This is a genomic window from Vibrio sp. 10N.286.48.C11, assembly GCF_041469805.1.
In the GTDB taxonomy this organism is placed as follows: Bacteria; Pseudomonadota; Gammaproteobacteria; order Enterobacterales; family Vibrionaceae; genus Vibrio; species Vibrio crassostreae_C.
This window is the reverse complement of record NZ_JBFRLK010000081.1, coordinates 1-41,653: the sequence shown is the minus strand read 5'-3', so window position 1 is coordinate 41,653 and position 41,653 is coordinate 1. Positions and strand designations below refer to the sequence as shown.

Below are 41,653 nucleotides of genomic sequence, written 5' to 3'. Positions count from 1 at the left end.
GGTGTTCATGGCACGCTTACAGAAAACCCAGCCTATGAGCTGGGTTTTTTGTACTTGTGTATTAGCAGCTTGAATCATTGCTTACAGAGTTTGCTCTACAGGCGAGCATCTTCGGCAATGGTCACCTTTAAGGTTTTGCTTTCACCTTGGCGCAATATACCCACATCGATAACTGTACCAGGTCGCAGGTCGGTAACGATGTCCATTACACTCTGGCGACCATTTACTTGGTTATCGTTGATACTGACAATAATGTCTTGAGCTTCAAAACCCGCATCGGCAGCCGGACCATTAGGGTCTATCCCCAACACAACGATCCCGCCGATATTCTTAGTACCCAACATGCGTGAGGTGACTGAGTTGATGTCTTGTCCATCGATACCAATATAGCCACGAATCACACGACCATCGGCGATGATCTTTTCCATGATTTTATTAGCAAGCGGATAGGGGATAGCGAATGAGATCCCATAGGTTTCCATGTCGGTAGCTTGCTGGAAAGAGGCGGTATTGATACCGACTAGCTCACCTTGTGAGTTCACCAGTGCGCCACCTGAGTTACCTTCATTGATTGCCGCATCGGTCTGGATAAAGGCTTGATGGCCATCGGCACTGATCGAAGAACGGCCGGTTGCAGAGATGATACCAAAGGTTGTTGTTTGACCTAGGTTGTATGGGTTACCGATAGCCAGTACAACATCACCGACATTGGCTTTGTAATTAGGATTGAGTGGGATCACCGGTAGATTATCACCGCTGACTCTAAGTATCGCGATATCGGTGCGTTTGTCTGAACCGACAAGTTGCGCAGCTGCTACTCGGCCATCTTGAAGTGCCACAACTATTTGGTCTGCTTGAGCCACCACATGGAAGTTGGTAATGATGTAGCCTTTCTCGCTAACAATCACCCCAGAGCCCAAACCTTGTGTGAGCAGTTTGTTTCGATCGCTTTCAGCGTATTTACGGCTATAAATGTTAACCACTGCAGGCGCCGCGCGGCGAACTGCTTGGTTAAATGAAATCTGAAGAGAGCCAATATTATCGACTTTAGGGCTAGTGACGTCAGCGACAATCGCTGGTCTTAAGCTCGGGAAGGCGAGAAGAATAAGCGCCGCTGAAACGAGTCCAAGGGAAATAGAACGAAATAGAAAGGACAGCATGTTTCCCTCTTCAACAAGTAAGGTGTGAAGCCTCCATCAATGGATGACTGATTTGATTACAAGTGAAGCATAGCATTTTGATTGATCTAAAGAAAAGGGAGACTGAGTAAGTTTAAAGCAAACTTACTGAGCCTCCCTGTAATTGCGCTGACGTAAGACTATCGAATCACAAGATAGATAGTTCGGTCGCCTCGCTGGATATTAAGCGCCAGTACACCAGGTTGTTTTTCAAGAATCTCTCTAAACTCAGCAAGGTTCTTAACGGGCTGGCGGTTTACTCCGATGATGATGTCATCTTTCAGGAGTTGATAGGCTTCGGCTGGTGAACCTTGAGCAACATTCGATACCTTGACGCCCGTTGCAGAGTCACTCTCTGTTGTGTTGGTTAACTCAGCACCAGCTAGTCCTTCATGGAGCTTCTCAGCTTGTGTTTTATTATTGGTGGATTCACCAAGCGTCACATCAAAGGTTTTGCTCTTACCGTCACGAACCACACCCAGTTCAATCTGCTTACCAGCGCCGAGTGTTGCGACCTTAGCTCTTAACTCGCTGAAGGTATCAATGCGTTTGCCATTAATAGAGACAATAATATCGCCCGCTTTCAGTCCTGCTTTATCGGCTGCGCTGTCAGGGACGATTTGGCTAACAAAGGCGCCCTTGCTTGATTCATAACCGAGTGCTTCTGCCAATTCAGAGGTCACTTCTCCGCCTTGAACGCCAAGCATGCCGCGTTTTACTTCACCGAAGTCGAGAATTTGTTCTGTCAGGTTTGTCATCATATTAGAAGGGATTGCAAAGCCGATACCGACATTACCTCCGTTAGGGCCAAGAATGGCGGTGTTGATACCAATTAGCTCACCGTTAAGGTTCACTAGCGCACCACCAGAGTTGCCGCTGTTGATTGCTGCATCGGTTTGAATGAAGTTTTCAAAGTTTTCTAGATTCAGGCCGCTACGGCCGAGTGCAGAAACAATACCGGATGTCACGGTTTGCCCAAGTCCGAATGGGTTACCGATCGCGACACTAAAATCACCAACTCTTAGTTTGTCTGAGTCTGCGACTTTTATCTGGGTCAGGTTTTTGGCTTCTTCTAATTTTAGCAGTGCGATATCAGACATCTGGTCGCCGCCGATTAGCTCAGCATCGTACTCTCGACCATCATGCAGTTTTACTTTGATATCGTCCGCACCATTAATGACATGGTAATTGGTCACGATATGACCTTTCTCGGCGTCAATGATGACACCAGAGCCTAATCCGCGGAAGGGACGCTCTCGTGTTTGTTCTGGACCAAAAAAGAATTGAAATTGTTCAGGGATTTGCTGACGTTGTACCTGTTTGCCTTCTACGGCAATACTAACCACAGCGGGGGTCACTTGTTCAAGCATAGGAGCAAGGCTCGGTAATTGTTCATTACCCACACTTAATGGCAGTGCGGCTGTTGCTTTAATGGGGGTGATGATTGAACTTAAGCTTAAAGTTAGCACTGATAAAGCAAGCAAAGGTTTTTTCATCATAAACTCCTCTCTAGTTAAGGTCTTAACCCTCTTATACGTTTAATAAGTATGATAAGTTTCAAATGACCTGAGTGAAAGTTATGACTCAAAAACCTTTGTAAAGTTCACAGAAGTGTTAAATGTTTACGATGCTTTTGCTGTAACAACATCGGGAGCATTCATGATTTCTTTCTTCTGCTCTGTAAATAAACCGGTTGCGCCATTAGCGTAATCTTTCGGTTGTTCCTCAAGTGTCGCCTCTTTTACTGAAGGCTTCTCTTGTGGCTTGTCCGAATGGGCAGCGGCTGTTTTCACAAACGGGTTATCTTGCTCTGGCAGGTTAGGAATCAGCTCTGAGCTTGTTTTTTCCATGTGTTGGTACAGTTTTGTGTAGTCTTTACCTAATGTGTCCAACATTTCTGCTGATTTCGCAAAGTGATCAGCCAGCTCTTGTCGCTGCTGCTCAAGGGCAAACTTTGCGCTATCCAATTCTTTCTGTACGTTCTTTTGTTTTTTGTATTCAGGTGTCATGAGACGAGAAATAGCGACCCCTAAAATAACTCCGACTAGTAAACCGGCAACGGCATACATCCAAGGCATAACAGCTCCTTATTATTGTTTTTTAACATGTTTGTTACTGCTTAGTTACACGTGATACGGCTCCATGGTACTATGAGAAAGCCGCAGTATAAAGAGAAATGCGTGTGCGCTAGTTAGCAGTTTGATGCTGAATTATTCACCACATCACGTTATTCCTCGTACTGTTTGGGCTCATTTTTAGTTGTTGTCTGATATTGCTTTCATTGTGGAAATGTCGTCATGAATCCCATTAAAAAATACGAACAAGATATAAAAGAACATGGATTTCAAAGAGATCCAGCACAAGAGCAAGCCGTAAAATCTTTAGATGAACTCTTTCATCAATTTCAAGATTACATGAATACGCCCATTCCTCAACTGACTCGCTTCCAGAAATTACTAGGCAAAAAGCCAGAACTGCCACAACCACCGAAAGGTCTCTATTTTTGGGGTGGCGTAGGGCGAGGGAAAACGTACCTAATGGATACGTTCTATGATGCCTTACCGACCACTAAAAAATTGCGTGTTCACTTTCACCGCTTTATGTATCGAGTTCATGATGAGCTAAAGGCGCTAGGTAATGTGAGTGATCCATTGCCTTTAGTCGCAGACAAGTTGAAGGAAGAAGCGGACATTATCTGTTTCGACGAATTCTTTGTTTCAGACATCACCGATGCGATGATCCTAGGAACCTTGTTCCAAGAGTTATTCGCTCGAAACGCTATCTTGGTTGCGACCTCTAATATTCCACCTGCGGATCTGTATCGCAACGGGTTACAGCGAGCGCGTTTCTTACCTGCCATCAAGCTCATTCAAGACAACTGTCATATCCTTAATGTCGATAGTGGTATTGACTATCGTCTACGTACCTTAGAACAGGCTGAGATTTACCATTACCCGCTAGATAGCCAAGCGAATATTAATCTCGAAAAGTATTACGCTCAGCTCGTTGGTGAAGATAAAGAGAAGCTTAAGCAGATAGAGGTTAACCACCGTCAATTAGATGTAGTCGAAGCGAGTGATGGCGTACTGCATGGTACCTTTGCTCAGCTTTGTCAGTCGGCTCGTAGCCAGAACGACTATATTGAGTTGTCTCGGGTTTATCACACAGTTCTATTGGCGGATGTATTGCAAATGGGCGCGACTTCAGATGACGCTGCGAGGCGCTTCATTGCATTAGTTGATGAGTTCTACGAGCGCAATGTGAAGCTGATTATTTCAGCGGAAGTGGAGCTAGAAAAGCTATACACCCATGGTCAGCTAGAGTTTGAATTTAAACGTTGTCAGTCGCGTTTAATTGAAATGCAGAGCCATGAATATTTGGCAAAAGAACACTTAAGTTAGCTTTGATTATCTCGAATAAGAAATAGAATTAAAAAAATCGTGATTTTGTTCAAAAAGAGGTGATTTTTTCTTCGCTCTTCTCTATAATCCTGCGACCTACCGTTACTGCGGGCCTCTAGCGATGAGTAAAATCACGTTATGCCAAGAGTTTTCCAACACTCGAAGGGGTGATGAATGGTAACTCTTAGACAGTGGGAATACGCGAGTATTCCTTAAGTGTAAATTTTTTAAATAGGTAATTATTAGCATGAAAACTTTCGTTGCTAAACCAGAAACTGTAAAACGCGACTGGTATGTTGTAGACGCTGAAGGCAAAACTCTTGGCCGTCTAGCAAGTGAAATCGCTTCTCGCCTACGCGGCAAGCACAAAGCAGAATACACTCCTCACGTAGACACTGGTGATTACATCATCGTTGTTAACGCTGAGAAAGTTGCTGTAACTGGTAACAAAGCTAAGGGTAAGGTTTACTACCGTCACTCAGAGTTCCCAGGTGGTCTTAAAACTATCACTTTTGAAAAGCTAATTGCTAAGAAACCAGAAATGGTTCTAGAACTAGCAGTTAAAGGTATGCTTCCACGTGGTCCTCTAGGCCGCGCGATGTACCGTAAGCTTAAAGTGTACGCTGGTACTGAGCACAACCATGTTGCTCAACAGCCACAAGTACTAGACATCTAAGGGGATTATGAAAATGGCAGAGAATCAATACTACGGCACTGGTCGTCGCAAAAGCTCAGCAGCTCGTGTTTTCATCAAACCAGGCTCTGGTGAGATCGTAATCAACAAGCGTAGCCTTGATGTTTACTTCGGTCGTCCAACTTCTCGTATGGTTGTTAAGCAACCTCTTGAGCTAGTTGAACTAACTGAGAAACTTGACCTTTACATCACTGTTTCTGGTGGTGGTATTTCTGGTCAAGCTGGCGCAATCCGCCACGGTATCACTCGCGCTCTTATGGAGTACGATGAAACTCTACGTCCTGCTCTACGTGCAGCTGGCTACGTTACTCGTGACGCTCGTTGCGTTGAACGTAAGAAAGTTGGTCTACGTAAAGCACGTCGTAAACCTCAATTCTCTAAGCGTTAATTTTTCTTTACGAAAAAGTACACGCCCCCAGTTTTACGACTGGAATTGTGGTTCAAAGCTCGGCTATATGCCGGGCTTTTTGTTTTTATACCCCCTCTAAACGCTTTCCCTCCCTCGTTTTATTTCCAAATTCTTATATTTAGAAAGCTTTTGTAACCCAATGTGCGCTTTGCCTCATGATTGTTACAAAAAGGTAGCTTTATCTTGTCAAAAAGTAGGGTTTTATTTATCATTTGCCGTCAATAAATAGAACTAAATACATATTTTGTTAGCCATGCTCTTTAATCGGAATTATTTCAATCCACAAGGAGCAAATGGGAGAATGTTTGGATGAGCAACGCGCCTTTAAATAACGGTCGCAGGCGTTTCTTAACCGCAACAACAGCCGTTGTTGGTGGTTTAGGAGCAGCTGCTGTAGCCGTGCCTTTTATTAAATCATGGAATCCGAGTGCCAAGGCGAAAGCTGCGGGCGCGCCGGTGGAAGTGGAAGTCAGTAAGTTAGAACCGGGACAAATGGTTCGTGTCGAGTGGCAAGGTAAACCTGTATGGGTTGTACGCCGTGCTGAGTCGGTACTCGAGAACCTAAAAGCGATCGGTGGTCAACTTCGTGACCCTCAATCTGAAGCTGAACAACAACCAGAATACGCACAGAACGAGTTCCGTTCAATTAAGCCGGAATTCTTCGTTGCTGTTGGTTTCTGTACGCACTTAGGTTGTTCTCCAACTTACCTGCCGGATTCTTTTGCAGAACAAGTTCAGGGTGTTAAGTCTGGTTTCTTCTGTCCTTGTCATGGTTCAAAGTTTGATATGGCAGGTCGAGTATTCCAAGGCGTACCAGCTCCATTGAATCTTGTTGTACCAAAGCATATGTATTTGAGTGACACTAAGATCATGATCGGTGTGGACGAGGGAGACGCGTAATGCAAGGATTGCTTGATTGGGTAGAGAAACGTCTACCCGCGATGAATGCTTATAAAAAGCATTTATCTGAATACCCAATGCCTAAGAACTTTAACTTTTGGTACCTTTTCGGTTCTTTGGCAATGTTGGTACTGGTTAACCAAATCCTTACGGGTATTTGGCTAACAATGAACTACGTACCGTCAGGTGAGGGTGCATTTGCTTCTGTTGAATACATCATGCGTGATGTGGAATACGGTTGGCTACTACGTTACATGCACTCAACAGGTGCTTCGGCATTCTTCGTTGTTATCTACCTGCACATGTTCCGTGGCCTAATCTACGGTTCTTACCAAAAACCTCGTGAGCTACTTTGGATCTTCGGTATGTTGATCTTCTTAGTGCTTATGGCTGAGGCTTTCATGGGTTACCTATTACCATGGGGTCAAATGTCTTACTGGGGTGCTCAGGTAATCATTTCTCTGTTTGGTGCGATCCCTGTTATCGGTGATGACCTAACGCTTTGGATCCGTGGTGACTACATCATCTCTGGTGCAACGCTGAACCGTTTCTTCGCACTGCACGTTATCGCTCTACCAATCGTACTTCTGCTGCTTATCGTACTTCACGTACTAGCACTGCACGAAGTGGGTTCGAACAACCCAGACGGTATCGAGACGAAACTTCCTAAAGGCACAATGGGCGACGACTACAAAACTCAGTTCCCATTCCACAAAGATTACACTAAGAAATACGACATCATTGACTCTATTCCTTTCCACCCATACGGGACTGTGAAAGATATGGTTGGTGTGGCCGGTTTCCTATTCTTCTTCTGTTATGTGCTGTTCTTTAACCCAGAGATGGGTGGATTCTTCCTTGAGCCGCCAAACTTTGAAGCTGCTAACCCACTGAAAACACCAGAGCACATCGCTCCGGTATGGTACTTCACGCCGTTTTACGCAATTCTGCGTGCTGTTCCTGATAAGTTGCTAGGTGTTGTAGCAATGGGCGCATCTATTGTTGTGCTATTCCTACTACCATGGTTCGACCGTTGTAAAGTGCGTTCTTACCGTTACCGTAGCAAACTGCATTTGATTAATATCATCCAATTCACAATAAGCTTTATTGCGCTTGGTGTACTTGGTGCGCTTCCAGCAACGCCAACATACACGCTACTGGCTCAAATCTTTAGCTTAGGTTACTTCATGTTCTTCGTTCTACTGTGGTTCTACAGTAAAAATGAAGCGACGAAACCATTACCAGAAAGGGTGACATTCAAATGAAAAAGTGGATTGTAATTTTATTTGCTATGTTGCCGTCACTGGCGATGGCAGCGGGTGCAAACGTACCATTAGATAAAGCGAACAATGATTTAACAGACAAAGCTTCATTGCAAAATGGCGCTAAAATGTTCATGAACTACTGTTTTGCTTGTCACTCAACGCAGTACCAGCGCTATGAACGTGTTGCGAATGATTTAGAGATCCCTGTTGATCTTATGAAGGAAAACCTGATTTTCGACCCTGAAGCGAAAATCGGTGACTTGATGGTTAATGCTATGCCTTCTGATCAAGCGGCAAGTTGGTTTGGTGCTCCGCCACCAGACCTAACATTGGTTGCTCGTGTTCGTGGCGCAGACTGGCTGTACACTTACCTTCGTACTTTCTATGAAGATCCGTCTCGTCCATTTGGCGTGAACAACATTGTTTTCCCAAGCGTTGGTATGCCGCACGTTCTTGAAGAACTGCAAGGTATCCCAACACCAATCTACGATACTCATATGGTAGATGGCGAGGAAGTGACGGTTGTTGTTGGCACTGAGACTGATGGCTCTGGCGAATTAAGTGCTGGTGAATACGACGAAGCAGTTCGTGACCTTGTTAACTTTTTGGTTTACTCGGGCGACCCAGTTCAACTTGAGCGTCACGCGATGGGTTGGTGGGTAATGGCCTTCTTAGTAATCTTCACTATCATCGTGATTTTGCTGAAGAAAGAGTATTGGCGTGATGTGCACTAATTGTGCTATAATACCGTGCTAATTCCCAAATTATGTTAATGTTCAATGGAGGCTTTAGGCCTCCATTGTTTTTATTTAAAGTGTACTGGAGGGCTCCATGGCTGTAGCTGCCAATAAACGTTCTGTAATGACTCTTTTCTCAAGTGCTTCTGATATGTATAGCCATCAGGTGCGCATCGTTCTTGCTGAAAAAGGCGTAAGTGTTGAAGTTGAGTTGGTTGATGAAAAAAATCTACCAGCAGAGCTTGTTGAACTGAACCCGTACAAATCAGTACCTACTCTTGTTGATCGTGAGCTTGCTCTATATGACTCGAAGATCATCATGGAATACCTAGATGAGCGTTTCCCTCACCCACCGTTGATGCCTGTATACCCGGTTGCTCGTGGTAACAGCCGTCTAATGATGTACCGCATTGAGCGTAACTGGTATTCAGTTGCAGAGAAGATCGTTAAAGGCAACGCTGAAGAATCTGAAGCAGCTCGCGTTAAACTGCGCAACGACCTACTGACTCTTGCTCCTATCTTCGCTGAGTATGAATACTTCATGAGCGAAGAGTTTAGCCTAATTGATTGTTACCTAGCTCCGCTATTATGGCGTTTACCTGAGCTTGGTATCGAACTAATTGGTCCTGGTTCTAAAGAGCTTAAGATTTACATGAACCGCGTATTCGAACGTGATTCATTCCTAGCTTCTCTAACTGAAGCTGAGCGTGAGATGCGACTCGTTCGCTAAGCGTTTATGGATATTTCTAATATGACTCCACGCCGACCATACATGCTTCGTGCATTTTATGAGTGGCTGGTTGATAACGAACTAACTCCACACCTTGTTGTTGAAGCAACATTACCGGGTGTGCGAGTTCCAGAAGAGTTTGTTCAAGATGGTCAGATCATTCTGAACATCGCGCCTCGTGCGGTTGGACAACTTGAACTGGGTAACGAAGCTGTGACGTTTAGTGCTCGCTTTAGTGGTCGTCCACACTCTGTGATCGTTCCGCTTTACGCAGTACAAGCGATTTATGCTCGTGAAAATGGTGCTGGTACCATGTTTGAACCTGAAGAGGCTTACATGGAAGCGTTTGAAGAAGGGATTGAAGAAAGTCCTTTTGAAGAACCAGAAAAAGGCCCATCTTTGAGCGTAGCAACGGCAGACGTAGATGCTGAAGAGCCAGACTCAGATCCTGAGCCACCTCGTCCAGCGAAAGGTCGCCCAAGCCTTCGTGTTATCAAATAACGTTAGTTATACCAATCACAGTAAGTAAGTGATCAGAAATAGCGCAGGAAAAAAGCTTGAGAGCAAGGCGGAATTTTTTGATAAGTAGTTATTCTACAATCAAAAATTCTAACGCAGTTATCGAAATTTTTAACAAGCTAGAATGATAGATTATTTACTACGATTGGTATTAGATAACGAACCAAATAAAAAAGCAGCGACTCGTCGCTGCTTTTTCTTTTCTGCTATATCGCATTTAGTTGACTGGCTTACGGCTAGTTAACAGCCGTCTCTTCTTCACCGTATTCAAACGCTCGAATAACCTGTTTTACGCCAGATATGTTACGCGCAACTTCTGTCGCGATATCGGCATGCTCTCTAGTCACGAGTCCAAGTAGGAATACTTCTGAATCCTCAGTAATCACTTTTACTTTGATGCCGTTAAGCTCAGCATTCGCAAGCAGAGCTGATTTCACCTTAGTGGTAATCCAGCTGTCTTTACTGATAGCACTTACAGACAAAGGTTCTTTCACTCGAACTTGATTGTGGATGCTCTCAACGCCAGCCACTTCTTTGGCTTGGTTTTCAAAAGCGCGACGTTCTGAATCTGTGGTTGCTTGCCCCATCAACACCACTGAACCTCGGTATGAGCTTGCGGTGACACGTACATTGCCACGGAATGGTTGTTTATTGGTAATCGCTGCAACTTCAAATTCGATGTTGTTGTCGTTCCAAATCTCTTTGGTTGTTCGCGTATCCGTGACTAGGTTTGCAGTAGTTGCAGCACCAGCAATGAAAATGCCAGCACAACCAGACAGAGACAGTGTAAGTAGCGAAACATTAATCAGCTTAAAAAGCCTCATAGAGGTTAATGATTTCATTGTGATGCTCCGTATATCACTCTTCGTGGGCAGGGAAGAGTACTTGATCGATTAGGTCACATAGGCAGTGCAGTGTCACCATGTGTACTTCATGAATGCGCGCTGTACGGTGTGACGGGATACGAATCTCTACATCGTGTTCACCAAGCAAACCTGCCATCTCACCACCATCTTTACCGGTAAAGGCGATGATGGTCATGTCGCGAGTTACCGCCGCTTCCATTGCCTTGATGATGTTCTTGCTGTTACCGCTAGTCGAGATAGCCAACAGAATATCGCCAGTTTGACCGAATGCACGCACCTGCTTAGAGAAGATCTCTTCATAGTGGTAGTCGTTAGCCACAGCCGTTAGCGTGGTGTTGTCTGCTGTGAGTGCCATTGCTGGAAGGCTAGGGCGCTCTGTTTCAAACCGGTTGAGTAGGCACGATACAAATTGTTGAGCATTCGACGCCGAACCACCATTACCACAACAAAGAATTTTGTTTCCGTTAAGCAAGGTCGCAACCATTGCTTGAGCGGCATGCGTGATTGCGTCAGGCAGAGCTTCTGCAGCCGCAATTTGGATTTGAATACTTTCTGTGAAACTTTCTTTAATGCTGTCTAGCATGTTTATCCTTGGGTAATCGCGTTTTGAATCCAGTTGATAGTGTCATTCGGCCCTTCAATGGCAACAATATCAAACCTGAAATCTGTAGAGTGCACCGACAAGCCTTGCTGCATAAGCCAAACATTGGCTGTTTTGAGCAGTTTCTGTGACTTCTTGGCAGTCACCATTTCAGCGGCATGTCCGTAGCGGGTTTGCTTGCGGTATTTTACCTCAGCAAACACAACCGTATTGTTATGGCGCATTATAAGATCAATCTCGCCACATTTTGCTATGAAGTTTTCTTCTATTAACGATAAACCGTGGTTAATCAGATAAGATTTTGCCACGGCCTCGTATTTATCACCCACTTGTTTGTGGGTGATGGTTGGTTTGGATAGGAACTTTCGGCTAAAAAGCCCCATGCTCTGCCCAGCTGATTTCACGTTGAACTACACAGTTGTTATCGATGGTTAACACACCCGTTTCACCTGGAATGCTGTAACCTTGCACTGCTTTCATCTGTGGCAGTGCATCCATTAGGTAGTAAGCATCCATTCCCAGTGCTTGCAAGCGTTTTTGGCCGTTTGAGTGTGCAGGCCATAGGTCGTTGAGCTCTTTATTAAGCTCGTTTTTATTCTCAACTAATAGTGGGATATCGCTGTAGAACACACCGGTTAGGTCTTCATACTGCTTATCACCGCTGTTGCTGCGTGAGTTTGAGAAAAGAGCGGGCTGGCTAGCATCAGGGTTAATTGCAACTTCAATGAAGGGTTTGATTAGCGTTAGCTCTGAGTTCTTAGCCACAATGTAAACAGAATCGATATCACGACGGCTGCGTGGCTCTGTTTCTAGGTCTAGGTTCAGTAACCCGTCCATTTGAGCGATACGCTGTTGGCTCTCTTGCAGGCCGAATACCTGATTCACATTACGTTGCAGTTGGCGTTTGTCAGAGAATAAGCTGATAGCAACATCGTTGCTGCTGTATTTTTTCCACTCTTCTTTAAACGCTTGCTCAACACGCTCACCTAAACGTCCTCTTGGCGCAAGGATAAGCGGATACTTGTAGCCTTGAGCAAATAGGTGTTTCGCTGCCTGAGCAACTTCTTGTTCAGGCGATAGAGCGAGATAGCAAATATTGGTATCAGGTTCTAGTTGCGTTGGAATGTTCAGAGCTAAAGCTGGAATCGAATTCTCGTGGTTTTTCTGCGCTTGCTGAAGCTTAGTAATGTTGCTCTTGATCAGCGGACCCACAATGAAATCAACGTTGTTCTCTTCCAGTGTCGCTTTAATCTCAGCAGCACTTTGCACGTTGGTATCCATTACTGTCAGCGTTGCATCTTCTTCACGTTCTTTGTCGTTCATCATCGCAAAGATGAAGCCATCACGTACCAGTTGTGCTTGCTTACCGTATTTACCCGTTAGCGGCAGCAACAGTGCAGTGCTGGTTGGCTTGCTGATCTCTAGCGCCAAGATGTCGGTGATCGCCTGAGGTGTGTAAGTAGCAGCTGGGTGCTGAGGATTCTCGGCTAACCAATCCGATAAGGTTTCCTGCAGGTTTGGAAGATTTGAGTTCAGCGTCTTCATGTAGATTGCCAGTTGTAACCAACCTGAAAGCACATCTTCTGTCGGTGATGTTTTCAGTTCTAGAATCTCGTATTGAGAGTAGCTATGCAGGTTTTGCCAAATACGGTCGGCAGTTTGCTGTTGAAGCTCGTCGTCAGCCTCTAGGTACTCTGAATAGAGCACTAACTCACGGCTTGCCTCGAAATACTCACTCTTCATCTCTGAGATGTTCGCGCGTAGCTCGTGATAATCTTTCCACTGCTCGTTCGGAAGCTTCCACCAAGGCTGGAAGTTTAGTTGGCTATAAGCTTGATCTGGCTGTGAGTTATTCACCAGCAGCTGAGCGCGCGCTAATTGCCATTCCGCTTGTTGCGTTTCGCTCAGCTCTTGTTTTGCTAAGCGTTTAATCAGCAGAGTTGCTTGATCGGTTTTTCCAACTTGCACAGAAGCCTTAAGCGCCATGATTAACCAGTCGTTTTGTAGACTTCCTTTGCTACTATCCGCCTGCATCATGTAACTTTCAGTTGATTGCGCTGGATCTAGTGTAATATCAACGCTCGTTGGTGCTTGAGGACCTGAAGAACAAGCCGCCAATGTAATTGCTAATGCAATTGGAGTTAGTAAGCGTGGTACACTGAGTCTCTTATGGTTCATCGTTGCCATGAGTTCTTTAAATTCCGTATAAATTTGTATCTATATTAATCGTTGAAGTGATGGTAAACAAATGACAGATAACAAAACCTTGCTCACAGAGAGCCCAACTCTCTACATTGTGCCAACCCCAATCGGAAATTTGGGAGATATCACTCAAAGAGCAATTGAAATTTTATCAAGTGTCGATGTTATTGCAGCCGAAGACACACGCCACACGGGTAAGCTGCTTGCTCACTTCAATATATCAACCAGAACGTTCGCTTTACATGATCATAATGAACAAACTAAAGCGCAAGTTCTAGTCGAAAGGTTATTAGAAGGTCAGTCTATCGCATTAGTCTCTGATGCGGGTACTCCTTTAATTAGTGACCCAGGTTACCATCTTGTCTCACAATGTCGTCAAGCGGGTGTGAGAGTTGTGCCACTTCCTGGTGCTTGTGCTGTGATTACCGCGTTAAGTGCTTCTGGTTTACCGTCAGATCGTTTCAGCTTTGAAGGCTTCTTACCGCCCAAAAGCAAAGGTCGTAAAGACAAGTTCTTAGAGATCGCAAAGGCAGAGCGCACCTGCATCTTCTATGAATCACCACACCGTATTTCAGACTCTTTGCAAGACATGCTTGAGATTCTTGGCCCTGACCGTGAGGTTGTATTGGCGCGTGAGCTAACTAAAACCTTCGAAACAATTCAAGGATTGCCACTGGGTGAGTTGATTGAGTGGATTGAAGAAGATTCGAACCGTAAACGCGGTGAGATGGTGTTACTGATTCACGGCCACCGTGAAGAAGCGAGCACAGAACTGCCAGACGAAGCGACTCGCACACTAGGCATTCTAACCAAAGAGCTGCCTCTTAAAAAAGCGGCGGCAATGACAGCTGAAATCTACAATCTGAAAAAGAACGCGTTATACAAATGGGGCCTAGAGCATCTAGACCACTAGAAACCTCTTTATAGAGTAGCTAACCTGTATTGAAAAGCTTGTGAGGAATGAAGGTCGTCCCTTCATTCCTCTTTTTTTGTCTGGATTGTGTGAAATTCATGCGTTTACTTAGCGGTTTGCAGCATATTTGTGATCTCGCTAGACACTGCACTCTAATCTCTATACAATCCGCCCTCGGAGTTGAACGGGTAATCGCTGCTTTGCTGATGTCCTTCGGGAGACTGACGTTGAGGTCCTTCGGGAAACTGACGTTGAAGTCCTTCGGGAGACTGGCAGAGGGGAGGAACGTCCGGGCTCCATAGAGCAGGGTGCCAGATAACGTCTGGGGGGCGCGAGCCCACGACAAGTGCAGCAGAGAGAAGACCGCCGATGGCCTCATTTCTTCGGAAGGGGCACAGGTAAGGCTGAAAGGGTGCGGTAAGAGCGCACCGTGCGACTGGCAACAGTTCGTAGCAAGGTAAACTCCACCCGGAGCAAGATCAAATAGGCCCTCACATTGCGTTGCTCGCGTATGGGGGCGGGTAGATTGCTTGAGCCTGTGAGCGATTGCAGGCCTAGACGAATGGTTACCGCCGCGCAAGCGGAACAGAACCCGGCGTATGTGTCAACTCCACCTATATAAAGAACCCATCATTACTTAACGGTAGTGATGGGTTTTTTGCTTTATATTGACGTAATTTATTTAGATTTCCTTAGAATCCTTCACCCTGATATGAGCTTGGGTCAAAAATTCCCAAAGCCTATACACAATATGGTGGAGATACGGCGTGAAATCAGTACACTAAAACGTTAATAGAACAAATTATTGCCGAACTAATGGCTCAATCCACTCACTGAGAAGACTATGACAGAAGCATTCAAACATATTTCAGTATTGCTTAACGAATCTATTGACGGACTTGCGATCAAACCTGACGGTACCTACATCGATGGTACTTTTGGCCGTGGTGGTCACAGCCGTACAATCCTGTCTAAACTGGGCGAGAATGGACGACTCTTTAGTATTGACCGCGATCCACAAGCGATTGCAGAAGCGCAAAAGATTGATGACCCTCGTTTTACGATTATTCACGGCCCGTTCTCAGGTATGGCTGAATATGCAGAGCGTTATGACTTAGTCGGTCAAGTGGATGGTGTGTTACTGGATCTAGGTGTTTCTTCACCACAGCTAGATGACGCTGAGCGTGGCTTTAGCTTCATGAAAGACGGTCCGCTTGATATGCGTATGGACCCAACAACCGGTATTCCTGTCTCTCAGTGGTTAGTTGAAGCCGATCTTGATGACATCACATGGGTTATTCGTGAGTTCGGTGAAGACAAACACGCTCGTCGTATCGCGAAAGGCATCATTGCTTATCAAGAGAATGAAGAGAACGAACCACTAACGCGTACCGGTCAGTTGGCTAAGCTTATCTCGGATGTAGCTCCAAAAAGCTTCAAAGAGAAAAAGCACCCAGCAACACGTGCTTTCCAAGCCTTCCGTATCTACATCAACAGTGAACTTGAAGAGATCGATACAGCCCTGAAAGGCGCAGCAAGCATTCTTGCTCCTCAAGGCCGTTTGTCTGTTATTAGCTTTCACTCTCTTGAAGACCGCATGGTGAAGCGCTTTATCCGTAAAGAGAGCCAAGGTCCGCAAGTACCACATGGCCTGCCACTAACAGAAGAGCAGATCAAAGCGCTAGGCAGTGCTGATCTTAAGCCTGTTGGTAAAGCGATCAAGCCTTCTAAAGATGAAGTGGATGAGAATACTCGTTCGCGTAGCTCAGTATTACGAATCGCAGAAAAGCTATAGTCAATGAAGACCTCCAAACCTAACTTAGCCAAGATAATATTTTTTGATTTGATCTCCGTGGGTAAAGTCCCATTGGTGCTGCTTATCTGTATCTTCGCGAGCGCGATGGGGGTCGTTCTCACGACACACATGTCACGTCAGGCAATCACGCAAAAAGACATGGCATTGAGTGAGCGTGAACAGCTTGATAATGAATGGCGAAATTTAATGCTTGAAGAGACGGCTCTGGCTGAACATAGCCGCGTTCAAGCATCGGCAAAACGAGAGCTAGACATGAAACGTCCAGACTCCGACAAAGAAGTTGTGATCACACTGAAATGACCGGAAAAAAGGAAAAAGCCCCCGCGAAAGCCGTTAAGAAACCAACGAAAGAGCGAGTGAAGAGCGAAAAGGACTCGGATCCAATTCTGATTAAATGGCGTTTCAACGTCGTTATTGCTTTTGTGTTGGTTGCCTTTTCTGTACTAGTAGGTCGTGTGGCTTACATCCAAGTCATTGAACCAGATAACTTAATTCGTCAGGGCGACCTTCGTTCTGTACGTGTTAAGGCTATTCCTTCTGCCCGCGGTATTATTTCAGACCGCAATGGCGAACCACTTGCCGTCAGTGTGCCTGTTGAGGCGGTATGGGCTGACCCGAAAACCATCTTCGATAAAAATGGCATGGCCCAAATTGATCGTTGGTATGCGCTAGCTGATGTACTTGGCTTAGATCGACAATCGATGATCAACAAGATCTCCAGCGACAAATCTCGTCGTTTTATCTACCTACAAAGACAAGTTAGCCCAGCAATGGCGAAATACATCCGCGACTTAAAGCTGGTGGGTATTGGTCTTAAAGCAGAATCACGTCGTTATTACCCAGCCGGTGAAGTCAGCGCGCATCTTATTGGTGTGACCGGAATTGATGGACACGGCCTAGAAGGTGTCGAGCGCAGCTACGATAAGTGGCTCACGGGTGAAGCAGGTAAACGTACAATCCGTAAAGACCGTTACGGGCGAGTAGTTGAAAACATTGCACTAGAAGAGCGTGAAGAAGGTAAACCACTCGAATTGACCATCGATCAGCGCTTACAAGCCATCGCTTATCGAGCGATTAAACAGGCGGTAGCCGATCACAAGGCGACGTCTGGATCTGCCATCTTATTAGACGTAAAAACGGGTGCGGTTTTGGCCATGGTTAACGCACCGTCTTACAACCCAAACAATCGTGCTGATTTACAAAGCTTTAAGATGCGTAACCGCGTGATCACCGATGCTTTTGAGCCAGGTTCGACGGTTAAGCCGTTTGTTGTTCTTGCCGCTCTCGAAAATGGTACCGCGGATGCTGATACTGTAATTGATACGGGTAACGGCATCATGCAAATCGGTGGTAGCCGTGTACGTGATACTTCCAAAGTTGGTAAGGCAGACTTGGCGTTAATCCTTAAGAAGTCGAGTAACATCGGTGTGGCGAAGTTAGCACTGGATATGCCACTTGAAGCGCTACTGGGCATGTACAGTTCTGTTGGTCTTGGCGAGATGTCTGGGCTGAATCTAGTCGGTGAGACCGCGGGTATTTTCCCGAACCGTCGACGCTGGTCTAAGTTTGAAATCGCTACCTTATCCTTTGGTTATGGTCTAGCGATTACTCCGCTGCAATTGGCTCATGCCTATGCGACGTTAGCGAATCACGGTGTTTACGAACCTATCCATATCGTTAAAAGCAACGACCAAGATTTCTCAAAACAGATCATCAAGCGCGAAAATGCTGAGTTGGTTTTGAACATGCTAGAAGGCGTAACCCAAAAGGGCGGTACAGCGACAAGAGCTGCCGTGCCGGGTTACCGAGTAGCAGCAAAAACAGGTACATCTAGAAAAGCGATTTCCGGTGGTTATGGAGACGAGTACTTCGCCTATACCGCAGGTGTTGCTCCAGTGAGTGACCCAAGAGTCTCTTTGGTTGTGATGATCAATGAACCTCAAGGTGACCTCTACTATGGTGGCTCGGTCGCAGCCCCTGTTTTTTCTGAAATCATGAAGGGCGCACTGCAAATTCTGAATGTCCCTGCTGATGAAAACAAGTTTCAAGAATAGAGCCAATCAGGATTCAATATGAGTAATAGCCTCACGCTGTCATCTTTACTTTCTCCTTGGGGTGACTTTAGTTCACCTGAGCTGGATGCGATTGCCGTTGAACAGCTGGAGTTGGATAGTCGTGCCATCAAAGACGGCGATATTTTTGTTGCTGTAGTTGGGCATGCTGTTGATGGCCGTCGTTTCATTGACAAAGCGGTCTCACAGGGAGCCAATGCCGTTATCGCACAAGCTGATGCTGAAAAGGCCCATGGTCTGATTGAGTGGTTGGATGCTGTTCCGGTTGTTTACATTAAAGACCTTAACTTGGTGTTATCTGAGTTGGCCGGTCGTGTTTACTCGTCTCAGGCGACTAAGCTGATTGGTGTTACCGGCACCAATGGCAAAACCACTATCACCCAATTGATTGCTCAGTGGCTAGATTTAGTCGGCCAACGCTCTGCGGTAATGGGCACCACGGGTAACGGTTTTCTAGACAACCTTAAAACGGCGGCGAATACGACCGGTAGTGCGATTGAAATACAACGTACGCTGAGTGAGTTGGCTGAAGAAAACGCTGTTTATACCGCGATGGAAATCTCGTCTCATGGTTTGGTTCAAGGCCGAGTTAAGGCATTGGATTTTGAGGCTGGTGTATTTACTAACTTGAGCCGTGACCACTTGGATTACCACGGCACGATGCAAGAGTACGCTCTGGCTAAGAAGAGCTTGTTTACTCAGCATAAGTGTAAGCACGCTGTGATTAATGTTGATGATGAAGTCGGTAAAGCTTGGATGGCTGATCTGTCCAATGCAGTAGCTGTGTCATTGCTTCCGTTATCGGGCTACCAGCAGTCAGTATGGGCATCGGATGTTGCTTATGCAGAGACGGGTATCAAACTCGCTTTTGATGGTAGCTGGGGGCAGGGACAACTGTCTGTTCCTTTAATTGGCCAGTTCAACGCATCAAATGTATTGGTTGCTTTCGCGACCCTACTTGTACTAGGCATCGACAAGCAAACCTTGTTCGACACAGCACCTCAATTGCAACCTGTGATTGGCCGTATGGAATTGTTCCAAGTACCAAACAAAGCGAAAGTGGTTGTCGACTACGCGCATACACCTGACGCATTAGAGAAAGCATTGGCAGCACTACGTGTACATTGCTCTGGAAAGCTATGGGCAATCTTTGGCTGCGGTGGTGATCGAGATACAGGCAAGCGCCCAATGATGGCGGTTACCGCAGAGCAGTTCGCCGATAACATTATTATTTCAGATGACAACCCTCGCAGTGAAGACCCGGCATTGATTGTTAAAGACATGCTGGCAGGTTTAAGTGAGCCTGAAGTCGCCTTTGTTGAACACGATCGCTACCAAGCGGTTAAGTTCGCGCTTGAACAGGCAGACAGCAATGACATTATTCTTTTGGCTGGTAAAGGCCATGAGGATTACCAAGTATTAAAAGACAAAACGATCCACTATTCGGATCGAGAGTCAGCACTACAACTTTTAGGTATTTCATAATGATTGATGTATCACTCGAGCAGATCTGCTCAGCGGTGAACGGTCAGCTGATAGAGGCTGGCAAATCGAGCAATAGTTTGATCAATGCGGTTTCTACCGATACTCGCACCGTTGAAGAAGGTGCACTGTTTGTTGCTCTTGTAGGTGAACGTTTTGATGCGCATGATTTTTGTGGTCAGGCTGTTGAGGCCAATGCGAATGCGTTATTAGTTCAACGAAAACTTGACCTAAATATTACTCAAGTTGTTGTTGAAGACACTAAACTTGCTTTAGGTCAGCTAAGTGCTTGGATCCACAAACAATGTAACGTGCCAACCATGGCGATAACAGGAAGCTGTGGCAAAACGACCGTCAAAGAGATGGTCGCGAGTATTCTACAACAACGTGGCAAAGTGCTGTTTACAGCGGGTAACTTCAATAATGATATTGGAGTACCACTAACCTTGCTGCGCAGTGAACCCAATGACGACTATGCCGTGATAGAACTGGGCGCGAACCACATTGGTGAAATTGCCTATACCACGCAGCTTGTGAAACCACAGGTGGCCTTAGTGAATAACGTTGCTGCCGCGCATCTAGAGGGCTTTGGCTCAATTGATGGTGTTAAACAAGCGAAAGGCGAAATTTTTCAGGGGCTTGCTGCTGGTGATACTGCTATTGTTAACCTAGAGAGCAATGGTGGTGACTTCTGGAAAGATGTGCTTGCAGACAAAAACGTACTGACCTTTTCTGAAAGTGATGACACGGCGGATTACTTTTCGACGAATATTCGCATCAACGAGCAGGGTGAAGCTTGCTTTGATATGCAGACCCCGCAAGGTGCCGTCGATGTCGAGCTTGGCATAATTGGTCAGCACAATGTAGCAAACGCATTAGCGGCAGCTGCACTGAGCATTCAATTCGGTGCCACGCTTGCAGAAATTAAAAGCGGTTTAGCGAATCTTATCTCAGTTAAAGGCCGAGTTGAGGTTCAACAATTAAGTCAGAATATCAAGCTGATAGATGACAGTTACAACGCCAGCGTACCGGCAATGAAAGCTGCAGCTAAATTGTTGTCGAGCTTCAAAGGTCAGCGTTGGTTGATTTTAGGCAATATGGCTGAATTAGGCGATGAAAGCCTTGCACTTCACCGTCAAGTCGGTGAATATGCTGCCCCATTCGCTTTTGAGCATGTACTCACTTACGGTGATGATACCAAGGTGATTAGTGAAGTGTGTAACGGCACTCACTTTGCAACGCATGAAGCGATGATCGCGCACATAGAGCAGCACTTGAGCTTGCCAGAAAACGCGCCACATACCTTGTTGGTAAAAGGCGCCAATAGTGCAGGAATGAGTAAAATAGCCGCTGCTTTAAAGGAGAACTTTTCATGATAATTTGGCTTGCAGAGCTACTACAGCCACACTTTTCTTTTTTCCGTTTGTTCGAATACTTATCGTTTCGTGCAATCGCGAGCATTTTGACGGCTTTATGTCTGTCGCTGTGGATGGGACCTCGTTTAATTGAGCGTCTGCAAATGCTGCAAATTGGCCAAGTTGTTCGTAATGACGGCCCAGAGTCTCACTTCAGTAAGCGTGGTACACCAACCATGGGTGGTGTGATGATCCTTGCTGCGATCATCATTACGGTCTTACTTTGGGCTGACTTATCAAACCCTTACGTTTGGGCCGTACTTGTCGTGCTAGGCGGTTACGGTGCAGTTGGTTTTGTTGATGATTATCGTAAAGTCGTTCGTAAGAACACTGATGGCTTGATTGCGCGTTGGAAGTACTTCTGGCAATCGGCTATTGCATTGGTTGTGGCGTTTGCTCTGTATGCTCATGGGCAAGACACTGCTGCGACACAATTAGTGGTGCCTTTCTTTAAAGATGTGATGCCACAACTTGGCCTGCTGTACATCGTGCTGACTTACTTTGTTATTGTGGGTACTAGTAACGCGGTAAACCTAACTGATGGCCTAGACGGCTTGGCGATTATGCCAACGGTTATGGTTGCAGCTGGTTTTGCTGTTATCGCTTGGGCGACAGGTAACGTTAACTTTGCAGCATACCTACACATTCCATACATCCCATACACCTCTGAACTGGTTGTGGTATGTACTGCTATCGTTGGTGCAGGCCTTGGCTTCCTATGGTTTAACACTTACCCAGCACAAGTATTCATGGGCGATGTTGGCTCTCTAGCACTGGGTGGTGCGTTAGGTGTGATTGCGGTACTCGTTCGTCAAGAGTTGGTACTAGTGATCATGGGTGGTGTGTTTGTAATGGAGACCTTGTCAGTAATCCTGCAGGTGGGCTCTTACAAATTACGTGGTCAGCGTATTTTCCGTATGGCACCGATTCACCACCACTATGAGTTGAAAGGCTGGCCAGAGCCGCGTGTTATCGTGCGTTTTTGGATAATCTCAATGGTATTAGTACTGGTTGGCCTAGCGACACTGAAAGTTCGTTAATCCTGTATGAGCCTCTGAATAGGGGCTCTTTAAAACTATTAAGAGCATCTTGTTTAAATGGAACGTTGGCAAAATATTCAAAATGTAGTGGTTGTGGGGCTCGGTATTACCGGGCTCTCTGTCGTTAAACATCTCGTAAAATATCAGCCCCATACTTGCGTAAAGGTAATTGATACGCGAGAGCTACCACCAGGAAAGGAATCTTTGCCTGAGTCGGTTGAGCTGCATTCTGGAAGCTGGAATAGCCAATGGCTAGCTGAGGCTGATCTGGTGGTTGCTAACCCAGGCATTGCTTTAGCGACACCTGAAATTCAAGATGTGCTTCAAGCGGGTACGCCTGTCGTTGGCGACATCGAGCTGTTTGGTTGGGCTGTAGATAAGCCTGTTGTGGCGATTACTGGTTCAAACGGTAAGAGTACCGTGACTGATCTGACTGGTGTGCTTGCTAAGGCTGCTGGGCTTAATGTTGGCGTTGGCGGCAATATTGGCATTCCTGCCCTAGACCTTCTAGAACTTGATGCAGATTTATATGTCCTTGAACTTTCGAGTTTTCAGCTAGAAACTACATCGAATTTAAAGCTTGCCGCTGCGGCATTCTTAAATCTGTCTGAAGATCATATGGATCGCTATCAAGGCATGGCTGATTACCGTGAGGCCAAGTTAAGAATCTTTAATAACGCGCAGTGTGCGATTGTTAATCGTGAAGACAAAGATACTTACCCTGACCAGACAATGCCATTGTTGACTTTTGGCCTAGATAACCAAGAGTTTGGTGTATCAATGATTGATAGTACTGAGTGGCTAGTCGATCACGGTAAACCTGTCCTTGCTACCCAAGATTTAACATTGGTTGGACGTCACAATGTGGCGAATGCGTTAGTCTCACTTGCACTATTGAAGCAAGTTGGTATCGACTACAGCAAAAGTCTTGAGGCTTTGAAGGCCTATAACGGTTTGACGCATCGTTGCCAAGTCGTGGCTGACAAGCGCGAAATCAAATGGGTTAATGACTCCAAAGCAACGAATGTAGCCAGCACATTGGCAGCCCTGTCTGGGTTGGAGTATCAAGGTACGTTATATCTTTTGGTTGGCGGCGTTGGTAAAGGTGCTGACTTTAGTGAGCTTGAACCCGTATTGGCGCAACTTGAGCGTGTTCAGCTGTGTTGTTTCGGTGAAGATGCAGAGCAATTCATGCCTCTGCACCCATCGGCACAAAAGTTCGATACCATGCAGCAGATAATCGAATCTATCTCGCCACAGCTGGTGGCTGGAGATATGGTGATGCTGTCTCCGGCGTGCGCAAGCTTCGATCAATTTAATAATTTCATGGCAAGAGGTGATGCGTTCACTGAGCTTGCTCATGAGTATGCTTAACGTGTTGAAGGACTAACATTCAGTGCAAAGAGTCAAAGAGATTAATCAATCCATCTGGCAGTGGCTAAACCGTGCTACTCCCGAGGCGCTTTACGATCGTCAATTGGTGTGGATTGCTCTTGGGCTAATGCTGACAGGTTTGGTGATGGTGACGTCTGCTTCGTTCCCCATCAGTGCTCGTTTAACCGATCAGCCGTTTCACTTTATGTTCCGTCATGCCATCTTCCTTGTATTGGCGTTAGGTGTCTCTAGCGTCATATTGCAAATCCCGATGCAACGCTGGTTTCAATACAGTATGTATCTACTGGGCTTGTCCTTCTTCTTGCTGATTGTGGTATTAGCCGTCGGTAAGTCGGTTAACGGCGCATCGCGTTGGATCCCATTAGGGCTATTTAACTTACAACCCGCTGAAGTCGCCAAGTTATCGCTGTTTATCTTTATGGCGGGCTACTTGGTTCGGAAGCAAGATGAAGTGAGAAAAACCTTCTTCGGTGGTTTTGGTAAACCGATCATGGTATTCGGCGCTTTTGCCGTGCTGCTGCTAGGCCAGCCCGATTTAGGTACTGTGGTCGTAATGCTAGTGACCCTGTTCGGCATGCTATTCATTGCTGGTGCCAAGCTTTCACAGTTTATCGCCTTGATGGTGGCAGGTATTGCCGCGGTCGTCGGTTTGATTGTTATAGAACCTTATCGTGTTCGACGTGTTACCTCATTCTGGGAACCTTGGAACGACCCGTTCGGCAGTGGTTACCAGTTAACTCAGTCATTGATGGCGTTTGGCCGTGGTGATTGGATGGGGCAAGGGCTTGGTAACTCGATTCAAAAACTCGAATACTTACCAGAAGCGCATACCGATTTTGTATTTGCTGTGTTGGCTGAAGAGCTTGGCTTTGTCGGTGTTACCTTAGTATTAATGTTGATCTTCAGCTTGGTGTTAAAAGCCATTCTGATAGGTAAAAAAGCCTTTGAACACGATCAAGTGTTCAGCGGCTATCTGGCTTTTGGTATTGGTATTTGGTTTGCGTTTCAGACGCTTGTTAACGTAGGTGCTGCATCTGGCATCGTTCCGACCAAAGGTCTAACCCTACCGCTAATCAGTTATGGTGGTTCGAGTTTAATTGTTATGTCTGTGGCGGTATCAATGCTGCTGCGCATTGACCACGAATGCCGAATGCAACAAAAAGAACAAGCTGATAGTCAAAACGAATTAGTAGAATAAGAATCTAACGTGATGAAACAAAACAAAAAACTTTTAGTGATGGCTGGTGGTACTGGCGGTCACGTTTTCCCAGGGTTAGCAGTAGCGAAAAAGCTTCAGCAACAAGGTTGGGAAATTCGCTGGTTAGGCACAGCAGACAGAATGGAAGCGGATTTAGTGCCAAAGCATGGCATTGAAATCGACTTCATCAAAGTGAAAGGCCTGCGTGGTCAAGGCATTAGCAAGTTAATTAAAGCGCCGTTCCAGATTATTAATGCCATACTTCAAGCAAGGCAACACATCAAAGCATGGCAGCCTGATGTGGTACTTGGTATGGGTGGCTACGTGAGTGGCCCGGGTGGTATCGCGGCATGGTTGTCTGGCATTCCAGTGGTTCTCCATGAACAAAATGCAGTGGCAGGTTTAACCAACCAATGGCTGTCTAAGATTGCTAAAAAGGTTTTCCAAGCTTTCCCTGGTGCGTTTCCTACTGCAGAAGTGGTGGGTAACCCAGTACGCGAAGATGTGGTTGCCTTAGCTGAACCCGAGCAACGCATGGCTGAGCGTGATGGTGACATCCGCATCTTGGTTATGGGCGGCAGTCAGGGCGCAAAAATCCTAAACGATACCTTGCCAGTAACGATGGCGCAGCTTAGTGAAGGCTTCACTGTGATGCACCAAGCGGGTAAGAACAATCAACAACAAGTTATTGAGCAATACAAATCACATTCTGTTGGTAATGTTCAAGTGACTGAATTTATTGATGATGTGGCGCAAGCTTATGAGTGGGCAGATCTATTAGTGTGTCGCTCAGGTGCATTAACCGTATCAGAAGTCTCTGCGGCAGGTGTCGGTTCTATCTTCGTTCCGTTTATGCACAAAGACAGACAACAAGCGTTGAATGCCGACCATTTAGTTGAATGTGGCGCAGCGTTAATGATTGAACAGCCTCAATTGACGGCTGATAAGCTAGCGAACACTATCGCGCAGCTTGATAGAAATGAATTAAAAATGATGGCAACAAAAGCTCGTCAAGCCGCCAAGCTTGATGCTGATGTGACCGTCGCTGAAGCGATTAAAGCTTTAGCAAAATAATGAGATTGAATTGATGACGATTGAACATACCCAAGACTTAGCGCAAATCCGTGCAATGGTGCCAGAGATGCGCCGTGTTAAATCTATCCACTTCATTGGTATTGGTGGTGCCGGAATGAGCGGGATTGCTGAAGTCTTGCTAAATGAAGGCTACCAGATCACGGGTTCTGATATTGCTCAAAACCCAGTGACTGATCGTTTAGTTAGCAAGGGTGCGACCGTTTATATCGGTCACCAAGCGAGTAACGTTGCCGACGCAAGTGTGGTGGTTGTTTCAACCGCTATCAACGAAGAAAACCCAGAAATTATTGCAGCTCGTGAAGCGCGCACACCGATCGTTCGTCGTGCAGAAATGCTGGCTGAGCTGATGCGTTTTCGTCACGGTATTGCTGTGGCAGGTACGCACGGTAAAACAACCACGACTGCGCTAGTGACACAGATTTACTCGGAAGCCGGCCTAGATCCAACCTTCGTAAACGGTGGTTTGGTTAAAAGTGCTGGCACTAACGCACGTTTAGGTTCAAGCCGTATTCTTATCGCTGAAGCCGATGAGAGTGATGCTTCATTTTTACATCTGCAACCTATGGTTAGTATCGTAACTAACATTGAAGCGGATCATATGGATACCTACGGCGGCGATTTCGAAACGCTAAAGCAGACATTTATCGATTTCCTACACAACCTGCCGTTCTACGGCCAGGCTGTGATGTGTGTAGATGATCCTGTTGTACGTGAACTTATCCCTCAGGTGAGCCGCCAAGTGATTACTTACGGCTTCTCTGAAGACGCAGATATTCGTATTGAAAACTACGTACAAGAAGGTCAACAAGGCAAGTTTACGGTTGTACGTGAAGGTAAAGCTAACTTAGATATCACGTTGAACATTCCAGGTCGCCACAACGCATTGAATGCATCGGCTGCGATTGCTGTTGCAACAGAAGATGACATCAGCGATGAAGCGATTCTCAAAGCGATGGCGGGAACGGAAGGCACGGGTCGCCGTTTCGATCACCTAGGTGAGTATGAAACAGGTAAAGGCGTTGCAATGCTGGTCGATGATTACGGTCATCACCCAACCGAAGTTGATGTGACGATTCAAGCTGCTCGTAGTGGCTGGACTGATAAACGTCTTGTTATGATCTTCCAACCGCACCGTTATAGCCGTACTCGCGATCTGTATGATGATTTCGCGAACGTTCTTGAGCAGGTTGATGTCCTAATTCTGTTAGATGTTTATTCTGCAGGTGAGAAACCTATTGCAGGGGCTGACGGACGTTCATTAAGTCGAACTATTCGTGGGCGTGGTAAGATAGACCCAATCTTTGTTGCCGATATCAACGCACTGCCATCGGCTTTAGCCAACGTAATTCAAGGCGGTGACCTTGTTTTAACGCAGGGTGCAGGCGATGTTGGTCGAGTAGCGAAGCAGTTGGAATCGTTACAGTTAGACATTAATAAAATGCAGAACGCGTAACAGAATACTGTCTACAGACTGTGGTCAATCGCTCACTTCTTGCGATTGACCTAAAATTGACCAAAAATCTTATTATCAACGTTTGATAGTTTGATTTTGCTCAGTATAATTCATAGGTTAAAGTAAGTGCTTTTACCTCTATTACGAAGATAGGGAATAGAATTGCGAACCAACGACAGGGAATGCGGGCTTTGGTAGAAAGTACTTTTAGCGAAAACCGCCACCTATTCAGTTTACCGTCGCTCAAGAAACACGCCTTAGGCGGGTCTTTTTTTGTCATGGTATTGCTATTCATTGGGTTTCTTTTCTATACCACACTAACTTGGATGTGGGACGATCAGCGATTGCCTCTCTCCAAAATAGTACTTCAAGGCGACTTAACTTACGTAACCGCTGGTGATGTTCAACATGCCTTTAGCGAGCTAGAGCACATTGGAACCTTCATGTCGCAAGACATCGGTGTGTTGCAAGACAGTTTAGAAGCGTTACCTTGGGTTTCAGTGGTCTCCATTCGTAAGCAGTGGCCAGACACAATAAAAGTATTTTTGACTGAGTACCATGCGGCAGCAATCTGGAACGGTAACATGCTGCTGAATGACGATGGTCAGGTGTTTCATGGTGATATCGGCCTGTTGAAGGGCGATAGAGTTAAGCTTTACGGCCCAGACGGCACCAGCCAAGAAGTGATAGAAAAGTGGCGACAGATAACCCCTTTGATTAACAGTCTAGGGTTAACCGTTACCTCTCTCGTTCTCAATGAGCGTCGCGCTTGGCAAATAATCCTAGATAACGGTATCCGTTTAGAACTAGGTAAAGATTCTTTAGATGAGCGTGTTGAACGCTTCATTTCGCTTTACAACGAACTTGGTAGTAAAGCGAATCAAGTGAGCTACATCGACCTCAGGTATGATACGGGAGCCGCTGTAGGCTGGTTTCCAGAGCAAGAGTTAGAAGAGAGCACAGATGACTAAGACCGCAGATGACAACATAATCGTTGGTCTTGATATAGGCACTGCGACCATATCAGCTCTGGTTGGTGAAATATTGCCTGATGGTCAAATCAATATCATTGGTTCTGGGCAAAGCCCATCCAGAGGTATGGATAAAGGTGGTGTAAACGACCTAGAGTCGGTAGTTAAGTCGGTTCAGCGAGCTATTGATCAAGCAGAGTTGATGGCGGAATGCCAAATCAGCAATGTATTTATCTCGCTATCGGGTAAACATATCGCAAGCCGAATTGAAAAAGGCATGGGCACTATCTCTGATGAAGAGGTGTCTCAAGACGATATGGATCGAGCGATCCATACCGCGAAATCAATTAAAATAGGTGATGAGCAGAGAATTCTGCACGTGATCCCACAAGAATTTACCATTGATTATCAAGAAGGGATTAAGAACCCACTTGGCTTATCTGGTGTTCGAATGGAAGTCAGTGTTCACCTAATTTCTTGCCATAGCGACATGGCGAGAAACATTATTAAAGCTGTTGAACGATGTGGTCTCACAGTAGAACAAATCGTGTTTTCAGGACTTGCCTCAAGCAATGCGGTAATTACTGAAGACGAGAGAGAGCTTGGAGTATGTGTTGTCGATATCGGTGCGGGTACAATGGATATTTCCATTTGGACTGGCGGCGCACTTCGACACACAGAAGTCTTTTCCTACGCAGGAAATGCAGTAACCAGTGATATTGCCTTCGCTTTCGGCACGCCAGTGAGCGATGCTGAAGAGATAAAAGTAAACCATGGTTGCGCTCTGAGTGAACTTGTAAGCAAGGATGACTCTGTTAACGTCCCAAGTGTTGGTGGTCGCCCATCGAGAAGTTTGCAACGACAAACTTTGTCGGAAGTGATTGAACCACGTTACACTGAACTTATGGGTCTCGTTAACCAAACTATTGATACGGTTCAATTACAGCTACGAGATGAAGGTATTAAACACCACCTTGCAGCTGGCGTCGTTCTCACTGGTGGAGCGGCACAAATTGACGGATTGGTAGAGTGTGCGGAACGTGTTTTCCGCAATCAAGTTCGAGTTGGTAAGCCGTTAGAAGTTAGTGGCTTAACTGACTATGTTAAAGAGCCGTATCATTCTACGGCGGTTGGTTTACTTCATTACGCAAGAGATTGTCAGATCAGTGATGAAGGTGATTACAGCGAACCTAAGCGTTCAGCACCTTCTATGTCTGGTTTATTTGGCAAATTGCGTAATTGGATACAAAAAGAGTTTTAACCTGAGTTGCAGGAAAAAACGGAGATAACACATGTTTGAACCGATGATGGAAATGTCTGACGATGCAGTAATTAAAGTCGTTGGAGTTGGTGGCGGTGGCGGTAACGCTGTTGAGCACATGGTACGTGAATCAATCGAAGGCGTAGAATTCATCAGTGTTAACACTGATGCACAAGCACTTCGTAAAACAAGCGTGAGCAGCGTGATCCAAATTGGTGGTGATATCACTAAAGGTTTGGGCGCTGGTGCAAACCCACAAGTAGGCCGTGATGCAGCTCTCGAAGATCGAGAAAGAATTAAAGAAGTTCTAACTGGCGCCGATATGGTATTTATCGCAGCTGGTATGGGCGGTGGTACTGGTACAGGTGCTGCTCCAGTTATTGCTGAAGTTGCGAAAGAGTTGGGTGTGCTGACGGTTGCTGTTGTAACTAAGCCATTTAGCTTTGAAGGCAAAAAGCGTTTAGCGTTTGCTGAGCAAGGTATTGAAGAGCTTTCTAAACATGTGGATTCATTAATTACGATTCCAAATGAAAAGCTACTTAAAGTACTTGGCCGCGGCGTAACTCTGCTAGAAGCTTTCGCAAGTGCAAATGATGTACTTAAAAACGCTGTACAAGGTATCGCTGAGCTAATTACTCGCCCTGGTATGATTAACGTCGATTTCGCGGATGTTCGCACCGTAATGTCTGAGATGGGTCATGCAATGATGGGTAGCGGTATCGCAAAAGGTGAAGACCGTGCTGAAGAAGCTGCTGAAACAGCAATTTCTAGCCCACTACTAGAAGACATCGACCTAGCTGGCGCGCGTGGCGTTCTTGTGAACATCACTGCAGGCCTGGATATGCGTCTAGATGAGTTCGAAACAGTAGGTAATACAGTTAAGGCATTCGCATCTGATAATGCAACAGTTGTGATTGGTACTTCTCTAGACCCTGATATGACAGATGAAATCCGCGTAACTGTTGTTGCAACAGGTATCGGCACAGAGAAAAAACCAGACATTACATTAGTTGCTGGTGGTAAAGCTAAGGTTGCACCAACTCCTCAACCACAGGTAGCGGCTCAAACTGCACCAAAAGTGGAAGAGAAAGTGGCACAACCATTGCAAGAAAAAACTGAGGTTAAACCTCAAGTTAAGCCGCAACCAACAACGTCACCTGTTTCTTCAGGTACAGGCGCTAGCCAAAGTGCAGCACCTAAGGCTGAGAAAGAGAGTGGATACTTAGATATTCCAGCATTCTTACGACGTCAGGCTGATTAACAAATACCCAAAATTTGACTATCGTCGAATTAATGGTAAAATTTGCGGTCGGTAAATACTGACCGTGATTTGTAGCACTGATAACGAGGCAAGCAGATGATCAGACAACGTACTCTGAAAGAAATTGTGAAAACAACTGGTGTGGGTCTCCACTCTGGTCGTAAAGTCACACTTACTCTTCGCCCGGCAGCTGCAAATACAGGTATTGTTTATCGTCGTACAGATGTAAATCCACCTGTAGATTTCCCAGCTGATCCAGCGTCAGTTCGTGACACTATGCTATGTACAGCTCTTGTTAATGACGAAGGCGTACGTATCTCTACAGTGGAACACCTTAACGCAGCTTTAGCGGGTATGGGCATCGACAACATTATTGTTGAAGTAGATGCTCCTGAAATCCCAATTATGGATGGTAGCGCAAGCCCATTCGTATACTTGCTACAGCAAGCGGGTGTAGAAACACTGAATGCAGCGAAGCGTTTTATTCGTATCAAAAAGCCTATCCGTTTTGAAGATGGCGATAAGTGGGCAGAGTTTGTTCCATTTAACGGCTTCCGTATGGACTTTGAGATCGACTTTAACCACCCAGCAATTGAATCTGATGAGCAACGTTTGTTGTTTGATTTCTCTTCACAAGGTTTTGTGAAAGAAATCTCTCGCGCTCGTACTTTCGGCTTCATGCGCGACATTGAGTATCTACAATCTCAAAACCTAGTACTTGGTGGTAGCTTTGATAATGCTATCGTACTTGACGAATACCGAATTCTTAATGAAGAGGGTCTACGTTTTGACAATGAGTTCGTAACTCATAAAGTACTAGATGCGATTGGTGACTTGTACATGTGTGGACACGCTATTATTGGTGAGTTTCGTGCATACAAATCAGGTCACGGCCTAAACAACCAACTACTACGTGCAGTACTTGCTGACGCAGAAGCTTGGGAATGGGCAACATTCGAAGAAGAAGTAGGCTCTCCTGTTGCATTTGCTGAACCAGGAATGGTTCTAGCGTAATTGTTGTTTACAGCAATATAAGATTTCGAAAACCAGGTCATTGACCTGGTTTTTTTGTATCTATTTTCCAGATACAGTGTCGTCAACATCCGAAAGTTGTCTCCCAATGAGCTGCAGTCTGGCTAATCCATCAGCAATTAGAAAGAAAAGTTCCAAGCACATCAAACAAATGGGGTTATAAATGGTCGTTAGTGTGAAAATTACTTACACTAAAGGGCATTAATTTTAACTCAAGCCTTGAAAACTCTACTCTCAAGTACAATATCAAAGATACTAGATTTATCTCAGTATCCTTGGTTAGTAACTGAAGACTAGTTCATAGCTAGTAGAGACACTGACGGCATTTAAAATAGATCGCGGACGATCTGAGAACGAAGAGATTCCAAGCACATGATTACTAAGCTGCTGACAAAGGTAATTGGCAGTCGCAATGACAGAACACTGCGCCGCCTTAGAAAAATTGTAAAAGAAATTAATAACTTCGAACCAACGTTTGAAGCACTTTCAGACGAAGAACTAAAAGCAAAAACGGTTGAATTTCGTGAGCGCTTAGATAAAGGTGAATCGCTAGACCAACTTCTACCTGAAGCATTTGCTACGGTACGTGAAGCGTCTAAGCGTGTTTACGGCATGCGTCACTTTGACGTGCAAATGATTGGTGGCATGGTTCTAAATGCTGGCCAAATTGCAGAAATGCGTACTGGTGAAGGTAAGACTCTTACAGCAACCCTACCAGCTTATCTTAACGCCCTACCTAGCAAAGGTGTTCACGTAGTAACGGTGAACGACTACCTAGCGAAGCGTGATGCGGAAACAAACCGCCCATTATTTGAATTCCTCGGTATGACTGTTGGCGTAAACGTGCCAAACATGGCTCCACCAGAGAAGAAAGAAGCGTACCAAGCGGATATCCTATACGGAACAAACAACGAGTTTGGCTTCGATTACCTACGTGACAACATGGCTTTCCGTGCTGAAGATCGTGTTCAACGTGAGCGCTTCTTTGCTGTTGTCGATGAGGTTGACTCAATCTTAATCGATGAAGCTCGTACTCCACTTATTATCTCTGGCCCAGCTGAAGATAGTTCAGATCTTTACACGCGTATTAACACGTTGATCCCTAACCTTGAGCGCCAAGATAAAGAAGATTCTGAAGAGTACCGTGGTGAAGGTCACTACACCATGGACGAGAAATCTAAACAGGTTCACCTGACTGAAAACGGTCAAGAATTTGTAGAAGAGCTAATGGTCAAAAACGGCCTGATGGAAGAGGGTGACACGCTTTACTCTCCAACTAATATCAGCCTATTGCACCATGTTAATGCAGCGCTGCGTGCACACGTACTGTTTGAGAAAGACGTCGACTACATCGTTACTGAAGAAGGCGAAGTGGTTATCGTTGATGAACATACTGGTCGTACTATGCCAGGTCGTCGTTGGTCTGAAGGTTTACACCAAGCTGTTGAAGCTAAAGAAGGTGTGAAGATTCAGAATGAAAACCAGACGCTAGCATCGATTACATTCCAGAACTTCTTCCGTCTATACGAAAAACTGTCAGGTATGACAGGTACAGCCGATACAGAAGCTTTCGAATTTCAGTCTATCTACGGCCTAGAAACAGTGGTTATCCCAACCAACAAGCCTATGGTTCGTAACGATATGCCAGATGTGGTTTATCGTACCGAAGAAGACAAGTTCAATGCGATCATTGAAGACATCAAAGACCGTGTAGTTGCTGGTCAGCCATCATTGGTTGGTACGGTTTCTATCGAGAAGTCTGAACTACTGTCTAACGCACTGAAAAAAGCAAAAATTAAGCACAGCGTTCTAAATGCTAAATTCCACGAAATGGAAGCAGAGATCGTTGCACAAGCTGGTATGCCGAGTGCGGTAACTATCGCAACTAACATGGCTGGTCGTGGTACCGATATCGTATTAGGTGGTAGCTGGCAGGCACAAGTTGAGAAGCTAGAGAATCCAACCAAAGAGCAGATCGAGAAGATCAAAGCTGACTGGAGAGTAATCCACGATAAAGTGCTTGAGTCAGGTGGTCTGCACATCATTGGTACTGAGCGTCATGAATCTCGCCGTATCGACAACCAGCTACGTGGTCGTTCTGGTCGTCAAGGTGATGCGGGTTCTTCTCGTTTCTACCTATCAATGGAAGATTCTCTGCTACGTATCTTCACATCGGATCGTATGGCTGGTCTTATCCAAAGTGGTATGGACGAAGGCGAAGCGATCGAATCTAAGATGCTTTCTCGCTCAATTGAAAAAGCACAACGTAAAGTTGAAGGTCGTAACTTCGATATTCGTAAGCAGCTTCTTGAGTACGATGATGTAGCCAATGACCAACGTAAAGTGGTTTATGAGCTTCGTGATGAACTGATGAGCTCTGACGATATCAGCGAGATGATCGAACACAACCGTGAAGATGTATTGGCATCAGTGATTGATGAATACATCGCACCTCAGTCTCTTGAAGATATGTGGGATATCGCGGGTCTGCAAGATCGTCTGAAGAATGACTTCGATCTAGACTTTGATATTCAAGGTTGGTTAGACGAAGACGACAAGCTTTATGAAGAAGCATTGCGTGAGCGTATTCTTGCTATGGCGGTTGATTCGTACAAACAGAAAGAAGAAGTGGTTGGTGCTCAAGTACTGCGTAACTTCGAGAAATCTGTGATGCTACAAACGCTAGACGGCCTTTGGAAAGAGCACTTGGCTGCGATGGATCACCTTCGTCAAGGTATCCACTTACGTGGTTATGCTCAGAAGAACCCGAAACAAGAGTACAAGCGCGAGTCGTTTGAACTGTTTGAAGGCCTACTAGATGTACTGAAAACAGACGTTGTTACCATCCTTTCTAAAGTGCGCGTTCAGCAACAAGAAGAAGTTGAAAAGATGGAAGCTCAACGTCAAGCTCAAGCTGAAGAAGCGGCGCGTCGTGCACAAGCGCAACATGCAACAGCTGAAAACCAGCTAGCTGACGATGAAGCTGAAGCGGCATCTCCACAAACGGTAGTGCGTGACGAGCGTAAAGTTGGCCGTAACGAGCCATGCCCATGTGGTAGCGGTAAGAAGTACAAGCAGTGCCACGGTAAAATCGCGTAAGTTTAATGAATCGTTGCTGTAGCGCATGATAGCTGCGTTGGTGGTACTCACTTACAGTCGTAAGCTCCGTGCCACCGCCTTGCTCTCATACACTACAACTTAGCTTCATAAAACTGACAAATAGAATATAAAGAGTCGCTTAGGCGGCTCTTTTTGTATGTAAATTTCATGGCTTACTTTGTTACGCAAGGAAGTTGTCATTCCCTATAGCGAGGAGTGAGCGTAGTAGGGAATCTTGTTTAGTTAGGCTCGCGTAGTTTTAGATCCCCAACTCAGTCGTTCCTCTTTCTTGAGGATGACGTATTTAGGGACTATGTGAGTTCAGCGTTTTATTAAGGAACACCATCAATGAAAAGAATCCATATCGTAGCGGGTATTATCTTCAATCAAGATAAGTCACAGGTCTTTATCACTAAGCGTCCAGATGACAAGCACAAAGGTGGCTTCTGGGAATTTCCAGGTGGCAAGGTTGAAGAGGGCGAAACTATTGAGCAAGCGATGACTCGCGAGCTTGATGAAGAGGTCGGTATCAAGGTGACCGAGCAGTCTCTGTTTGAGCATCTTGAATTTGATTACACGGATAAGTCACTTAAGTTCGATTTCATTCTCGTGACTGATTTTGAAGAGCAGCCTTATGGTAAAGAAGGTCAGCAAGGTGAATGGGTAAGCCTAGAATCATTGAATCAATACGCCTTCCCAGAGGCAAATGTGCCAATTTTAGAGCGAGTAATAAAAGAGTTTTCGTAATTGCTAGCCTGAGTTTGAGATTGTTGTTAGTTTAAAGAGATTAATCGATTGAACGTTGCTGCAAGAGATAAGTGGCAACGGTAACCAAAACAATGGAGATATTCGCAGTGGTAAGAATTGCAATTGCAGGAGCAGCGGGCCGCATGGGCCGCAACTTGGTGAAAGCCGCTCATCATAATTCAGAAGCAAGTGTTGGAGCTGGTTCAGAGCGTCCAGAGTCATCTTTGGTCGGCGTAGATGTCGGCGAGTTATGCGGTGAAGGTCGTTTTGATGTTGCTTTAGTCGATGATTTGTCTAAAGCCATCGAAGAGTTTGATGTGATTGTCGATTTTACTGCCCCTGTTAGCACATTAGCGAATATTGAACTTTGTAAACGTCACGGTAAAAAACTGATCATCGGTACAACGGGCTTCTCTGAAGAAGAGAAGCAGGTGATTGATGCTGCTTCAAAAGAGATGGCTATCGTAATGGCACCTAACTACAGCGTTGGTGTGAACCTGGTCTTTAAGCTGCTAGAGAAGGCCGCTAAAGTGATGGGCGATTACTGTGATGTCGAGATCGTTGAGGCTCATCACCGTCATAAAGTCGATGCACCGTCAGGTACTGCGATTGGTATGGGCGAAGCTATTGCGGGTGCTATGGGCAATGAGCTGAACGATGTAGCTGTATGGTCACGCGAGGGTATTACTGGCGAGCGCACTAAAGATGAGATTGGTTTCGCGACGATTCGTGCCGGTGACATTATTGGTGAACACACCGCTATGTTTGCTGATATCGGTGAACGAGTGGAAATTACCCATAAAGCCACTGATCGAATGACCTTTGCTAATGGCGCAATCAAGGCCGCGGTTTGGTTAAATGACAAACCAGCAGGCTTTTATACCATGACGGATGTGCTTGGTTTGAATGACCTATAAATAGATATTTATGCGCTGGCAATTGCCGGCGCTTTCTTTATTTGGTGCATTTTCCTTAGTAATCTCACTTCTCCGATCTTCCTTCTACTTTCTTCTTATCGCCTTTTTGACTCCATTTCTATGCTGTTTATGTGGTCTTTAGTGTGTTTTTTGTTTTAGATCTTTAAATTGTCATGTTTTCTCTTGGTATTTATCGATTGCGTTTTGTTGCTGATATTTTTATCACTCTATGGTTGGCTAAAATGAGGAGTGAAAATTAGAAAATCGTAATATTCGAGCTAAATGCGCATGAAAGTTGAACTTTTGGAGCTTTGAGGGGGTAAATTGAATTAGTCCTTACAAATGTTTAATTTCTTTTGAGTTAAATGTTGACACGTATCACGCAGATCACTAAAATACCGCCAATTTGTCTAATTTCCATAAACACGCAGTTTTTGGTGTTGCAGGAAGGTAGATTTGCAAATTAAATCAATTTTAATGCATTTTTATTTCTGGAGGTTGTCTTGAAGAAGTCAGCACTACTCGTCCTAGAAGATGGGACAGTATTTCACGGTGAAGCCATTGGCGCTGTAGGTTCTGCAGTTGGTGAAGTCGTTTTTAATACCTCGATGACGGGGTACCAAGAAATCCTCACTGATCCTTCCTATTCTCAACAAATCGTTACCCTTACTTACCCTCACATTGGCAATACCGGAACCAATTCCGAAGACGAAGAATCTTCTTCAATCCACGCTCAAGGCCTTGTGATTCGCGATCTCCCTCTAATCGCTTCTAACTTCCGTAATGAACAATCCCTTTCTGATTACCTTAAGTCGCAAAACGTTGTTGGTATCGCTGATATTGATACTCGTAAGTTGACGCGTATTCTTCGTGAAAAAGGCGCACAGAACGGTTGTATTGTAGCTGGCTCTTCAGTAAACGACGGAAACCTAGACGAAGCTTTGGCTCTAGCTAAAGCAAAAGAATTCCCTGGCCTGAAAGGTATGGACCTTGCGAAAGAAGTTACAACAAAAGAAGCGTATCAATGGAAACAAGGTTCGTGGACGCTTACGGGTGGACTTCCTGAAGCGAAAGCAGACTCAGAATTGCCATACCACGTTGTTGCTTATGACTTCGGTGCAAAACGAAACATCCTACGAATGCTTGTTGACCGCGGCTGCCGCCTAACGGTTGTTCCTGCTGAGACTTCAGCTGAAGAAGTACTTGCTCTGAACCCAGACGGTGTTTTCCTTTCAAATGGCCCTGGTGACCCAGAACCATGTACTTACGCAATTGAAGCGACAAAAGTGTTCCTAGAAAAAGGCTTACCAATCTTCGGTATCTGTCTAGGTCACCAGATTCTTGCTCTTGCGTCAGGCGCTAAGACAGTGAAGATGAAGTTTGGTCACCACGGTGCAAACCACCCGGTTAAAGATTTAGATCGTGATGTTGTGATGATTACTTCGCAAAACCACGGCTTTGCTGCTGACGAAGAAACCCTTCCAGAGACACTACGTGCAACGCACAAATCACTATTTGATGGTTCTCTACAAGGTATTCACCGTACAGACAAACCAGCATTCAGCTTCCAAGGTCACCCTGAAGCGAGCCCAGGTCCAGAAGACGCAGCGCCGTTATTCGACCACTTTATTGAACTAATCAAACAGCACACAGCGTAATTCGGAGTAGTAGACAATGCCAAAACGTACTGACATTAAAAGTATTCTTATTCTAGGTGCTGGCCCGATCGTTATCGGCCAAGCATGTGAGTTCGATTACTCTGGTGCTCAAGCTTGTAAAGCGCTTCGCGAAGAAGGTTACCGAGTTATTCTTGTAAACTCGAACCCAGCGACAATCATGACTGACCCAGACATGGCAGATGCAACTTACATCGAGCCTATCCAATGGGAAGTTGTGCGTAACATCATCGCTAAAGAGAAGCCTGATGCAGTTCTACCTACTATGGGTGGCCAAACTGCATTGAACTGTGCTCTAGACCTAGAAAAGCACGGCGTTCTTGAAGAGTTCGGTGTTGAAATGATTGGTGCAACGGCTGACGCTATCGATAAAGCAGAAGACCGTTCACGCTTCGATAAAGCAATGAAAGCAATTGGCCTTGAGTGTCCAACTGCTGATACAGCGAAAACGATGGAAGAAGCTTACAAAGTTTTAGACATGGTTGGCTTCCCTTGTATCATTCGTCCATCGTTCACGATGGGTGGTACTGGTGGCGGTATCGCTTACAACAAAGAAGAATTTGAAGAAATCTGTCGTCGTGGTTTGGATCTATCTCCAACTAATGAACTTCTTATCGATGAATCACTTATCGGTTGGAAAGAGTACGAGATGGAAGTGGTTCGTGACAAAAACGACAACTGCATCATCGTATGTGCGATTGAAAACTTCGACCCAATGGGTATTCACACAGGTGACTCAATCACTGTGGCTCCAGCTCAAACGCTGACAGATAAAGAATACCAACTAATGCGTAACGCATCTCTAGCAGTACTGCGTGAGATTGGTGTTGAAACAGGTGGTTCAAACGTACAGTTTGGTATCAACCCGAAAGATGGCCGTATGGTTATCATCGAAATGAACCCACGTGTATCTCGCTCTTCTGCACTAGCATCTAAAGCAACAGGTTTCCCAATCGCTAAGATTGCAGCGAAACTGGCTGTTGGTTTCACGCTAGACGAGCTAATGAATGACATCACTGGCGGCGCAACTCCAGCATCATTCGAACCAACAATCGACTACGTAGTAACTAAGATTCCTCGTTTTAACTTCGAGAAGTTTGCAGGTGCTAACGACCGCCTAACGACGCAAATGAAGTCGGTTGGTGAAGTTATGGCTATCGGCCGTAACCAACAAGAATCTCTACAAAAAGCACTTCGCGGCCTAGAAGTTGGCGCGACTGGTTTTGACGAAATGGTAGACCTAGACGCACCAGATGCTCTAACGACTATCCGTCACGAACTTAAAGAAGCTGGCGCAGAGCGTATTTGGTACATCGCTGACGCATTCCGTGCTGGTATGTCGGTAGATGGTGTATTCAACCTAACGCAAATCGACCGTTGGTTCCTAGTTCAAATCGAAGACATCGTTAAGCTAGAGCAAGAACTTAAAGCGAAAGGCTTTGCTGGTCTAAATAAAGACGAGCTAAACAAGCTTAAGCGTAAAGGTTTTGCTGATGCGCGCCTATCTAAGATTCTAGGTGTAGCGGAAAGCGAAATCCGTCGTCTACGTGACCAATACGATATCCACCCGGTATACAAGCGTGTAGATACGTGTGCAGCTGAGTTCTCTTCAGATACGGCTTACATGTACTCATCTTACGATGACGAGTGTGAAGCAAACCCAACAGACAAAGAAAAAATCATGATTCTAGGCGGCGGTCCAAACCGTATCGGCCAAGGCATTGAATTTGACTACTGTTGTGTACACGCATCACTAGCGCTACGTGAAGATGGCTACGAAACTATCATGGTTAACTGTAACCCTGAGACAGTTTCTACAGACTACGATACGTCTGACCGTCTGTACTTCGAACCAGTAACTCTGGAAGACGTACTAGCAATCGCTCGTGTTGAGAAGCCAAAAGGCGTTATCGTTCAGTACGGTGGTCAAACGCCACTTAAACTGGCACGTGCTCTTGAAGCTGCTGGCGTACCAATCATCGGTACTAGCCCAGACGCAATCGACCGTGCAGAAGACCGTGAGCGTTTCCAAGTTGCTGTAGACCGTCTAGGCCTACTTCAACCAGAAAACGCGACAGTAACAACAATGGAGCAAGCGGTAGAGAAATCTCGTGAAATCGGCTTCCCACTTGTTGTACGTCCTTCTTACGTACTTGGTGGTCGTGCGATGGAAATCGTATACGACGAGCAAGACCTACGTCGCTACTTCAACGAAGCAGTTAGCGTATCCAACGAATCTCCAGTACTACTTGATAGCTTCCTAGATGACGCTGTTGAAGTAGACGTAGATGCGATTTGTGACGGTGAGCGCGTTGTAATCGGCGGTATTATGGAGCACATCGAGCAAGCGGGTGTTCACTCTGGTGACTCAGCATGTTCTCTTCCTGCATACACGCTAAGCCAAGAAATCCAAGACGTAATGCGCGAGCAAGTTGAAAAGCTAGCGTTCGAGTTGGGTGTTCGTGGTCTGATGAACACGCAGTTTGCTGTTAAGAACAATGAAGTGTACCTAATCGAGGTTAACCCTCGTGCAGCACGTACGGTTCCATTCGTATCTAAAGCAACTGGTGCGCCAATCGCTAAGATTGCCGCTCGTGTAATGGCGGGTCAATCTCTAGAGTCTCAAGGCTTTACGAAAGAAATCATCCCACCTTACTACTCAGTGAAAGAAGTTGTACTTCCATTCAACAAGTTCCCTGGTGTTGACCCACTGTTAGGCCCAGAAATGCGCTCTACTGGTGAAGTTATGGGTGTTGGTGCGACGTTCGCAGAAGCATACTCTAAAGCTGAATTGGGTTGTGGTAACATCTACCCAGAAGGCGGTCGTGCACTTCTTTCTGTTCGCGAAGGCGACAAAGAGCGTGTTGTTGACCTAGCATCTAAACTATCTAAGCTTGGTTACCAGCTAGACGCAACTCACGGTACTGCGGTTATCCTTGGCGAAGCGGGCATCAACCCACGTCTAGTAAACAAGGTACACGAAGGTCGTCCTCACATTCTTGACCGTATCAAGAACAACGAGTATACGTACATCGTGAACACTGCAGCTGGCCGTCAAGCGATTGAAGATTCTAAAGTTCTTCGTCGTGGTGCACTTGCTGAGAAAGTTAACTACACGACTACGCTAAATGCTGCATTCGCGACTTGTATGGCGCACACTGCAGACGCGAAAACGTCAGTAACTTCAGTTCAAGAGCTACACGCTCAGGTTAAAGCTTCTCAAGCTTAATCGCCTAAAGTGTATCGCTGATATGCGGATATAAATGCTCAAAGCCCACTCCTCGGAGTGGGCTTTTTTATGGTGCGCC

Annotated in this window: 35 protein-coding genes and 1 other RNA gene; 29 read left to right on the top strand and 7 right to left on the bottom strand. The window is 45.6% G+C overall.

All coding sequences use genetic code 11. The features are described 5' to 3' along the window. Positions 1 to 95: 95 nt before the first annotated feature. The 3 genes from degS to zapG form a co-directional block, all read right to left on the bottom strand. Positions 96 to 1,160 carry an outer membrane-stress sensor serine endopeptidase DegS gene (gene degS, locus AB4209_RS18580; RefSeq protein WP_171732331.1) on the bottom strand — a complete coding sequence of 355 codons (1,065 nt, stop codon included), beginning with the start codon at positions 1,158 to 1,160 and terminating at the stop codon, positions 96 to 98. A gap of 158 nt (positions 1,161 to 1,318) precedes the next feature. Continuing rightward, complete coding sequence (locus tag AB4209_RS18575) at positions 1,319 to 2,674, bottom strand: Do family serine endopeptidase (protein ID WP_017061431.1); 1,356 nt, start codon at positions 2,672 to 2,674, stop codon at positions 1,319 to 1,321. Between the two features lie 126 nt (positions 2,675 to 2,800). Continuing rightward, positions 2,801 to 3,256, bottom strand: a complete 456-nt coding sequence (gene zapG, locus AB4209_RS18570; RefSeq protein WP_017061432.1) for a Z-ring associated protein ZapG — start codon at positions 3,254 to 3,256, stop codon at positions 2,801 to 2,803. A 219-nt stretch (positions 3,257 to 3,475) separates the two neighbouring features. Between zapG and zapE the strand changes: the two genes are divergently transcribed. The 8 genes from zapE (at position 3,476) to sspB (ending at position 9,815) form a co-directional block, all read left to right on the top strand. Further along, the gene (gene zapE, locus AB4209_RS18565; RefSeq protein WP_372056834.1) at positions 3,476 to 4,579 is read left to right on the top strand and encodes a cell division protein ZapE; all 1,104 of its coding nucleotides are present in this window, start codon (positions 3,476 to 3,478) and stop codon (positions 4,577 to 4,579) included. Positions 4,580 to 4,826: 247 nt separating this feature from the next. After that, entirely contained in the window at positions 4,827 to 5,255 is a 429-nt protein-coding gene (gene rplM / locus AB4209_RS18560) for a 50S ribosomal protein L13 (RefSeq protein ID WP_010434689.1), read from the top strand. Between the two features lie 13 nt (positions 5,256 to 5,268). Next, the gene (gene rpsI / locus AB4209_RS18555; protein WP_004740758.1) at positions 5,269 to 5,661 is read left to right on the top strand and encodes a 30S ribosomal protein S9; all 393 of its coding nucleotides are present in this window, start codon (positions 5,269 to 5,271) and stop codon (positions 5,659 to 5,661) included. Between the two features lie 330 nt (positions 5,662 to 5,991). Then, positions 5,992 to 6,582 carry a ubiquinol-cytochrome c reductase iron-sulfur subunit gene (gene petA, locus AB4209_RS18550; protein WP_010434692.1) on the top strand — a complete coding sequence of 197 codons (591 nt, stop codon included), beginning with the start codon at positions 5,992 to 5,994 and terminating at the stop codon, positions 6,580 to 6,582. Next, positions 6,582 to 7,847, top strand: a complete 1,266-nt coding sequence (locus AB4209_RS18545; RefSeq protein WP_017061435.1) for a cytochrome bc complex cytochrome b subunit — start codon at positions 6,582 to 6,584, stop codon at positions 7,845 to 7,847. Before petA ends, AB4209_RS18545 begins: the two co-directional genes overlap by 1 nt. Beyond that, positions 7,844 to 8,581: a cytochrome c1 gene (locus AB4209_RS18540; protein ID WP_048614931.1), complete on the top strand. Its 738-nt coding sequence runs from the start codon at positions 7,844 to 7,846 to the stop codon at positions 8,579 to 8,581. Before AB4209_RS18545 ends, AB4209_RS18540 begins: the two co-directional genes overlap by 4 nt. Before the next feature lie 97 nt (positions 8,582 to 8,678). Then, entirely contained in the window at positions 8,679 to 9,314 is a 636-nt protein-coding gene (gene sspA, locus AB4209_RS18535; protein WP_009848943.1) for a stringent starvation protein SspA, read from the top strand. Between the two features lie 6 nt (positions 9,315 to 9,320). Next, positions 9,321 to 9,815: a ClpXP protease specificity-enhancing factor gene (gene sspB, locus AB4209_RS18530; protein ID WP_017072808.1), complete on the top strand. Its 495-nt coding sequence runs from the start codon at positions 9,321 to 9,323 to the stop codon at positions 9,813 to 9,815. A 254-nt stretch (positions 9,816 to 10,069) separates the two neighbouring features. Here sspB and AB4209_RS18525 read toward each other — a convergent pair whose 3' ends face one another. The 4 genes from AB4209_RS18525 to AB4209_RS18510 are packed head-to-tail and all read right to left on the bottom strand — an operon-like array spanning position 10,070 to position 13,487. Next, the gene (locus AB4209_RS18525) at positions 10,070 to 10,675 is read right to left on the bottom strand and encodes a BON domain-containing protein (RefSeq protein WP_017062905.1); all 606 of its coding nucleotides are present in this window, start codon (positions 10,673 to 10,675) and stop codon (positions 10,070 to 10,072) included. 16 nt (positions 10,676 to 10,691) lie between these two features. Continuing rightward, positions 10,692 to 11,282 carry a phosphoheptose isomerase gene (locus AB4209_RS18520; RefSeq protein ID WP_004729817.1) on the bottom strand — a complete coding sequence of 197 codons (591 nt, stop codon included), beginning with the start codon at positions 11,280 to 11,282 and terminating at the stop codon, positions 10,692 to 10,694. Between the two features lie 2 nt (positions 11,283 to 11,284). Then, positions 11,285 to 11,683, bottom strand: coding sequence for a YraN family protein (locus AB4209_RS18515; protein ID WP_372056838.1), 399 nt, complete (start codon positions 11,681 to 11,683; stop codon positions 11,285 to 11,287). Next, complete coding sequence (locus AB4209_RS18510) at positions 11,670 to 13,487, bottom strand: penicillin-binding protein activator (protein WP_372056832.1); 1,818 nt, start codon at positions 13,485 to 13,487, stop codon at positions 11,670 to 11,672. The genes AB4209_RS18515 and AB4209_RS18510 overlap by 14 nt, the downstream gene beginning before the upstream one ends. 61 nt (positions 13,488 to 13,548) lie before the next feature. Between AB4209_RS18510 and rsmI the strand changes: the two genes are divergently transcribed. The 21 genes from rsmI to carB all read left to right on the top strand — a co-directional run bounded on the left by rsmI (position 13,549) and on the right by carB (position 41,574). Beyond that, on the top strand, positions 13,549 to 14,415 hold the full coding sequence (gene rsmI / locus AB4209_RS18505) for a 16S rRNA (cytidine(1402)-2'-O)-methyltransferase (RefSeq protein ID WP_171732329.1): 867 nt from the start codon (positions 13,549 to 13,551) through the stop codon (positions 14,413 to 14,415). 176 nt (positions 14,416 to 14,591) lie between these two features. Then, positions 14,592 to 15,031, top strand: an RNA gene (gene rnpB, locus AB4209_RS18500) — RNase P RNA component class A. A gap of 228 nt (positions 15,032 to 15,259) precedes the next feature. Then, on the top strand, positions 15,260 to 16,210 hold the full coding sequence (gene rsmH / locus AB4209_RS18495; RefSeq protein ID WP_017062902.1) for a 16S rRNA (cytosine(1402)-N(4))-methyltransferase RsmH: 951 nt from the start codon (positions 15,260 to 15,262) through the stop codon (positions 16,208 to 16,210). Positions 16,211 to 16,213: 3 nt separating this feature from the next. Further along, positions 16,214 to 16,531, top strand: a complete 318-nt coding sequence (gene ftsL, locus AB4209_RS18490; RefSeq protein ID WP_017062901.1) for a cell division protein FtsL — start codon at positions 16,214 to 16,216, stop codon at positions 16,529 to 16,531. Continuing rightward, on the top strand, positions 16,528 to 18,285 hold the full coding sequence (locus AB4209_RS18485) for a peptidoglycan glycosyltransferase FtsI (protein ID WP_008223684.1): 1,758 nt from the start codon (positions 16,528 to 16,530) through the stop codon (positions 18,283 to 18,285). The genes ftsL and AB4209_RS18485 overlap by 4 nt, the downstream gene beginning before the upstream one ends. A gap of 18 nt (positions 18,286 to 18,303) precedes the next feature. After that, on the top strand, positions 18,304 to 19,788 hold the full coding sequence (gene murE, locus AB4209_RS18480) for a UDP-N-acetylmuramoyl-L-alanyl-D-glutamate--2,6-diaminopimelate ligase (RefSeq protein ID WP_372056829.1): 1,485 nt from the start codon (positions 18,304 to 18,306) through the stop codon (positions 19,786 to 19,788). Then, positions 19,788 to 21,161: a UDP-N-acetylmuramoyl-tripeptide--D-alanyl-D-alanine ligase gene (gene murF, locus AB4209_RS18475; protein ID WP_372056827.1), complete on the top strand. Its 1,374-nt coding sequence runs from the start codon at positions 19,788 to 19,790 to the stop codon at positions 21,159 to 21,161. The genes murE and murF overlap by 1 nt, the downstream gene beginning before the upstream one ends. After that, complete coding sequence (mraY, locus tag AB4209_RS18470) at positions 21,158 to 22,240, top strand: phospho-N-acetylmuramoyl-pentapeptide-transferase (protein WP_017059284.1); 1,083 nt, start codon at positions 21,158 to 21,160, stop codon at positions 22,238 to 22,240. The genes murF and mraY overlap by 4 nt, the downstream gene beginning before the upstream one ends. Positions 22,241 to 22,297: 57 nt before the next feature. Further along, a complete protein-coding gene (murD, locus tag AB4209_RS18465; RefSeq protein WP_372056825.1) occupies positions 22,298 to 23,614 on the top strand; it encodes a UDP-N-acetylmuramoyl-L-alanine--D-glutamate ligase in 1,317 nt (438 codons plus the stop codon). A 22-nt stretch (positions 23,615 to 23,636) separates the two neighbouring features. Beyond that, a complete protein-coding gene (ftsW, locus tag AB4209_RS18460) occupies positions 23,637 to 24,833 on the top strand; it encodes a cell division protein FtsW (protein WP_065584711.1) in 1,197 nt (398 codons plus the stop codon). Positions 24,834 to 24,845: 12 nt separating this feature from the next. After that, positions 24,846 to 25,907, top strand: coding sequence for an undecaprenyldiphospho-muramoylpentapeptide beta-N-acetylglucosaminyltransferase (murG, locus tag AB4209_RS18455; RefSeq protein ID WP_137002199.1), 1,062 nt, complete (start codon positions 24,846 to 24,848; stop codon positions 25,905 to 25,907). A 13-nt stretch (positions 25,908 to 25,920) separates the two neighbouring features. After that, on the top strand, positions 25,921 to 27,381 hold the full coding sequence (gene murC / locus AB4209_RS18450; protein ID WP_017059288.1) for a UDP-N-acetylmuramate--L-alanine ligase: 1,461 nt from the start codon (positions 25,921 to 25,923) through the stop codon (positions 27,379 to 27,381). Positions 27,382 to 27,659: 278 nt separating this feature from the next. After that, a complete protein-coding gene (locus tag AB4209_RS18445) occupies positions 27,660 to 28,352 on the top strand; it encodes a cell division protein FtsQ/DivIB (protein ID WP_372056836.1) in 693 nt (230 codons plus the stop codon). Next, on the top strand, positions 28,345 to 29,613 hold the full coding sequence (gene ftsA / locus AB4209_RS18440) for a cell division protein FtsA (RefSeq protein ID WP_010434747.1): 1,269 nt from the start codon (positions 28,345 to 28,347) through the stop codon (positions 29,611 to 29,613). The genes AB4209_RS18445 and ftsA overlap by 8 nt, the downstream gene beginning before the upstream one ends. A gap of 31 nt (positions 29,614 to 29,644) precedes the next feature. Beyond that, a complete protein-coding gene (gene ftsZ / locus AB4209_RS18435) occupies positions 29,645 to 30,874 on the top strand; it encodes a cell division protein FtsZ (protein WP_017059291.1) in 1,230 nt (409 codons plus the stop codon). Positions 30,875 to 30,970: 96 nt separating this feature from the next. Beyond that, complete coding sequence (lpxC, locus tag AB4209_RS18430) at positions 30,971 to 31,888, top strand: UDP-3-O-acyl-N-acetylglucosamine deacetylase (RefSeq protein ID WP_010434751.1); 918 nt, start codon at positions 30,971 to 30,973, stop codon at positions 31,886 to 31,888. A 390-nt stretch (positions 31,889 to 32,278) separates the two neighbouring features. Beyond that, the gene (secA, locus tag AB4209_RS18425) at positions 32,279 to 35,005 is read left to right on the top strand and encodes a preprotein translocase subunit SecA (RefSeq protein WP_372056822.1); all 2,727 of its coding nucleotides are present in this window, start codon (positions 32,279 to 32,281) and stop codon (positions 35,003 to 35,005) included. 348 nt (positions 35,006 to 35,353) lie between these two features. Then, the gene (mutT, locus tag AB4209_RS18420; protein WP_017062897.1) at positions 35,354 to 35,752 is read left to right on the top strand and encodes an 8-oxo-dGTP diphosphatase MutT; all 399 of its coding nucleotides are present in this window, start codon (positions 35,354 to 35,356) and stop codon (positions 35,750 to 35,752) included. A 92-nt stretch (positions 35,753 to 35,844) separates the two neighbouring features. Continuing rightward, complete coding sequence (gene dapB / locus AB4209_RS18415; protein ID WP_020628676.1) at positions 35,845 to 36,669, top strand: 4-hydroxy-tetrahydrodipicolinate reductase; 825 nt, start codon at positions 35,845 to 35,847, stop codon at positions 36,667 to 36,669. A 503-nt stretch (positions 36,670 to 37,172) separates the two neighbouring features. Next, complete coding sequence (carA, locus tag AB4209_RS18410; protein ID WP_010434758.1) at positions 37,173 to 38,327, top strand: glutamine-hydrolyzing carbamoyl-phosphate synthase small subunit; 1,155 nt, start codon at positions 37,173 to 37,175, stop codon at positions 38,325 to 38,327. 16 nt (positions 38,328 to 38,343) lie between these two features. Continuing rightward, positions 38,344 to 41,574 (top strand): carbamoyl-phosphate synthase large subunit, encoded by a 3,231-nt coding sequence (gene carB, locus AB4209_RS18405; RefSeq protein ID WP_017059294.1) that lies wholly within the window; start codon positions 38,344 to 38,346, stop codon positions 41,572 to 41,574. Positions 41,575 to 41,653: the final 79 nt, after the last annotated feature.

Bases quoted from the DNA above. Each gene is read 5' to 3' on its own strand.
- degS (WP_171732331.1), bottom strand. From the start codon at position 1,160: ATGCTGTCCTTTCTATTTCGTTCTATTTCCCTTGGACTCGTTTCAGCG.
- AB4209_RS18575 (WP_017061431.1), bottom strand. From the start codon at position 2,674: ATGAAAAAACCTTTGCTTGCTTTATCAGTGCTAACTTTAAGCTTAAGT.
- zapG (WP_017061432.1), bottom strand. From the start codon at position 3,256: ATGCCTTGGATGTATGCCGTTGCCGGTTTACTAGTCGGAGTTATTTTA.
- zapE (WP_372056834.1), top strand. From the start codon at position 3,476: ATGAATCCCATTAAAAAATACGAACAAGATATAAAAGAACATGGATTT.
- rplM (WP_010434689.1), top strand. From the start codon at position 4,827: ATGAAAACTTTCGTTGCTAAACCAGAAACTGTAAAACGCGACTGGTAT.
- rpsI (WP_004740758.1), top strand. From the start codon at position 5,269: ATGGCAGAGAATCAATACTACGGCACTGGTCGTCGCAAAAGCTCAGCA.
- petA (WP_010434692.1), top strand. From the start codon at position 5,992: ATGAGCAACGCGCCTTTAAATAACGGTCGCAGGCGTTTCTTAACCGCA.
- AB4209_RS18545 (WP_017061435.1), top strand. From the start codon at position 6,582: ATGCAAGGATTGCTTGATTGGGTAGAGAAACGTCTACCCGCGATGAAT.
- AB4209_RS18540 (WP_048614931.1), top strand. From the start codon at position 7,844: ATGAAAAAGTGGATTGTAATTTTATTTGCTATGTTGCCGTCACTGGCG.
- sspA (WP_009848943.1), top strand. From the start codon at position 8,679: ATGGCTGTAGCTGCCAATAAACGTTCTGTAATGACTCTTTTCTCAAGT.
- sspB (WP_017072808.1), top strand. From the start codon at position 9,321: ATGGATATTTCTAATATGACTCCACGCCGACCATACATGCTTCGTGCA.
- AB4209_RS18525 (WP_017062905.1), bottom strand. From the start codon at position 10,675: ATGAAATCATTAACCTCTATGAGGCTTTTTAAGCTGATTAATGTTTCG.
- AB4209_RS18520 (WP_004729817.1), bottom strand. From the start codon at position 11,282: ATGCTAGACAGCATTAAAGAAAGTTTCACAGAAAGTATTCAAATCCAA.
- AB4209_RS18515 (WP_372056838.1), bottom strand. From the start codon at position 11,683: ATGGGGCTTTTTAGCCGAAAGTTCCTATCCAAACCAACCATCACCCAC.
- AB4209_RS18510 (WP_372056832.1), bottom strand. From the start codon at position 13,487: ATGGCAACGATGAACCATAAGAGACTCAGTGTACCACGCTTACTAACT.
- rsmI (WP_171732329.1), top strand. From the start codon at position 13,549: ATGACAGATAACAAAACCTTGCTCACAGAGAGCCCAACTCTCTACATT.
- rsmH (WP_017062902.1), top strand. From the start codon at position 15,260: ATGACAGAAGCATTCAAACATATTTCAGTATTGCTTAACGAATCTATT.
- ftsL (WP_017062901.1), top strand. From the start codon at position 16,214: ATGAAGACCTCCAAACCTAACTTAGCCAAGATAATATTTTTTGATTTG.
- AB4209_RS18485 (WP_008223684.1), top strand. From the start codon at position 16,528: ATGACCGGAAAAAAGGAAAAAGCCCCCGCGAAAGCCGTTAAGAAACCA.
- murE (WP_372056829.1), top strand. From the start codon at position 18,304: ATGAGTAATAGCCTCACGCTGTCATCTTTACTTTCTCCTTGGGGTGAC.
- murF (WP_372056827.1), top strand. From the start codon at position 19,788: ATGATTGATGTATCACTCGAGCAGATCTGCTCAGCGGTGAACGGTCAG.
- mraY (WP_017059284.1), top strand. From the start codon at position 21,158: ATGATAATTTGGCTTGCAGAGCTACTACAGCCACACTTTTCTTTTTTC.
- murD (WP_372056825.1), top strand. From the start codon at position 22,298: ATGGAACGTTGGCAAAATATTCAAAATGTAGTGGTTGTGGGGCTCGGT.
- murG (WP_137002199.1), top strand. From the start codon at position 24,846: ATGAAACAAAACAAAAAACTTTTAGTGATGGCTGGTGGTACTGGCGGT.
- murC (WP_017059288.1), top strand. From the start codon at position 25,921: ATGACGATTGAACATACCCAAGACTTAGCGCAAATCCGTGCAATGGTG.
- AB4209_RS18445 (WP_372056836.1), top strand. From the start codon at position 27,660: ATGGTATTGCTATTCATTGGGTTTCTTTTCTATACCACACTAACTTGG.
- ftsA (WP_010434747.1), top strand. From the start codon at position 28,345: ATGACTAAGACCGCAGATGACAACATAATCGTTGGTCTTGATATAGGC.
- ftsZ (WP_017059291.1), top strand. From the start codon at position 29,645: ATGTTTGAACCGATGATGGAAATGTCTGACGATGCAGTAATTAAAGTC.
- lpxC (WP_010434751.1), top strand. From the start codon at position 30,971: ATGATCAGACAACGTACTCTGAAAGAAATTGTGAAAACAACTGGTGTG.
- secA (WP_372056822.1), top strand. From the start codon at position 32,279: ATGATTACTAAGCTGCTGACAAAGGTAATTGGCAGTCGCAATGACAGA.
- mutT (WP_017062897.1), top strand. From the start codon at position 35,354: ATGAAAAGAATCCATATCGTAGCGGGTATTATCTTCAATCAAGATAAG.
- dapB (WP_020628676.1), top strand. From the start codon at position 35,845: ATGGAGATATTCGCAGTGGTAAGAATTGCAATTGCAGGAGCAGCGGGC.
- carB (WP_017059294.1), top strand. From the start codon at position 38,344: ATGCCAAAACGTACTGACATTAAAAGTATTCTTATTCTAGGTGCTGGC.